This window comes from Micromonospora sp. NPDC049151 (assembly GCF_040648395.1).
Lineage (GTDB): Bacteria > Actinomycetota > Actinomycetes > Mycobacteriales > Micromonosporaceae > Micromonospora.
Genome location: NZ_JBEZDP010000024.1, coordinates 1 through 57,671, shown reverse-complemented (window position 1 = coordinate 57,671; position 57,671 = coordinate 1). Strand labels below are relative to the sequence as shown.

The following is a 57,671-nucleotide window of genomic DNA, read 5'->3' as shown; positions in this document are numbered from 1 at the left end:
GACATCGTCCGCAAGACGAAGGTGTACGCCGACGCGGCGCTCGCCTTCCTCACCGGCGCCACCGGCGCCCGGGCGGGAGCGGCGTCGTGACCGCGCGGGAGCTGCTGACCGCGTTGCCCGCCGGGCTGCCGATCGGCGCGGACTGGACCACCACCGCGCAGACCGCCCCGGTGCGGTTCCCGTACGACGGCAGCACTGTGATCCAGGCGCCCTGGGGTGACCCCACCGACGCGGAGAAGGCGGTCGAGGCGGCGCTCGGGGTCGCCGCGGAGATGGCCGCCCTGCCCGGCCACCGGCGGCGCGCGATCCTGACGACAGTCGCCGCCGAGGTGCGCGCCCGCGCCGACGACCTCGCCGAGCTGCTGGTCCTGGAGACCGGCAAGCCGCTTGTCGACTGCCGGGTCGAGGTGGCCCGCACGCTCGTCACGCTGGAGACGGCCGCCGAGGAGGTCGGGCACCTGACCGGCGAGACGGTGGCGCTGGACATGCAGCCGTCCGGCGAGGGCATGCTCGGCTTCTGGGTACGCCGCCCGGTCGGTGTCGTCGTCGGCATCACCGGGTTCAACTACCCGCTGCTGCTGGCCGCCCACAAGGTCGCCCCGTCGGTGGCGGCGGGCTGTCCGGTGATCGTCAAGCCGGCGCCGAACACGCCGCTGGCCACCCTGGTGCTCGTCGACCTGTTCCGCCGGGCCGGCTGCCCGGCCGCCGGGGTCCAGCTCGTCACAGGTGGCGTCGAGGTCGGCAAGCTCCTGACCACGCACCCCGGCGTCGCCGCCGTGTCGTTCACCGGCTCGGCGCACGTCGGCCACCAGATCGCCCGCGCCGCGGCCCCGCGCAAGGTGCTGCTGGAACTCGGGTCCAACGCGGCGCTCGTCGTCGGCCGCGACGCCGACCTCGACCGGGCCGCCGAGGCCGTCGTACGGGGCGGGTTCTACGCCTCCGGCCAGGCGTGCATCAGCGTGCAGCGGGTGATCGTCGAGGAGCCGGTCCGCGAGGCGCTGCTGGAACGCCTCCGGCCGCTGCTGGCCACTGTCACCACCGGCGACCCCCGGTCCGCCGACACCCGGGTGTCCGCGCTGGTGGACGAGGCGTCCACCGAGCGGGTCCACTCGTGGGTGGACCGCGCGGTCGCCGCCGGGGCGCGCTGCCTGTCCGGCGGTACGGCGCAGGGCCGGGTGCTGCAACCGACAGTGCTCGTCGACGTCCCCGAGGACGCCGAGTGCTGGGCGGAGGAGATCTTCGGCCCGGTGGTCTGCGTCCGGTCGGTGCCGGACATGGACGCGGCGGTCGAGCTGGTCAACAGGTCGCGTTACGGGCTCCAGGCCGCTGTCTTCACCCGCGACCTGGCGGTCGCCCTCGACGTCGTGCGCCGCCTCGACGTGGGCGGGGTGCTGGTGAACGAGGTGCCCGGCTTCCGCGCCGACAACATGCCGTACGGCGGCGTCAAGGACTCCGGCATCGGCCGGGAGGGACCGCGCTTCGCCATGGAGGAGCTGACCGTGACCAAGATGGTGATGATCAGGCCATGACTCGGAGTGGGAGCACACACGCATGGTGATCTACTTCGTCCGGCGGCTGGCCATCCTCGCGGTCTCGCTGTTCGCCGCGTCCGTCCTCGTCTTCACGATGCTGGCGCTGCTGCCGGGCGACCAGGCGCAGGCGATGCTCGGCGTGAACGCCACGCCGGAGGCGCTGGAGGCGCTGCGGGAGCAGTTCGGGACGAACCGGCCGTTCACCGAGCGGTACCTCGACTGGGCCGGCGGCCTGATCCGCGGTGACTTCGGCGTCTCGCCGCTCAGCGGCGTGTCGGTGGGCTCGGAGATCGCCGACAAGCTCGGCGTCACCGTGCCGCTCATCCTCGCCGGGATGACGCTGGCGCTGCTCATCGCAGTGCCGCTGGGCATCCTGGCGGCGGTGAAGAGCCGCACCGCCATCGGTACGGCGTTGTCGGCGTTCAGCCAGGTCGGCATCGCGGTCCCCTCGTTCTGGCTGGGCATCCTGCTCATCACCGTGTTCGCGGTGAAACTCCAGTGGCTGCCGGCCGGCGGGTTCACCGGCTGGGACGACGTCGGCGACGCCGTCCAGGCCCTGCTGATGCCGGCCCTGGCCCTCGGCGTGGCCCAGGGCGCGATCCTGATGCGCTACGTCCGCTCCGCGGTGGTCGAGGTCATGCAGGAGGACTTCATCCAGACCGCGCGGGCCAAGGGACTCAGCCGCTCGCAGGCGCTGACCCGGCACGCGCTGCGCAACGCCGCCATCCCGGTCATCACCGTCCTCGGCCTGCAACTCGCGACGCTGCTCATCGGCACCGTCGTGATCGAGAACGTCTTCGGCCTGCCCGGCCTCGGCCGGATGCTGTTGCAGGACGTCGGCAACCGCGACCTGCTGAAGGTGCAGGGCACGGTCATGGTGCTCACGGCGGCGGTGCTTCTGATCAACTTCCTGGTCGACGTGGTGTACCACGCGGTCGACCCCAGGCTGAGGAGCAAGGCATGACATCAGTCGCCGACGCCCCACCGGACGCCACCGCCGACGTCGTCGCGTCCGGCCCCGTCAAGCCGCGCCGCCGCTGGAACCTCACGCTGGTGATCGGCGCCGCCCTGGTGGGCCTGGTCGTCCTCACCGCGCTGGTGTCGTTCGTCTGGACGCCGTACGACCCGACCCGGGTCGACCCGGCCAACACCCTGCTGGCCCCGGGCGGCGACTACTGGCTCGGCACCGACCACTTCGGGCGGGACATCGTCAGCCAGCTGCTCGTCGGCGCGCGGACCACCCTGTTCGTCGGTGTCGTCGCCGTCGCGATCGCCGCGGCGATCGGCGTACCGCTGGGTCTGCTCGCCGCCGGCGGTGGGCGCTGGCTCAGCGAACCGGTGATGCGGGGGCTGGACATCGTCTTCGCCTTCCCGGCCATCCTGCTGGCGATCATCCTGGCGGCCGGCTTCGGCGCCTCCACGCTCACCGGCATGATCGCCATCGGCGTCGCCAACGTCCCGGTGTTCGGCCGCCTCACCCGGGCCGGCGCGATGCAGGTGCTGCAGAGCGACTTCGTGCTGGCGGCGCGCAGCTACGGCCGCCGGGGCGTGGTGCTCATGGTGCGGTACGTGCTGCCGAACATCGCGGCCCTGCTCATCGTGCAGGCGTCGGTGTCGTTCGCGCACGCGGTGCTCGCCGAGGCGGCGCTGTCCTACCTCGGGTACGGCACCCCGCCGCCGACCCCCACCTGGGGCCGGATGCTCCAGGAGGCGCAGAACTACTTCGTCGTACAGCCGATGCTCGCGGTCTGGCCCGGTCTGGCCATCGCCCTGTCGGTGCTCGGTTTCAACCTCATGGGCGACGGGCTGCGCGACGCCCTCGACCCGCGGCTGAGAGGACGGTGACCGGGATGAGCGGGCTCGTGGTGGAGGACCTCGTCGTCAGTGTCCACGACATCCAGGCCGTCAAGGGTGTCTCGTTCGAGATCGGGCGGGGCCGCCGGATGGGGCTCATCGGCGAGTCCGGCTGCGGCAAGTCGCTGACCGCGCTCGCGCTGATGGGCCTGCTGCCGCACGGCGTGACGGCGTCCGGGCGGGTGCTGCTGAACGGCCGTAACCTGCTCGACCTGTCCGACAAGCAGATGTGCGCGGTCCGTGGCAACGACATCGCCATGGTGTTCCAGGAGCCGATGACGGCGCTGAACCCGCTGATGCGGGTCGGCAACCAGGTCGCCGAGTCGCTGCGGCTGCACAAGGGGATGAGCCGCGGGGCGGCCGCCGCCCGCGCCGTCGAGCTGCTCGACCGGGTCCAGCTGCCCGAACCGGACCGCACCGCGCGCAAGTACCCGCACCAGCTCTCCGGCGGTCAGCGCCAGCGCGTCGTCCTGGCGATCGCGCTGGCCTGCGACCCCGCCGTGCTGATCGCTGACGAGCCCACCACCGCGCTGGACGTCACCGTGCAGGCGGAGATGCTGCGGCTGATGGACACGCTGGTGCGAGAGGAGGGCGCGTCGCTGCTGCTCATCACGCACGACCTGCCCGTCGTCGCCAGCATCTGCCAGGAACTGCTCGTCATGTACGGCGGCTCGATCGTCGAGCACGGCGACGTGGCCACCGTGTTCGACTCGCCCCGGCACCCGTACACGGCGGGCCTGCGGGCGTCGACGGTGCTGGAGAGCACCGACGGCAGCGGCCGGCTGTCGACCATCCCGGGCCGGGTTCCGTCGCTCGGGTCGTTCCCCACCGGGTGCGTGTACCGCAACCGCTGCCCGCGCGCCGACGACGTCTGCCGGACCGTGCCGCTGCTGACCGCGCCGCCCGGCAGCACCCAGCGGGCGGCCTGCCACCACCCGATCGAGAGCGACCAGCCCCTAGGAAGCGGGAAGGCCAGCGCATGACCACCACCCCGTTGCTGGAAGCCGTCGACGTGGTACGCGAGTACCGCGCCCCGCGGCGGTCGCTGCGTACGCCGGGACAGCCGATCCGCGCGCTCGACGGCGTGAGCGTGCAGGTCCACGAGGGCGAGGCGTTCGGCATCGTGGGGGAGAGCGGCTCCGGCAAGTCCACCCTGTCGCGCATCCTCATGGCCCTCGACCAGCCGACCTCCGGCGCCGCGTTCTACCAGGGGCAGCGGATCAGCGGCCTGCCGGAGCGGCGGCTCGGGTTCCTGCGCCGCGACGTGCAGATGGTGTTGCAGGACCCGATGTCGTCGCTGAACCCGCGCATGCGCGTCGCGGACATCGTCGCGGAGCCGATGCGCGCGTTGCGCCTGCCCGGTGACCACCGGGCCCGCGTGGCCGAGCTGATGCACTCGGTGGGCCTGCCCGAGGAGGCGGTGACCCGCTACCCGCACCAGTTCTCCGGCGGCCAGCGCCAGCGCATCGCGATCGCCCGCGCCCTCGCGGCCGGGCCGAAGGTCATCGTGGGCGACGAGCCGGTCAGCGCGCTCGACGTGTCGGTGCGCGCGCAGATCCTCAACCTGCTCACCGACCTGGCCGAGCAGTTCAAGCTGACCCTGATCCTGGTCTCCCACGACCTGTCCGTCGTCCGGTACCTGTGCGACCGGATCGCGGTGATGAACCAGGGCCGGATCGTCGAGACGGGTGACACCGAATCGATCTACTCCGACCCTCAGCACCCCTACACCCAGAGGCTGCTGTCCGCGGTGCCCACCCTGAGCGGCGACCTCCTGGACCGATTCAACAGGAGCAGCACATGAGGTTGGTTGACCGCGTCGCCGTCGTCACCGGAGGCGCCAGCGGCATCGGGCTGGCCACAGTCGGCCGGCTCGTCGAGGAGGGCGCGCGCGTCGTCATCGCCGACCTCGACGGCGACCGCGCCGCGAAGGCAGCCGCCGAGTTCGGCTCCGCCGTGACCGGCGTGGCCTGCGACGTCACCCGCGCCGAGGACTGCCGCGCCGCCGTGGAGACCGCCGTCGAGCGGTTCGGCCGGCTCGACCTCATGCACGCCAACGCCGGTACGCCGTTCACCGGCCCGGTCGACGAGGTCGACCAGGCGACGTTGGACCGCGTCATCGACGTCAACCTCAAGGGGGCGTTCTGGACCGCGCAGGCCGCCGTGCCCGCGCTGATCGCCGCCGGTGGCGGCGCGATCGTGTTCACCGCGTCCCTCCAGGCCGTCATCGCCCGTCCCCGGTACGCGCCGTACACCGCAGCCAAGCACGGCGTCATCGGCCTGATGAAGGCGCTGGCGCTGGAACTCGCGCCGCATGGCATCCGGGTCAACGCGATCGCCCCGGCGGCGACCGAGACGCCGATGCTCTCGGCGTTCCTGGGCGGGATGGGCGACGTGCCGGACAGCGCGCGGGAGAACTTCCGGGCGTCGATCCCGCTGGGCCGCATGGCGACGCCGCGCGACTCCGCCGACGCGGTGGTGTTCCTCGCCAGCGACGAGGCGCGGATGGTCACCGGCCACACGCTCGTCCTCGACGGCGGCACCACGGCCGGCTGACGCGTACGCGGCCGCTCGTACGACGACGGCGCGTGGACGGACCCGGGTCCCGTCCACGCGCCGTTCGTCTGCCGGCCTCAGCGCAGGGCCAGGCCCCACAGCGGATCCTCCAGGAACCGCCCGACGTGGGCGAGTACCCGGCTGCCCAGTTCCCCGTCCACCAGCCGGTGGTCGAACGACAGCGACAACTGCGCGGTCCAGCGGGGGACGACCTGCTCGTCGACCACCCACGGCATCCGGCGCAGCGCGCCGAGGCAGAGGATGGCCGCCTCACCGGGGTTGAGGATCGGGGTGCCGGCGTCCACCCCGAACACACCGATGTTGGTGATGGTGACGGTGCCGCCGGCCAGGTCGGCGGGACGGGTGCGGCCCTCCCGCGCGGTGGCCGCCAGCTCGTTCAGGGCGACCGCGAGGTCCCGTACCGGAAGGTTCTGCGCGGCCTTGATGTTCGGCACCAGCAGGCCGCGCGGCGTCGCGGCGGCGATACCCAGGTTGACGTCGGCGAACCGGACGATCTCCTGGTTCTCCTCGTCCCACCGGGCGTTGACGTCCGGGTGCCGGCGGATCGCGTCCAGCAGGGCCAGGGACGCCACGAGCAGCGGGCTGACCTTCACCCCCTGGAACGCCGGGTCCTGCTTCAGCCGGTCCACGAACTCCACGGTGCCGGTCATGTCGACGGTGAGGAACTCGGTGACGTGCGGCGCGGTGAACGCGCTGGCGACCATGGCGGCGGCGGTCGCCTTGCGGACCCCGCGCACGGGCAGGCGCTCGTCCCGGCGGTGGTCGGCCGCCAGTGCCGGGCCGGTGGTGTGGTCGAGCAGGTCCTGGCGGGTGATCCGGCCGTCGGGGCCGCTGCCGCGCACGTCCGCCAGCTCCACACCGAGGTCCCTGGCGAGCTTGCGCAGCGGCGGCTTGGTGAGCACCGGCGGCCGGGACGTGTGCGCCGGGCGGGAGGTGTCGGCCGGACGGACGGACGGGGTGCGACGTGGCCGGCGTGTCCGGGCCTGCGCGGACACCCCGTAGCCCACGAGCACCGCGGTGCGCTCCGCGGGCGGCTCGTCGGCGGACGTTTCGTCGGCGGGCGGCGCGGCGGCGGGCTCGTCGGCGGCCGGGCCGTCGCCCGCCACCCGGATCGCGATGATCGGCGAGCCGACCTCGACTGTCTGCCCCTCCTCGGCGAAAAGGCGGTCCACCACACCGGCGTACGGGCTGGGCAGCTCGACCACCGCCTTGGCGGTCTCGATGTCCACGATGACGTCGTTGAGGCGTACCGGGTGGCCCGGCGCGACCCGCCAGGTGACGATCTCGGCCTCGGTGAGCCCTTCGCCGACGTCGGGCAGGCGGAACTGCTGAACGGTCACTGCTCCTTCTCCCTTCACGCGGCCAGGACGCGGTCGACGGCGTCGAGGATCCGGTCCAGGTCGGGCAGGTACTCCTCCTCGACCTTCGCGGGCGGGTACGGCAGGTTGAAGCCGCCGACCCGCTCGACCGGCGCCTCCAGCGAGTAGAAGCACCGGCTGGTCACCTGCGCGACGACCTCGGCACCGAACCCGGCGAACGTGGGGGCCTCGTGGACCACCACCGCCCGGCCGGTACGGCGGACCGACTCCTCGATGGTCGCCACGTCCAGCGGGGAGATGGACCGCAGGTCGATCACCTCGATGTCGCGGCCCTCCGGTGCGGCCGCCTCGGCGGCGGCGACGCAGGTGGCGACGGTGCCCCCGTACGTCAGCAGCGTCACGTCGGTGCCCGGCCGCACGGTCCGGGCGCGGTCCAGCGGCAGCGGCGGCCCGGCGGTTGTCACCTCGCCCTTGACCCAGTAGCGGCGCTTCGGTTCGTAGAAGATGACCGGGTCGTCACCGGCGAGGGCCTGGCGGATCATCCAGTGCGCGTCGTCCGGGCTGGCGCAGTAGACGACCCGCAGCCCGGCGGTGTGCGCGAAGTACGCCTCGTTCGACTCGCTGTGGTGCTCCACCGCGCCGATGCCGCCGCCGACCGGGATCCGCACCACCACCGGCAGGGCGGTACGGCCGCCGGTGCGGGCGCGCATCTTGGCGAGCTGGGAGACGATCTGGTTGAACGCCGGGTAGACGAAGCCGTCGAACTGGATCTCGCAGACCGGGCGGTACCCGCGCAGCGCCAAACCGATGGCGGTGCCGATGATCCCGGACTCGGCGAGCGTGGTGTCCACCACCCGGGCTTCACCGAAGTCCTTCTGGAGGCCGTCGGTGACCCGGAAGACGCCGCCGAGCCGGCCGACGTCCTCGCCCATCAGGAGGACCTTGTCGTCGTCCTCCATGGCGCGGCGCAGGCCTGAGTTCAGTGCCTGAGAGAGGGTGAGCATGAAACGTGTTCTCCGATCGGGCGGGCGTCAGTCGAGGAAGGAGGCGCGGTAGGCGACGAACGCGTCGCGCTCCTCCCGCAGCAGCTGGGGCACGTCAGCCAGCACCGTGGCGAAGGCGTCCGCGAGGTCCGGCGCCGCCAGCGCCAGGCACTCCCGGCGGGTACGGTCGGCGATCTCGTCCGCCTCGGCCTGGACCTCGCCGAGGAACGCCTCGTCGCTCCAGCCCTCGGCGCGCATCAGCGCCTCGACCCGGGCCAGCGGATCCCGCGCCCGCCAGGTCTCCAGCTCGTCGTCGGTGCGGTACCGGGTCGGGTCGTCCGACGTGCTGTGCCCGCCCATCCGGTACGTGGTGGCCTCGACGATCGCGGGGCCGTTGCCGGACCGGGCGTGCTCGGTGACCGCGGACGTCACCGCGTACACCGCCAGCACGTCGTTGCCGTCGACCCACTCGCCGCGCAGGCCGAACCCGGCGCCGCGCCGGTGGATCGGCGTACGGGTCTGCGACGACGCGGGGGTGGAGATGGCCCACTGGTTGTTCTGGCAGAAGAACACCATCGGCGCGTCGTTGACGGCGGCGATGTTCATCGCCTCGCTCGCGTCGCCCTCGCTGGCGGCGCCGTCACCGAAGTACGTCACGACCACCGTGTCGCTGCCGTCGCGCTGCACGCCGAGCGCGTACCCGGTGGCGTGCAGCAGCTGAGCGGCCAGGACCAGCGTGTAGATGTGGAACGAGTACGGCTCCGGATCCCAGCCGCTGTGAGCGACACCGCGCCACTGGCGCAGCAGGTCGGCCGGGCCGATGCCGCGCCACAGCGCCGCGGCGTGCTCCCGGTAGCTCGGGAAGACGTAGTCGTCGGCGCGTACCGCCGCGACGGAGCCGACCTGGGCGGCCTCCTGGCCGCGGCACTGCAACCACAGGCCCAGCTCGCCCTGTCGCTGCAACGCGAACGCCTCGTCGTCGAGGCGGCGCGCGAGCCGCATCCCCCGGTACAGGTCACGGGTGAGCCGGCCGAGGGCGTCGTGGTCGGCGTCCACGTCCGGGTGCAGGCGCCCGTCCGGGGTGACGAGCTGGGTCCAGCCCTCGGACGTACGCGGAAGGCCGGTGGTGCCGGCGAAGGGGTTGGTGACCGGTGGGTCGGCGAGATCTACGGTAGTCATTCGTCACCTTCTGGGTGCGGGGTCTCCGCGTCACCGGGGTCGCCGGCCGTCTCGCGGATCTCGGATACGGGACCGCCCGCCGGGGTGGACCCGGCGGGCGGTGTGGGCGTTGCCTCAGACCGTGTGGCGGTCGGCGAGTGTCAGCGCCTCGTCGAGGATCGCCAGGCCCGCCTTGGCCTCCGTCTCCGACACGGTGCACGGCGGCACCACGTGGATCCGGTTGAAGTTCGCGAACGCGACCAGGCCGCCCCGCTTGCACGCGGCCAGCACCTCGTTCATCTCCGGCGACGACGACCCGTACGGCGCCAGCGGCTCCTTCGTCTCGCGGTCGCGCACCAGTTCCAGCGCCCAGAACACGCCGAGCCCGCGTACGTCACCGACGCTCGGGTGCCGGTCGGCGAGGTCGCGCAGCCCCGGGCCCAGCACGTCGGCGCCGATCGTGGCGGCGTTCTCGACGATCCGCTCGTCCCGCATCACGTTGATGGTCGCGACGGCGGCGGCGGTGGCCAGCGGGTGACCGGAGTAGGTCAGGCCGCCCGGGTAGGCGCGGTCGGCGAACGTCTCGGCGACGTGCTCGGCGATCACCACACCGCCGAGCGGGACGTAACCGGAGTTCACGCCCTTGGCGAAGGTGATCAGGTCGGGCGTCACGCCGTAGTGGTCCAGCGCGAACCAGGCGCCGGTACGCCCGAAGCCCGCCATCACCTCGTCGGCGATGTAGAGGATGCCGTGCCTGTCGCACAGTTCCCGTACGCCCGCGAGGAAGCCCGGCGGCGGCGGCATGATGCCGGCCGTGCCCGGCACCGTCTCCAGCACGATCGCGGCGATGGTGGACGGGCCCTCCATCTCCACGACGCGTTCGAGGTGGCGCAGCGCGAGCGTGCACTCCTCCTCCTCGGTGGTGGCGCCGAACTCCGACCGGTACCGGAACGGGCCGAAGAAGTGCACCACCCCGGCGGTGCCGTTGTCGCTGGGCCAGCGGCGCGGGTCGCCGGTGAGGTTCACCGCGGTCTGGGTGCCGCCGTGGTAGCTGCGGTACTGCGACAGCACCTTCGGCCGGCCGGTGTGCAGCCGGGCCATCCGGACGGCGTGTTCGATCGCGTCCGCGCCGCCGTTTGTGAAGAAGACCTTGTCCAGGCCGGCCGGGGTCAGCTCGGTGATCAGCCGGGCCGCCTCGCCGCGGACGTCGTTGGCGTAGGACGGCGCGATCGTGCACAGGCGGGCCGCCTGCTCCTGGATCGCCGCGACCACCACCGGGTGCTGGTGGCCGATGTTGGTGTTGACGAGCTGCGACGAGAAGTCCAGGTAGCGGTTCCCGTCACCGTCCCAGAAGTACGACCCCTCGGCGCGCTCGACCACCATCGGGTCGAGCTGCGACTGGGCGGACCAGGAGTGGAAGACGTGCGCGCGGTCCAGCTCGTAGGTGCGGCGTGCGCTGGTGCTCATCGGCGTTCTCTCTTCCGCTGCTCAGACGTTCTCGGGAAAGCCGAGGTTGATGCCGCCGTGGCTGGGGTCGAGCCACCGGGAGGTGACGACCTTGCCGCGGGTGAAGAAGTGCACGCCCTCGGCGCCGTGGGCGTGCGAGTCGCCGAAGAGGCTGTCCTTCCAGCCGCCGAAGGAGTAGTAGGCCATCGGCACCGGGATCGGCACGTTGACGCCGACCATGCCGACCTCGACCTCGTTCTGGTAGCGGCGGGCCGCGCCGCCGTCGTTCGTGAAGATGGCCGTGCCGTTGCCGTACCGGTTGGCGTTCACCAGCGCGAGCGCCTCGTCGTAGCTGCCGACGCGCACCACCGACAGCACCGGCCCGAAGATCTCGTCGGTGTAGACGCTCATCTCCGGCTGCACCCGGTCCAGCAGGCTCGGTCCGAGCCAGAACCCGGACTCGTCGCCGTCGACCCGCACCTCACGGCCGTCCACCACCAGCTCGGCGCCGGCCTCGACGCCCGCGTCGAGGTACGACGCGACGCGGTCGCGGTGCTCCCGGGTGACCAGCGGGCCCATGTCGCAGGAGCGCCGCCCGTCACCGACCTTCAGGGTGGCGATGCGCTCGCGGATCCGGGCCACCAGGTCGTCGGCGACGGGCTCGACGACCACCAGGGCGGAGATCGCCATGCACCGCTCGCCGGCCGAGCCGAAACCGGCGTTCACCGCCGCGTCGGCGGCCAGGTCGAGGTCGGCGTCCGGGAGCACCACCATGTGGTTCTTCGCGCCGCCGAGGGCCTGGACGCGCTTGCCGTTGCGGGTGCCGGTCTCGTAGACGTACCGGGCGATCGGCGTGGAGCCGACGAACGACACCGCCTTGACCTCGGGGTGCTCCAGCAGCCGGTCCACCGCCACCTTGTCGCCGTGCACGACGTTGAACACGCCGGCGGGCAGGCCGGCCCGCTCCCAGAGCCGGGCCACGAGCAGCGACGCCGACGGGTCCTTCTCGCTGGGCTTGAGCACGACGGTGTTCCCCGCCGCGATGGCGATGGGCACGAACCACATCGGGACCATCACCGGGAAGTTGAACGGCGAGATGACGGCGCAGACGCCGACCGGCTGGCGGATCGAGTAGACGTCCACGTTCGTGGAGACGCCCTCGGAGTAGCCGCCCTTGAGCAGGTGCGGGATCCCGCACGCGAACTCGACGACCTCCAGCCCGCGGGTGACCTCGCCGAGGGCGTCCGAGACGACCTTGCCGTGCTCGGCCGTGATCAGCTCGGCCAGCTCCTGCTTGTGCTGGTTGACCAGCTCCCGGAACGCGAACAGCACCTGGGTGCGCTTGGTCAGCGACGAGTTCCGCCAGGAGGTGAACGCGGCGGCGGCGGAGGCGACGGCCTGGTCCACCTCGTCGACCGAGGCCAGCGGCACCTCCGTGCGGACCGCGCCCAGCGCCGGATCGTAGACTGGGGCCGTACGCTCGGTGACGCCGGCGAACGGCTTGCCGTCGATCCAGTGGGTCACCCGCTCCAGCGGGACGGGAGCGGGCACGGTGCCGGGTGCTGTCTGGGTCATGCCCGGATCATCTGCGCTTCCCCAGGTCCGGGCAATGGGCACTGTGTCGTTCCCGTACCCGGGATGCGCACATACTGTGCGCCGAGGGGAAGGGGGAGACGCCGCCGATGCCGATGACGGTTCGTGACGTGCTCGAACTGCCGGCGTTGCAGCAGGCCGGGCCGCGTGTCCTGGCCGGCCGGGACCGGCTGGACGCGCCGGTGCGCTGGGTGCACGTCGCCGAGATCCCCGAGATCGCCGACCTGCTGCGCGGCGGTGAGCTGGTGCTGACCACCGGCATCGGCCTGCCCCCCGACGACGACGGGCTGCGCCGCTGGATCGACGGCCTGGCGGCCGTCGGGGTGGCGGGCGTGGTGGTCGAGCTGGGCCGCCGGTTCGGTGGCACCCTGCCGGCCGGGCTGGTCGAGCACGCCCGCAGCCGGAACCTGCCCCTCATCGCGTTGCGGCGCGAGATGCGGTTCGTGGCGGTGACCGAGGTCGTCCACTCCGTGATCGTCGAGGAGCAGACCGCCGAACTGCTCGCCAAGGACGAGATCCACCGCATCTTCACCGAACTGTCGGTGGAGGGCGCCGAGCCCCGGCAGGTGCTCCGCGAGGTCACCCGCCTGTCCCGGCGTCCCGCGGTGCTGGAGAACCTCGCCCACCACGTGCTCGCGTACGAGACCGGCCCGCTGACCGCGGAGGAGCTGCTGGACCGGTGGGAGACCCGCTCGCGTGCGGTCGAGGTCCCGTCCGGCACCGGCTACGAGCCGCGCTCCGGCTGGCTGGTGACGAGCGTCGAGGCGCGCGGCAACAGGTGGGGGCGGCTCGTGCTGCTGTGCGACCAGGAGCCGCCGGCCCGGACCCGGGTGCTGCTGGAGCGGGCCGCGTCCACCATCGCGTTGAACCAGCTCGTCGCCCGGGACTCCTCGTCGGTCGAGCGGCAGGCGCGCAGCAGCCTGCTGCTGAGCATCGTCAACCACTCGGCGCCCACCCGGGACGTGGCGCTGCGGGCGCGCGGGCTCGGTGTCGTCCTGGAACAGCGACCGCTGCTCGGGGTCGTGGTCCGTCGGCGGCGGGCGGCCCCGGCCGGCGGCGCCGACCCGAACGCGCGCCGACGGGAGCTGCTGGACGCGGTGGAGACGGCGGTACGCGAGTGCGGGCTCGCCGCGCTCGCCGGCGACGTGGACGAGGCGGCGGGCGGCACCGGCGTCACCCTCCTCGTCGCCCTCGACGAGACCGGCTCGGACGAGGCCGCGCTGCACGGCCTGTCCACAGCGCTCACCCGGGCCGGTCACCGGGCCGGCTCGGACGTGGTGGTCGCCGCCGGATCGGTGGTCCGCACGCTCGACCTGGCCCGGCGCTCACTGGTCGAGGCGGCGCAGGTGGCCGACGCGACGGTGCACACCGCCGAGCCCCGCGCGTTCTACCGGCTGCACGACGTCCGCCTCCGGGGCCTGCTGTACCTGCTGCGCGACGACGTGCGCCTGCAGACGTTCGTCGAGCGCGAGCTGGGCCCGCTGCTCTCCTACGACCAGCGGCACGGCACGAACCACGTCGCGCTGCTGGAGACGTACCTGGTGGAGGGGCGCAACAAGCGGCGCGCGGCGGACGCGATGTCGCTGTCGCGGTCGGCGCTCTACCAGCGGCTGGAGCTGATCGAGCGGGTGCTCGGCGTCGACCTGGACTCGAGCGAGCGGCGCCTGTCGCTGCACGTGGCGCTCACCGCCCGCGACGTCATGCGCGCCGCCGGTCCGGAGCCCGCCGGCTGACCCGTCACCTGTGGGTGCCGCGGCCCGACCGCAGTCGCCGTACGCTCTCGCGGCTCGGCGCGCTGTGCACGCTGACGCTGACGACCGGTACGGCGTTCGCGACGCTCTTGCGCACCGTCTCCATCGGCGCCGTGCCGGGGGAGCACTCCACGATCATCACCGCGGACCGGTCGGGGCACTGCACGTACTGGACGTGCGAGACGGCGACCCGGCGCGAGTGCAGCACGGACAGCACCTTGAGCAGCCCGGTCGTGGAGTGCCCCACGCCGAGGTGGATCACCATCGTGCTCGGCGAGCCGTGCTCACCGGCCGGATCGGCGTGCGGGCGGCCGGGGGCGGGCCGGGGATGGCCGACGGTTGCGGGGGTGGATGCGGACACGCTCACGGGGGCCTCACTAGGACGAGCCGACAGGATGGCTTGGCCGGCGACGCACGCGGAGGCGTACGCCGCCTAGGTAATCAGCCGGGTCGCGATTCGATTGCCCACGGCGGGAGTGTGGCACGGGAACCCGCTCGCGGGGAGGCTGCGCCGGGCAGCCGTCCGCCACGTGAGACAGCGCCCTGACCTGCGGATCGACGTCCATGCGTCGGGATGGCGGGCGGCCCGCCGGGTTACCGGCCGGTACGCGAGCCCTTAAGGATCGTTCAGGATCTCGCTCTACACTCGGAAGCGGGACGACGACTTGAGAAGGAGCTCCGCGCATGGACGCTGACGAGATCGCCGCCGGTCGGGCCCGCTGGCAGGCCCGCTACGACGCCGCCCGCAAGCGCGACGCGGACTTCACCACGCTGTCCGGAATGCCGGTCGAGCCGGTGTACGGCCCGCCGGAGGACGCCGCGTACCCCGGGTTCGAGCGGATCGGCTGGCCGGGCGAGTTCCCGTACACCAGGGGTCTGTACCCGACCGGCTACCGCGGGCGGACCTGGACCATCAGGCAGTTCGCCGGCTTCGGCAACGCCCGGCAGACGAACGAGCGCTACAAGATGATCCTCGGCGCGGGCGGCGGCGGTCTCTCCGTCGCCTTCGACATGCCGACGCTGATGGGCCGCGACTCGGACGACCCGCAGTCGCTCGGCGAGGTCGGCCACTGTGGTGTCGCAGTGGACTCGGCGGCCGACATGGAGGTGCTGTTCGACGGGATCGACCTGGCCGGCGTGACCACCTCGATGACCATCTCCGGCCCGGCCGTGCCGGTCTTCTGCATGTACCTGGTCGCCGCCGAACGGCAGGGCGCCGACCTGTCCACGCTGGACGGAACGCTCCAGACCGACATTTTCAAGGAGTACATCGCGCAGAAGGAGTGGCTGTTCGACCCCGAGCCGCACCTGCGCCTCATCGGCGACCTGATGGAGTACTGCGCGCGGGAGATCCCCCGGTACAAGCCGCTGTCCGTCTCCGGCTACCACATCCGCGAGGCCGGCTCGACCGCCGCGCAGGAGCTGGCGTACACGCTCGCCGACGGGTTCGGCTACGTCGAGCTGGGCCTGTCGCGCGGGCTGGACGTGAACACGTTCGCCCCCGGCCTGAGCTTCTTCTTCGACTCCCACGTGGACTTCTTCGAGGAGATCGCCAAGTTCCGCGCCGCCCGCCGGATCTGGGCCCGCTGGCTGCGTGACGTGTACGGCGCGACCAGCGAGAAGGCCCAGTGGCTGCGGTTCCACACGCAGACCGCCGGGGTGTCGCTGACCGCCCAGCAGCCGGTCAACAACGTGGTACGCACCGCCGTGGAGGCGCTGGCCGCGGTGCTCGGCGGCACCAACTCGCTGCACACGAACGCCCTCGACGAGACGCTCGCCCTGCCCACCGACGAGTCGGCCGAGATCGCCCTGCGGACCCAGCAGGTGCTGATGGAGGAGACCGGGGTGACGAACGTGGCCGACCCGCTCGGCGGCTCCTGGTACGTCGAGGCGCTCACCGACCGGATCGAGGCCGAGGCGGAGGAGATCTTCGCCCGGATCAGGCAGCTCGGCGGCGAGGGCCCGCACACCATCGGCCCGATGACCTCCGGCATCCTGCGCGGCATCGAGGACGGCTGGTTCACCGGCCACATCGCCGAGTCGGCGTTCGTCTACCAGCAGGCGCTGGAGAAGGGCGACAAGAAGATCGTCGGCGTCAACTGCCACACCGGCACGGTGGCCAAGGACCTGGAGATCCTGCGCATCTCGCACGAGGTGGAGCTGGAGCAGCGCCGGGTGCTGACCGAGCGCAAGTCGGCCCGCGACGACGCCGCCGTCACCGCCGCCGTCGCGCGGATGGTCGAGGTCTCCCGGACCGGCGAGAACATGATCCCCGCCATGCTCGACGCGGTTCGCGCCGAGGCCACCCTCGGCGAGATCTGCGACGCCCTCCGCGCCGAGTGGGGCGTCTACCGAGAGCCCGCCCGCTTCTGACCCCCGCCCCGCAAGGGAGGGCCCCTTGTTAACACCCGCTGTTAACAAGGGGCCCTTCCTCTACCGGAGGCGTTAACAGGGGGCCCTTCCTTGCGAACGGGCTGAGCTGGGGGAGAGTGGTGACTGTCGCCGTCGCGGCTGGTCGGAGATCCGTGGCGTACGTGCGAGACTAGACAACCATGAGCGACCCACGGATCACCTCGTCGATCTTCACCCGCGGCGCGGTCGACCTCAGCGCGCTGCGCACCCCCGCACCGGCCGACACCTCCTCCGCCACACCGTCCCAGGGCGCTGGGCCGACCGGGCTGCCGGGCAGCCCCGCCGGCTCCGCCGCCGTGATCGACGTGACCGAGGCGAACATCCAGTCCGAGGTGCTCGAACGCTCGCTCACCACACCGGTAGTGGTCTTCTTCGGTGCCGCCGGCTACCCGGAGAGCGACCAGTTCGCCCCGGTGCTGGAGCGGCTCGCCGCCGAGGGCGGCGGCGCATGGCTGCTGGCCCGGGTCGACGTGCAGCAGCAGCCGCGGCTCGCGCAGATGTTCCAGCTCCAGACGCTGCCCACCACGTACGCCATCGTCGGCGGCCGCCCGATCGACGCCTTCCCCGGCCCGGTGCCGGAGTCGCAGTTGCGACAGTGGCTCCAGGCCGTGCTCAAGGCCGGGGGCGTCACCGTGGCCGAGCCGGAGGACCCGCGCCTCGACGCCGCCGACGACGCGCTGATGAGCGGCGACCTCGACGCCGCCGAGGCGGCGTACCGGAAGATCCTGGCCGAGTCGCCCGCGGACGCGGCGGCGGAGGCGGGCCTGGCGCAGGTCGGGCTGGCCCGCCGGGTGGCCGGTGCGGACCCGCAGGGCGCGCTGGACGCCGCTGCCGCCGCCCCCGACGACGTGGACGCCCAACTGCTCGCCGCCGACATCGAGGTGCTCAGCGGCCTCGCCGACCAGGCGTACAAGCGGCTGGTCGGCCTGGTCCGGCGCACCGCCGGGGACGACCGGGACCGGGCACGCCAGCACCTGCTCGGCCTGTTCACCATCGCCGGCCCGGACGATCCCGCCGTGGCCTCCGCCCGACGCGCCCTGGCCAGCGCGCTGTTCTGAGTCAACCCGCGCGGGCCGGCGCACCGCCGGCCCGCCCGACCGCCGAGGACGGGAGCCCATGATGCGCCGGATCGCCGTCCTCGACGCGCCGACGAACCTCGGGCTGCGCCCGCCCACCGCCAGCTCCGTGCCCGGCTGCGCCAAGGCGCCGGGCGCGCTGCGCGACCACGGCCTGCTCGCCCGGCTGCGGGCCCGCGACGCCGGCTGCCTCACCCCGCCGCGGTACGACCCGGGCGACTGGCGACCCGGCGACGGCGTCTGCCACGCGCCGGAGATCTCCGCGTACTCGGTGGCGCTCGCCGACCGGATCGGCGCGATCATCGACCGGGGCGAGTTCCCGCTTGTGCTCGGCGGCGACTGCTCGGTGCTGCTCGGCTCGGCGTTGGCCATGCACCGCCTCGGTGAGGCGGTAGGCGGGCGGATCGGGCTGGTCTTCGTCGACGGCCACTCCGACTTCCGGCACCCGGGCAACGCCTCCTACGTCGGCGCGGCGGCGGGGGAGGACCTGGCCCTGGTCACCGGCCGGGGGCAGCCCGACCTGGCCGCCATCGAGGGCCGGCGGCCGTACTTCCGGGACATCGACGTGGTGGTGCTCGGCATCCGCGCGCAGGACGAGTACCGCCTCGACCTCCAAGCCGCCGGCATCACCACCCGGCCGGTGCCCGCGCTGCGCGCCGAGGGCGCCGCCCGTACCGCCCAGTGGGCGCACGAGCAGCTCGTCGACTGCGCCGGCTACTGGGTGCACATCGACGTGGACGTGCTCGACCCGGCGGTGATGCCCGCGGTGGACGCCCCCGACCCGGGCGGCATCGCCTTCGCCGAGCTGGAAATCCTGCTCGCCGGGCTGGTCGACACCCCGCACTGCCTCGGTGTCGAGCTGACCGTCTTCGATCCCGACTACGACCCGGACGGCGCGTACGCGGCCGAGATCGTGAACACGGTGGTGGCCGGGCTCGCCCCGGTCGTCGCCCCCGGTGCGGTGCCGCCCCGGCTGCTGCCGGCCGCGCCTGTCGCACCGGCGCCCCGCACCGCCGGCAACCACCGCGCGCAGCGGGCGGCGGTGACGGTGCCGGTGCCCGCCGTGGCAACGGATCCGATCGGCCCGCCGGCCGCGCCCGCCGGGCTCGACGAGTACGCGCCGGCCGACGCCGAGGAGCCGCCGTCGTGGCCTGACGCGGAGGATCGGCTACCGCCCGCCGGCCCGGGGCTGCTCCGCCGCGTGGCGGTGCCCGAGGTGGACGTCCCGCCGGCCGAGGAGACGTCGCCGGCATCCGCCGAGCACGACCGGGCGTGATCCCCGCTTCCCGGGAAGTGACGCCGCGACGTCATCCCGCCGTGAGGACCACCGGCCGTCGGCGAAGGGCACGTCGGCCGTGTCGATCACGGTTCGGTAGGAGCACTGGGCGCCGTCGGTGCGGGCGACGGGGATCGGGGCGCGGGCGGTGCGGCTTCCCCGGAGCCCGGCTCGGCGGAGGTCGCGGCCAGCACCTCCAGCACGGCGCGGGTGAGCAGCGTGGCCAGCGCCAGGAGCACGCAGATCGTCACGCCGGCACGCAGCACGGGACCGTGCGGCAGCACCTCGGCCAGCGCCAGCACGGCCAGTGCCGTCCCGGTCACGATGACCGTCACGATGAACAGGGAGTACGCGCGCACCCGGGGCCGGGTCCAGAACAGGACGCCGCCCGGATCGTCGCGCCGCAGCCGGCGGTTCTGCCCGCGCAGGCGCTCCAGGAAGCGCGACTCCCAGATCAGCGCGAGGAGCACAACGGGGAGCACCTGGGCGGCTGTCGCGTAAAGGTCAGAAGACACCGAAACCCTCCCCACTGCGCGGTTCGACATCGACGAGGATCGCACGACCTGGCGAACGGGGTCAGCCGGCCAGGCCGCGCAGGAACTTCTCGGCGATCGGCGCCGCCACCTTCGAGCCCGCCCCGCCCTGCTCGACGAAGACGGCGAAGGCCACGTCGCCCTGCCAACCGACGAACCAGGCGTGCGTGTGCGCCGGGTTGTTGTCGTACTCCGCGGTGCCGGTCTTGCCGTGCACCGGCTCGCCCGGCACGTCCGCCAGGGCGCTGCCGCTACCCGAAGTGACGACCCCGCGCATCATCGACTTCAGCGCCGCCACCGACTCCGGCTTGAGCGCCTCGCCGGACGGCGCGGGCTTGGCCGGCGCCGGGTCGAGCAGAAGTTTGGGCTGCTCGAACTTCCCCCGGGTCACGGCCGCGGTGGCGCTGGCCATCGCCAGCGGGCTCACCAGCGTGGTGCCCTGGCCGATCGCGGCGGCGGCCTGCTCGGGCGCCGGACCGTTGGCGGAGATCTTGCCGGTGAACGCCTCGGTGCCGAGATCCCACGCGGCCTCCAGGCCGAGCGTACGGCCGGCCTGGGCCAGCCCGTCCGGGCCGAGCTTCGGCGCCAGCGCGACGAAGGCGGTGTTGCACGACTTGGCGAAGTCCGTGGCGAAAGGCACCCGGCCCAGCTCGAAGCCGTCCGAGTTCTTGAAGTTGCGGCCCTCGACAGTCGCCGTCTTCGGGCAGTCCACGACCGTCTGCGGGGTCACCGCGCCCCGGTCGAGCAGGCCGAGCGCGCTGACCATCTTGAACGTCGAGCCGGGTGGCACCTGGGCGGTGAAGGCGAGATTGTCGCCCGCCGCGCCCGGGCCGTTCGCGGCGGCCAGCACCGCGCCGTCGCTGATCCGCACGGCGACCAGGGCGGACCGGCGGGTCTGCCCGCGCAACGCGGCGTCGGCCGCGTTCTGGGTGGCCGCGTCGATGGTGGTCCGCACCGGCTGCCCGGGCTTCGGGTCGCTGCGGAACAGCTCCGTGCCGGTCGGCTCCACCTTGCCGTCCGGCGTGGTCCGCTCGGTGATCACGGTGACGCCGGGGACGCCCCGCAGCCGTTCGTCGTACCGGCCCTGGAGACCGCCGTGGCCGACCAGGTCGCCGCGCGCGTACTTGTCGGGGTGGGCCTGGAGGTCGTCGGCGGTGGCCTGGTCGACCGAGCCGAGCAGCGCCCGGGCGAACTCGCGGGTCGGCGCCAGCATGAGCTGCTCGGCGGCGAACCGGGTGCCGGGCAGGTCGTAGACGCGCGGCTTGATCTGCCGGTACGCCTCGTCGCGCAACGTCACCACCTCGACGCGCGCGTCCGGCTTCGCCTCCTTGAGGCGCTTGGGCAGGTCGCCCAGGTCGACCGGCGGCGTGAGCGCGGGCCGGATCGCCTTGAACGCGGCGTCCAGCTTCCGGATCATGCCCGGGACGTCGTCGATCTCGCCGGGGACGAGCTGCACGCGGACCACCGGGCGCGGCGCGACGATCGGCCGGCCGGACGCGTCCAGCACACCCGCCCGCTGCGCCGGCTCCCGCCGCAGCGCGATCCGGTCACCGCTCTCCAGCTTCTCGTGCACCACCGACGGCTCCCAGATCACCTGCCACCGGTCGTCGTCGCCGCGCTTGAGGCGTACCGGGTTCTCGTAGTCCCAGCGGCCGCCGCCCGGCAGCGCCCAGCTCACCTTGACCCGGGCGGTGGCGATGTCCCCCTGGGTGGTGATCTCGCCGGTGCGCGCCAGCTCCGGCGGGCCGGACGAGAGCGCGCCGGCGAGCGCCTGGATCTGCTTCGTCACCTCGGCTGCGGGCAGCCGTCCGCCGGTCGGCTCGACGAAGCCGACCGCGTGCAGGTCGCCGGAGCGCCAGCCGCCGAGGAACTCCTCGACGGCCGCGTCCGGGCCGTCGTCCCCGGAGCATCCGGTGAGCGCGCCGGCCGTGACCAGGACGGCGGCCAGCGTCGCGAGGAGGCGGTGACGGGTGTGACGGCGGGGGCGGACGGGGTACGACAACGGCATGAAGCAGTCCCTCCGGTGCGTAACTGCCCTGCACGCTAGTACGGCCCGCCGCTCGCCACCGCCCCGCCACGGCCTCCGGCAGCGCGACAAGCAGCGTGTGGCAGTGTGATGAACATCGCCAGTCGGGGTACTCCGCGAACGGCCGACCACAGACCCGCAACGGGTGAAAGGACGAAGTCCCGATCCGGACGTCCGGCCGATGATCCACCGCGGGGGGTACCACGCGGTAGGGCCTAGGCTGGGCGGCAGAGTGACCCACAACGCGGTGGGTCGAGGGGAGTGGCACCGATGGACCGGCGTCCGGCGATCAAACCGGGACCCGACCTCCGGCAGGCTGACACCGGCCGGGACGACGACGACAGCTTCGATTCGGCGACCGACGGAGACGGTTTCAGCCGTCTCGACACAGGCGTGACCGGGATGACCGGTTCCAGCATCGACACCCTCTACGACCTGGGCCTGCCCGCGCAGGCACTGGCCGGAGAGTCGGAGGACGCCGAGCTGGACGAGCCCGTTCCCAACGCGGAACGGCTGGTCGCCCAGGCGGTCGCCCTGGCCGGCGACGACCACGACGCGGCCACACTCGTGGACCGCTTCTGGCGCTTCGCGCCGGACGAGGAGCTGATCGGCTTCACCGCCGAGGAGATGCTCGAGGCGGCCCGGGCCCACCGGGACCTGGCCCAGCAGCGGGTACCGGGCGAGCTGAAGCTGCGCATCCACGAGCCGGACGCCGAGCAGCACCACACGGTCGTCGAGATCGTCACCGACGACATGCCGTTCCTGGTCGACTCGGTGACCGCCCTGCTGAACTCCCGCCACCTGGACGTGCACCTGCTGGTGCACCCGCTGGTCGTGGTGCGGCGCGAGCCGCTGGGCCGGCTCACCGAGGTCTCGGCCGACGTGGAACCGGACGACGCGATCGCCGGTGACCTGGTCGAGAGCTGGATGCGGATCGAGATCGACCCGGTCCGCGACGCGGCCGAGCGGGAGACGCTGCGCCGCGAGTTGCAGCGGGTGCTCACCGATGTGCGCGAGGCGGTCGAGGACTGGCCGAAGATGCGGCAGCGGGCCCTGGCGCTCGCCGACGAGCTGGCCGCCGCCCGGACGTCGGACAACCGCCCGCCGGTGCCGGAGAAGGACATCACGGACTCGGTGGAGCTGCTGCGCTGGCTGGCGCACGACCACTTCACGTTCCTCGGCTACCGCGAGTACCGCCTCGTCCACACCGACGGCGCGCGCACCGGGCAGGCCCTGGAGGCGGTGCTCGGCACCGGACTGGGCATCCTGCGCTCCGACTCGCCGGAGGCCCGGTCGCTGAACTCGATGACGCCCGAGGCGCACGAGAAGGTGCTGGAGAAGCGCCTGCTCATCATCACCAAGGCCAACTCGCGTGCCACAGTGCACCGTTCGGCTTACCTCGACTACATCGGCTTCAAGATCTTCAACGAGGCCGGCGAGGTGGTCGGGGAACGGCGCTTCCTGGGGCTGTTCTCCACCGCGGCGTACCGGACCAGCGTGCAGGAGCTGCCGGTGGTCCGGCGCAAGGTCGCCGAGGTGCTGGACCGCTCCGGCCTGAGCCTGCGCAGCCACTCCGGCAAGGACCTGTTGCAGATCCTGGAGACGTACCCGCGCGACGAGCTGTTCCAGATCAAGACCGACGACCTCTACCACGCGGTGATCGGCGTGCTGCGGATGGCGGGCCGCCGGCAACTGCGGGTGTTCCTGCGCCGCGACGCGTACGGGCGGTTCATCTCCTGCCTGATCTACCTGCCGCGGGACCGGTTCACCACGCAGAACCGGCTGCGCATGCAGGACATCCTGCTGCGCGAGCTGAACGGCGTGGGCGTCGACTACACCACCCGGGTGACCGAGTCGATGCTGGCCCGGGTGCACTTCATCGTGCGTACCGACCCGAACAACCCGCCCGGTGAGATCGACGCCGACCTGCTCGCCGAGGAGCTGGCCGACGCCACCCGGCTCTGGGACGACGACTACCGGCTGGTGCTGGAACGCAAGCTCGGCGACGAGCAGGCCAAGCATCTGTTCACCAGGTACGCCGACGCGTTCCCGGAGGGCTACAAGGACGGGCACACGCCGTACGAGGCGATGAAGGACCTGGCGAAGCTGGAGCTGCTGGAGGAGCCCGGCCAGCTGGAGATGCACCTGTTCCGCAAGCAGGCGCCGCCGCGCCCGTACGCGGGCCGCGCCGCCGACGCCGACGAGGCGATGGACGTGCGGTTCAAGGTCTACCGGTACGGCGAGCCGATGATGCTCTCCGCGGTGCTGCCGGTGCTGCACTCGCTCGGCGTGAAGGTGGTCGACGAGCACCCGTACGAGGTGGAGCGCGTCGACGGCCGGATCTGGCTCTACGACTTCGGTCTGGAGCTGCCCGAGCGGCACCAGGACCTGGCCGAGGTGCGTCCGCACGTGGAGAACGCCTTCGCCGCCGCCTGGCGGGGCGAGGCCGAGGTGGACGGCTTCAACGAGCTGGTGCTGCGCGCCGGGCTCACCTGGCGGCAGGTCGTCGTGCTGCGCGCGTACGCGAAGTACCTGCGCCAGGCCGGCACCGTGTTCTCCCAGGAGTACATGGAGCAGACGTTCATCGCGTACCCGCGCATCGCCGACCTGCTGGTGAAGCTGTTCGAGACCCGGTTCGCCCCGGGCGCGACCACGCTCGACGAGCGCCGGCAGCGCAGCGGCGAGCTGGTCGACGCGATCGGCGAGGCGCTGGACGAGGTGGCCAGCCTCGACCAGGACCGCATCCTGCGGGCCTACCTGACGCTGATCCAGGCCACCCTGCGCACCAGCTTCTACCAGAAGCCGGTGCGCGGGCGGCCCAAGGCGTACGTGGCGTTCAAGCTGGACCCGCAGGCCATCCCGGATCTTCCGGCGCCGCGACCCAAGTTCGAGATCTTCGTGTACTCGCCCCGCTTCGAGGGCGTGCACCTGCGCTACGGGCCGGTGGCCCGCGGCGGCCTGCGCTGGTCCGACCGGCGCGAGGACTTCCGGACCGAGGTGCTCGGCCTGGTCAAGGCGCAGATGGTGAAGAACGCGGTGATCGTGCCGGTCGGCGCCAAGGGCGGCTTCGTGCTCAAGCAGAAGCCGGGCGACCGGGACGAGGCGGTGACCTGCTACAAGGAGTTCATCTCCGCGCTGCTCGACGTCACCGACAACATCGTCAGCGGCGACATCGTGCCGCCCGAGGACGTGGTCCGGCACGACGGCGACGACCCGTACCTGGTGGTGGCCGCCGACAAGGGCACCGCGACGTTCTCCGACATCGCCAACGAGATCTCCGAGGCGCACAACTTCTGGCTGGGTGACGCGTTCGCCTCCGGCGGCTCGGCCGGCTACGACCACAAGAAGATGGGCATCACCGCCCGGGGCGCCTGGGAGTCGGTGAAGCGGCACTTCCGGGAGCTGGGGCACGACACCCAGACGCAGGACTTCACAGTGGTCGGCGTCGGCGACATGTCCGGCGACGTGTTCGGCAACGGGATGCTGTTGTCGAAGCACATCCGGCTGGTGGCCGCGTTCGACCACAGGCACATCTTCCTGGACCCGGATCCGGACTCGGCCCGGTCCTGGGAGGAACGCAAGCGGCTGTTCGACATGCCGCGCTCGTCGTGGGAGGACTACGACCGCGAGCTGATCTCCGAAGGCGGGGGCGTCCACTCGCGTACGGCGAAGTCGGTGCCGATCTCGCCGCAGGTCCGCGCGGTGCTCGGCCTCGACGAGGACGTCACGCAACTCAGCCCGCAGGAGCTGATGAAGGCGATCCTCACCGCGCCGGTCGACCTGTTCTGGAACGGTGGCATCGGCACCTACGTCAAGGCGTCCAGCCAGACCAGCGCCGACGTGGGGGACAAGTCCAACGACGCCATCCGGGTGGACGGCAAGAGCCTGCGCTGCCGGGTGGTCGGCGAGGGCGGCAACCTGGGCTTCACCCAGCAGGGCCGGATCGAGTACGCGGCGACCGGCGGCCGCATCTACACCGACTTCATCGACAACGCGGCCGGTGTGGACTGTTCCGACCACGAGGTCAACATCAAGATCCTGCTCAACACGGCGGTGGCCGACGACGAGCTGGACCGGCCGGAACGCGACGAGCTGCTGGCCCAGATGACCGACGAGGTCGCCGAGCTGGTGCTGCGGGACAACTACGACCAGGCACGGGCGCTCAACAACGCCCAGGCCCAGGCCGCCTCGCTGCTCCCGGTGCACCGGCGGATGATCAACGACCTGGAGCGGTCCGGCGCGCTCGACCGGGCGCTGGAGGCGCTGCCGTCGGACGAGGAACTGGCGGTCCGCACCGAGAGCGGCCTGACCGCGCCGGAGTTCGCGGTGCTGCTCGCGTACGTCAAGATCGTGCTGGAGCGCGAAATCGTCGGCGAGGGCCTGGCGGACGAGGAGTGGACGACCGACATCCTGGTCAACTACTTCCCGACCCCGCTGCGGCAGCGCTTCGCCGAACGGATGGGCCGGCACCGGCTGCGCCGGGACATCGTCACCACGGTCCTGGTGAACGAGGCGATCAACCGGGGCGGCATCTCGTTCGTCTTCCGGGTGGTCGAGGAGACGGCCGCGTCCGCGGCGGACGTGCTCCGGGCGTACGTGGTGGTCCGCGAGGTGTTCGGGCTGCGTGACCTGTGGGACGCGGTCGAGGCGCTGGACAACAAGGTCTCGCCCGAGTTGCAGACCGCCGTCTACCTGGACACCCGGCGGTTGCTCGACCGCGCGGTGCGCTGGCTGGTCACCAACCGGCGGTCGCCGATCGACGTGCCGGCGGAGGTCGCCCGGCTGCGCGACGGCGTGGCCCGGCTCCTGCCGGACCTGGAGCACCGGTTCTGGGGCACCGAGCGGGAGGCCATCGCGGAGCACATCGAGTCGCTCGTCGAGCGCGGGCTGCCGCGTGACCTGGCCGAGCAGGCGACCCGCCTGATGTACAGCTTCGGCCTGCTGGACATCGTCGAGACGGCGCAGGCGACCGGGCGGGACGTGGACGAGGTGGCCGCGGTCTACTTCGTGCTCTCCGACCGGTTCCGGGTGGACGCGCTGCTGTCGAAGATCTCCCTGCTGCCGCGCGAGGACAGGTGGCAGACGCTGGCCCGGATGGCGCTGCGCTACGACCTGTACGCCGCGCTGGCCGCACTCACCGCCGAGGTGCTCGGGTCCACGCCCGAGGACGTGCCGCCGGTGGAGCGGGTGCAGGAGTGGGAGCAGGCGAACGCCACCTCGATCCACCGGGCGCACCGGGCGATGGGGGAGTTCGACGAATCCCGCGCCGACCTGTCCGCGCTGTCGGTGCTGCTGCGCCAGATCCGTACCCTGGTCCGGACCTCGGCGGCGGCCTGACCGTTGACGCGCGCGTGACCCGGTGGTCGGTTCGCCGACCACCGGGCCACCCGCCGTTCCCGGCCTCAGCCGGTCATCGTGGCGTAGACGACGATGTTGTTCAGGTAGCTGCCGGCCGTCTTGTCGAACACCCCGCCGCAGGTCACCACGCGCAGGGCGGGCGCGGCCGACGGACCGTAGACCTGCGCGGCGGGAAAGGCGGTCTTCGGGTACGACCCGACCGCGTGCACGGTGAACGTGGCGGTCGAGCCGTCCTGCCGGCCGACCACTATGGTGTCGCCGGCCACCAGCGCGCCGAGGTTGAAGAACACCGCCGGGCCGAGCTGGGCGGAGTCGACGTGACCCACGATCACCGCGTTGCCGGCCTCGCCGGGGCTGGCGCCGGGGGAGTACCAGCCGGCCTTCATGGCCTGGTCCAGCGGGGGCACCTGGACCGTGCCGTCCGGGTTCGTGCCGAGCGACATGATCGGGGCCCGTACCCCGATGCGGGGGATCGAGATGCTGACCGGCGCCGACCGGGGCAGCGGAGCCGGGCCGGTGGCGCGGGTCGCCGCCGGAGCGCCCGCCACGGCCGGCGGGGTGCTCGCGCCCGGGGTGCCGGCGGCGCCTGGGTTCGGGGTGCCGGGTCCGATGGTGGGCGGGCCTGGTGTCGCCTGGCCGGCGCCTCCCGTGGTCGGTTGCCCGCTGTCGGGTACCGGCCGGCCGGTGACGTCCGGTGCCGGTTCCCCAGCGATGTCCGGATCGGCGTAGGTGCCCGGATCGTCGGACGGGCCGGTGGTGACCGGGCCCGCCCGCGCGATCGGCTGTGGCGGGGTGGGCGGTGGGTCGGTCCGGACGGACGCGCCGACCAGACCGGCCCCGGCCATGGCGAGCAGGACGACGACGGCCGTGCCGGCGGCACGCCACGGACTTCCGTGACGGCCGCCGGCCCGGGTCGTCGTCCGGTCAGACCGAGCCACCGGCCCGCCGCCGGCGCAGCAGCACCAGGCCGCCCAGCGCCGCGGCGCCGATCATGCCCGCGCCACCGGTGGCGAGGTTGCGGTCCACGCCGGTGGTCGTCATGCCACCGTCGCCGCCGTCGACCCCACCGCGCGGCAGGACCACCAGCTCGCCCTCACCGCAGGAGCCGCGCAGCTCGTACCGGCCCGGCCGGGCGTCGTGCGAGACGGTGGCCTCGCCGTAGTAGACGAAGTCCTTCCCGTGCTCCCAGCCCGCGTCGTCCTTGCCGTAGTCGCCGCCCTTGCCGTCCTTCTCACCCGGCCAGCCGCCGTGCTCGTCCTTGCCGTAGCTGTCCTTGTCGTCCTGCCAGGCGCCTCCGCTCGCCTGCCAGTCGTCCTTGCCGTCCGACCAGGCGCCGTGCTCGTCCTTGCCGTCCTTGCCGTGCTCGTCCCTGCCGTCCGGACGGCCGCCACGCTGGTTCTTGGCGTCCTTGGCGTCCTTGCCGTGCTGGTCCTTGCCGTCGGGGCCGTGCTCGTCCCTGGTCCAGTCGGGCGCGCCCCCCTTCTCCTTGTCCCAGCCCGGCTCGGCGTCCTGGCCGTACTCGTCGTGCCCCTGCCAGGCGCCGGTGTCGGCAGCCATACCGGCACCGGCGCCGCCCGGCTGCGGCTGTCCTCCGGGCTGGCCGCCCGGCTGCGGCTGGTCCGCCGGAGGCTGCGGCATGCCGTTCCCCGGCCCGCCCGGCCCGTTGCCGCCCGGCCCGCCCGGCCCGTTGCCGCCCGGTCCGCCAGGGCCGTTGCCGCCGGGACCATGGCCGTCTTCGCCCGGCTCGTCCTTGCCGTCGGGACCCTTGCCGTGGTCGTCCTTGCCGTCCGGGCCCTTGCCGTGGTCGTCCTTGCCGTCCGGGCCCTTGCCGTGGTCGTCCTTGCCGTCCGGGCCCTTGCCGTGGTCGCCCTTGCCGTCCGGGCCCTGGTCGGCGTCCCAGCCCCAGTCCTGGCCGCCGCCCCAGTCGCCGCCGTCGGCCCAGTCGCCGTGCTCGCCGTCCCGGGCCGGGTGCAGGTCGACCTTGCCGGTCACCTCCGACCAGACGGTGGCGTGCTTCTGCGGCTCGGAGCAGATCGCGAGCAGTTCGACGGTGTCCCCGGCCTTCACCACGTGCGGCTTGGCGATGACCTTGCCTTCGTCATGTCCGCCCGCGTAGGCCATTCCCGGGGTGAACGCGAGAAGGCCCGCTCCGCCGAGAGCGGCGCCCGCGATCACCTTCCCGAGCATCTTCTTAGCCATGACCAGCGTCTCCATCCCTGTTCGTCCTGAGCCCGACGTCAGTCGAGCTAAGGCTGACGTTAGACCGTTTCACGACTTATCCGGGGAAAGATTCGCTTTTAGGGATTTGCCAGTGATGCGTCCCGTGCGCGTGCTGCCCGACCTGTACGCGCGAGTGGAACGCCATGGGTGTCTCCGGGCTGTTTTGGCACCCATGGCGTTCCACCCGGCGCAGGGCTGCGGTGGTGGCGGCGGAACGAGGGCCGGGCGTCGGGCCGAGGGTGGCCCCGGGCGGCGGTAGGGTGGGCGGTGGCGTATCGAGGCATTGCCATGGAAGCGCTCCCATGCAAGAATCGCTGCACGCGGTTCGGGGAGCCACACCGCGAGCTCAGACGTCGAGGGCAGCCGGCACCACCGGCCGACGTCCGTCTCCATCGGCCGGTCCTGCGGACCGGTCGGCACCACCACCCCCAACGCCCGTCCGGGTCGGGCGTCCCCCGAAGTAACCCGTGGCGCGCACGGTCGTTCCCGCAGGGCGACCGCAGCCGCCATTTGCGCCGGGCCGTACGCGGATCCGGTCTCGCCCAAGGAGATCAGTGGCATGAATCTGTGGAGAAGGCTGTCCGGCCGGAACCGGACGCTTGCGCTCACCAGCGCCGGCGTCCTGGTAGCCGGTGGACTGGTGACCCTCCCGGTCACCGCGGCGCAGGCCGCCACCCAGTGCAGCGTGACCTACACGACCAGCGACTGGCCCGGTGGATTCACCGGTAACGTGACCATCAAGAACATCGGTGACGCGCTCAGCTCGTGGAACCTCGGCTTCACCTTCCCGAACAGCTCGCAGCGGGTGGTGAACGGCTGGTCCGCGAGGTGGTCCCAGAGCGGGCAGAACGTCACCGCGCAGAACGAGTCGTACAACGGGTCGCTCGCCAGCGGCGCCAGCACCACCATCGGCTTCAACGGCTCCTGGAGCGGCAGCAACCCCAAGCCGACCCAGTTCACGCTCAACGGCACTGTGTGCAACGGCGGCACGCCGTCCACCAGCACCCCGCCGACGAGCACGCCGCCGACCAGCACGCCGCCCACGAGCACGCCGCCGACGTCGACCCCGCCGACCTCGACGCCGCCGACGACCACCCCGCCGCCGCCCGGGCAGCGGGTCGACAACCCGTACGCCGGTGTGAAGGGGTACGTGAACCCCGAGTGGAAGGCCAAGGCCGAGTCGGTCTCCGGCGGCAGCCGGGTGTCGAACAACCCGACCGCGGTCTGGCTCGACCGGATCGCCGCCATCAACGGCACGCCGGACAGCAGCTCCAACGGCGCGATGGGCGTCCGTCAGCACCTGGACGCCGCGCTCGCCCAGGGCGCCGGCTACATCCAGTTCGTCATCTACAACCTGCCCGGCCGTGACTGCTCGGCGCTCGCCTCCAACGGCGAGCTGGGCCCGGACGAGCTGCCCCGCTACAAGGCCGAGTACATCGACCCGATCGCCGCGATCCAGAGCGACGCGAAGTACCGGAACCTGCGCATCGTCAACATCATCGAGATCGACTCGCTGCCCAACCTGGTGACCAACACCTCGGGCAACGCGGGCGGCACCGTCATGTGTGACACGGTCAAGGCCAACGGCGCGTACGTGAACGGTGTCGGCTACGCCCTGGCGAAGCTGGGCGCGATCGGCAACGTCTACAACTACATCGACGCCGCCCACCACGGCTGGATCGGCTGGGACAGCAACTTCGGCCCGGTCGCCGACCAGCTCAAGGCCGCCGCCGTGGCGTCCGGCAGCACCGTCGCCAACGTGCAGGGCTTCATCGTCAACACGGCGAACTACTCCGCGCTGAAGGAGCCGTACGTCAAGGTCACCGACTCGGTGAACGGCCAGACCGTACGGCAGTCCAAGTGGATCGACTGGAACCAGTACGTCGACGAGCTGTCGTTCGCCCAGGCGTTCCGGCAGAAGCTGGTCTCGGTCGGCTTCGACAGCAACATCGGCATGCTGATCGACACCTCCCGCAACGGTTGGGGCGGCGCCGCCCGGCCGACCGGCCCCGGCCCGTCGACCAGCATCGACGCGTACGTCGACGGCGGCCGGGTCGACCGCCGCTTCCACACCGGCAACTGGTGCAACCAGGCCGGCGCGGGTCTCGGCGAGCGGCCGAAGGCCAACCCGGAGCCCGGCATCGACGCCTACGTCTGGGTGAAGCCCCCGGGTGAGTCGGACGGCTCCAGCAAGGAGATCCCGAACAACGAGGGCAAGGGCTTCGACCGGATGTGCGACCCGACCTACACCGGTAACGCCCGCAACGGCAACAACATGTCCGGCGCCCTGCCGGACGCGCCGATCTCCGGCGCGTGGTTCGCGGCCCAGTTCCAGCAGCTCATGCAGAACGCGTACCCGCCGCTCTCCTGAGCCGCGGTGAGGGCCACCCGCGGCGGCGGGAGTGAGGCACCGCCGCGCGGGTTCCCCGGGCCCCTGGTCGACGCCCACGTCGGCCAGGGGCCCTCGGCCGTCCCGGGTCAGGGCACGGTGCGCTCGATCGCCGCCCGGCCCAGTTCGGCCAGGTCGCGGCGGGCCCGCTCCAGGTTCTCCGGCGTCACGTCCTGACCCCGGGCCCGCACCAGGTCCTCCGGATCCCAGGGCTGTTCGGCGCCGGTGCGGATGCCGTCCGGGGCGGCGCCGGTGCCGGTGCCGGTCGCGCCGGTCCCGGCCGCGTACGGGTCACCGATGAGGTTCGGCGAGCCGGTGTCGGGTACCGCGCCGTCGGGCTCGGTGAACACGGGGTTGTCCGGGTCGGTGCCGCCGCTGCGCAACTGGGGCACCGTGCTGTCGTCGTCCACCGCCGCGGCCACCTCGGGGGTCTCCTCCAGCGGCCGCTCGCCACCGCGGTCACGATCGGTCATGCTGCTGCCCTCCTGTCCCTTCCGCCTGATCCCCGTGGCGTACCCGGTGCGGGCCGCGCCATGCGGGCGGCGGGGGTCAGGACTCGTCGCGGTGCGGCTCCGGCGTCTCGGTGGGGCTCAGCCGCTGCCACAGCAGCATCAGCAGGCCGAACACGAGCATCGCCGCGCCGGCCCAGAGGTTGATCCGTAGACCCTGCGCCTTCTCGATCTCGGCGGAGGTGTCGAACAGCCCCATCAGCCCGACGATCAGCCCGTACACCACGAACAGGCCGCCGATCACGCGGCGGATGTCGAACAGCCGGGCCGCGGCCGAGCGCGCCTCCCGCGCGTCCTCGGTCTCGTCGACCAGCGGGTCGTGCGCCTCGCCGCCCTGGTAGTGGCGGTCCGCGTCGTCTGCCATGGCGTGCGTCCCCTCCTTAGAAGACCGGGATGTAGAACAGGGCGGCGAGGATCACGGCGACGACGCCGAGCAGCACCGGGGAGCGGTACCAGGCGGCGTCGCCGGCCAGCGAGTCGTCGGCGAGCGTGGTGTCGCTGAGGCCGTACACGAGCCCGGTCAGCTCCTGGTCGGCCTTCGGCCGGGTCAGCGGCGTGACGATCGCGGCCACCACCGCGACGGTGGCGAAGGCCAGGCCCGCGCCCCAGAAGCTCTCCTCCAGGTCGGAGTTGAAGCTGATCACGCCGCCCTTGTAGAGCAGGTACGTGGCGGTGGCGACGACGGTGCCGGACAGCAGCGACCAGAAGCCGGCCAGCGGCGTCATCCGCCGCCAGAACATGCCGATGATGAACGTGCCGAACAGCGGGGCGTTGAAGACCGAGAACAGCGCCTGGATGTAGTTCATGATGTTGCTGAACCCGGCCGCGATGAAGGCGGTGCCGATGCCGATCACGACCGCGCCGACGGTGGCGAGGCGGCCCACCTTCACGTAGTGCTCGTCCGGCTCGTCCCGCCGGAAGTACGCCTGCCAGATGTCGTACGTGAAGACGGTGTTGAACCCGCTGACGTTCGCGGCCATGCCGGCCATGAACGAGGCGACCAGGCCGGTGACCGCGATGCCGAGCACGCCGTTGGGCAGCAGGTCGCGCATGAGCAGCGGGATCGCGTTGTTGTAGACCAGGTCGCCCTCGTCGGCACCCAGCCCCTTGACAGTGACCAGGGCGATCAGGCCGGGGATCACGGTGACGGCCGGGATGAGCAGCTTCGGGTACGCGGCGATGATCGGCGTACGCCGGGCGGCGCTCATGTTCCGGGCGGACAGGGCGCGCTGCACCTCGGCGAAGTTGGTGGTCCAGTAGCCGAAGGAGAGCACGAAGCCGAGGCCGAACACGATGCCCAGCCAGTGCCCGCCGAGCGGGTTGGCGGTGCTGCCGGTGCCCTCCCAGGCGTGCAGCCCGGCCTCGCCGAGCCGGGAGTCGCGGACCGCGTCCATCAGGCCGCTGACGCCGCCGACCTTGACCAGGCCGATCACCGTGATCGGCACCAGGCCGGCGACGATCACGAAGAACTGGAGCACCTCGTTGTAGATCGCGCCGGAGAGCCCGCCGATGGTGATGTACGCCAGCACGATCACCGCGCCGACGATGATCGCGAACCAGAGCGGCCAGCCGAGCAGCGCCTGCATGATCAGGGCCAGCGCGTAGAGGTTCACGCCCGCGATGAGCACCTGCGCGACCGCGAAGCTGATCGCGTTGAGCAGGTGGGTGGGGCGGTTGAAGCGCAGCCGCAGGTACTCGGGGACGCTGCGGACCTTCGAGCCGTAGTAGAACGGCATCATCACGATGCCGAGGAAGACCATCGCCGGCACGGCGCCGATCCAGTAGTAGTGCACTGTCATGATGCCGTACTGGGCGCCGTTGGCGGCCATGCCGATGATCTCCAGCGCGCCCAGGTTCGCCGAGACGAACGCCAGCCCGGTGACCCAGGCGGGCAGCGAGCGGCCGGAGAGGAAGAAGTCCACGCTGGTGCGGATCGCGCGCCGGGCGGCGAAACCGACGCCGAGCACCGTGACGAAATAGAGCGCCAGGATCAGGTAGTCCAGCGCGTTCATGTTCAACCGCAGGCCGCCGCCGCCCATGCCCGTGCTCCCCTCGTGCGCACCGCTGCCCGCACGTACCCCGATTGCGAGGTTTCATACCTGCTGTTCGGTCCGGACATGCGCGAAGCCCCGGCCGGGTCACCGGCCGGGGCTTCGTGGTGATGGGTCAGCGGCCCAGCACGCGGTCCAGGAAGTCGCGGTAGCCACGCACGGCCATCCGGAGCTGCTCGGTGTCCGTGGAGCCGGACTCCTGCCAGGTGCCGAGCCGGGTGCGCTGCTCACGCAGGGCCGTGGAGAGCGCCTCGATCGCCTCCTCGACGAGTGACTCCGCCTCGCCGACCGCCGCGCGCGGGTCGTCCACGAAGCGCAGTTGCACGTCGCGCCAGCGGTCCCGGAAGCCCTGGGCGGCCTCCGGGGCGAACAGCGTCGCCGCGTCGGCCGGTACCGCGCCGGGCGTGGGCCGCTCCGCGCCGCCCAGGGCCGTGCCGGCGGCGCTGGCCGCCGCCGCGCCCGTCGCCGCGGTGGTGGTGTCCATCCGGTCGTGCTGCCGGTCGGCGTCGCCGGATCCGGCGGGCACGGGCTCGGCGTCCGGGTCGACCAGGCCCGGCTCGGCGCTGCCGTACCCGACCGCGCCGTCGGCGACCGCGTCGTCCCGGACGACGCCGTCCACCGTGCGGTCGTCCCGGACCGCGTGGGACCCGGTGCGGTCGTCCCGGCCGTCGCCGTCCACGTCGTGGTCGGTGGCGCCGGAGTGCTCGGCGTCCCAGCGGTCGCGGTCGTGCAGGCGGTCCCCGGCGGTCGGGTCGGCCCGCTCGTCGTCCAGCGGGTCGGTCTGACCGGGTGCGCCGTCGCCCGGCGCTGCCGTGTCCTCGTCGCGCGCGTCGCGCTCGTCCTGCGGACGACCGCCGGCCAGGGCCGAGGCGGCGACCGCGTCGCCCACAGTCGCCGCGCCGAACGCCGTCGGCAGCGGCGCCGGGTCGTGGTACGGGGCGCGCCCGTCATCGGTCCGGTCGGCCGCGTCGCGCAGCTCCCCGGCGTCGTAGGCGCGGGTCTCGTCGACCTCGGCGTCGTGCCGCTCGTCGACGTCCGTGTCGCTCCGCTCGGTGGCGACCGCCGGGTCGTCGAAGGTGCCCCGGTCGTCCAGCGCGTCCTCGGGCACGTCGGCCCGGTCGGTGTCGCGGCGGTCGGCGTCGGCGTGGGCGTGCTCGCCCGGCTGCGGGACCGGCACCGGTGCGGACCGGACGGCCTCGGGGTGGTCCTGCGTGACCTGCTGTTCCTCCTGGCGCATGGGGCGGCCTCCTCAGCGGCTCGGGACGTCGTGGTCGTGGTCGTGGTCGGGGTGGCGCTGCTCCGGCTGCTGCGTGGCGGTCGGCACCGGTTCCTCGCCGAGCAGGTCGGCGAAGAGGGCCCGGTAGTGCACCAGCGCCTGCCGGAGGTCCTCGGTGCCGGCCTCACCGCGCTCGTTGCGCTGCCGGATCTCGTGGGCGTCGCGGTAGTGGGTGAGGGTGCGGGCGTGCTCGACGGAGAGGTGGGCGATCTGGTCCGAGAAGTCCCCGGTGGGGTATCCGCGCTCGGCGATCAGACGGCTGACCAGCTCGTCAGCCTCGCCGACGGTCTCCGCGGGGGAGTCGACGAAGCGCACCTGGAGTTCCTCCCAGGCGGCGGCGTAACGGGCCCGGGACTCCGGGCTCAGCGGGGTCAGCTCCAGCTCGGCGTGCCGGCGCTCCCGTTCCCGCAGCTCGCGCTCGGCGGCGCTGCGGCTGTCCTGCTCGGCGACGGCCCGGTCGTACTCGGGGCCGAAGCGCTCCCGGAGCGCCCGGCGGCGGCTGGCGACCACGGCGACCGCGACGAGCGCGGCGATGACGGCGACGACGATGACTATGACGACTACCTGGGTGGACGACATGGCTCCTCCTTCGCACGCTGGTATTCCCTCGTGCGGGTGATCGCCAATCCCGTTGTGCGGCACTTTCCGCCCCGGGCCGGAAAAAGGTGCGGTGTCGCGACCGCCCGTCCGGTGCCGGGCCGGTGTCCGACTGCGCCCGTCGTGCCCGTCTCGGACCGTAGTGAGAGCCGAGACGGCCGGTAGTGCATCCGCCCCGGATTACGTATCCTGCCCAAGGCGTCCGGGCCGGGGCCCGGCGTCGTGGCCGGCGAACGTGACGGCCGCTGCCGGCGCCACCGAGCGACACCTTCCCGGGCGAGGTCTGATTGAACACCCGTGACTGGCCGATCCGCGCCAAGCTGACCGCGCTGGTCATCGGCCCGGTGACCGGGCTGCTGGCCTTGTGGATCTTCGCCACCACGCTCACCTTCGGGCCCGCGCTCGACCTGCTCTCCGCGCGTACCCTCCTCTACGACCTGGGCCGTCCGGGCGAGACCGTGGTGGCGGAGCTGCAACGGGAACGGCGGCTGTCGGTGGTCCAGCTCGCCGGTGACAGCGCCCTCCCCGAGCTGGTCGAACAGCGGGTACGCACCGACGACGCGATCGTCGAGCTGCGCCGCAAGGTCGACGGCGAGGACCTGCGCGACGTCGCCGACGCCCAGCTCGACAACCGGCTCGACCACCTGGTCTCGGCGCTCGACGCGCTGCCCGCGGGGCGCTCGTTCATCGACGACCGGACGGTGGACCGGGCCGGCGCCGTCGGCCTCTACAGCGGGATGATCGGCTCGGCGTTCCAGGCGTTCGGCGCGATGGCGGCGCTGCCCGACGCGCAGCTCAACCGGGAGGCCACGGCGCTCACCTCGCTGGGCCGTTCCCGGGAGCTGCTCGGACAGGCCGACGCGCTGCTGGCCGGCGCCGTCACCGCCGGACGGTACGGCGACGGCGAGCACGAGCAACTGGTGCGTACGATCGAGAACCAGCGCTTCCTGGCCGAGATCGCGGTGGCCGAGCTGCCGTCCGGGGAGCGGGCCGCGTACCAGCGGATGATCGAGGGCGCCGGGTTCGGCAGGCTGCGCGCGCTCCAGGACAGCCTGATCCGCTCGCCGGCGCTGCCCGCCCGGTTCGACATGCGGGCGTGGGACACCAGTCACGCCGAGGTGTGGCAGAGCCTGCGCGACTTCGAGCTAAGTGGCGCGGACGGGCTCGCCGAACGCTCGGTGCCGATGGCCACCCGGATCCTCGTCCAGCTCGCCCTCGCCGGGGTGCTGGGCCTGATCGCGATCGTGGTGTGCGTGCTGGTGGCGTGGCGGGTCGGCCGGTCGCTGGCACAGCGGCTGACCGGCGTACGCGCCGCCGCGACCGAGGTGGCCGAACGCCGGCTGCCCGACGTCGTGGCGCGGCTGCGCCGGGGCGAGGAGGTCGACGTGGCCCGGGAGGCGCCCGAGCTGGACCACGGCGGCGACGAGATCGGCCAGGTGGCACGCGCGTTCAACGAGGTGCGCCGGACCGCTGTCCGCGCCGCCGTCGACGAGGTGACGCTGCGCCGCGGCTTCAACGAGGTGATCCTCAACCTCGCCCGGCGCAGCCAGGGACTGGTGCACCGGCAGCTGGCGCTGCTGGACCGGCTGGAACGGCGTACCGAGGACCCGGACGAGCTGGCCGGGCTGTTCCAGGTCGACCACCTGGCGACGCGGCTGCGGCGGCACGCCGAGGACCTGGTCATCCTGGCCGGGGCCGCGCCCGGACGAGGCTGGCGGCGGCCGGTCGCCGCTGTCGACGTGATGCGCGGCGCGATCTCCGAGGTCGAGGCGTACGACCGGGTCGACGTGGGTGAGGTGGCGACGGCCGGGGTGCTGGGCCGGGCCGTCGGCGACGTGATCCACCTGCTCGCCGAGCTGATCGAGAACGCCACCGCGTTCTCCCCGCCCGGCACCCGGGTGGACGTCACCGGCCGGAGCGTCCCGGGCGGCTACACCATCGAGATCACCGACCGGGGACTGGGCATGTCCGCCCCGGCCCTGGCCGAGGCCAACCGCAAGCTGGCCGAGCCGCCGGAGTTCGACCCGTCCGGCAGCGCCCGGCTGGGGCTGTTCGTGGTGGCACGCCTGGCCGCCAGGCACGGCGTACGGGTGGAGCTGCGGCCGTCCCGCCCGGCCGGGATCGTCGCCGCGGTGTTCGTACCGTCGGCACTGATCACCGACGAGCCGCCGGTGGGCGCGGACGCCTCCGCCGGGCCGGAACGGCGGCGCCTGGCCAAGGTGACCCGGCTGACCACTGTGCCCCGGCCGGGCCGTCCGGGCCGTTCCGGCCGGGACCGGTCGGAGAGCACAGTGGTGTCGTTGCAGTCGGCGCGCGCCTCGACGGTGGAGCCACCCGCCGACGACGACGGCCTGCCCCGCCGGATCCGGCGGCGCGGCGCGACGGCGCGGCCCCGCGCCGCGGTCGCCGACACCCCGGCCCACCGCACCCCGGAGGAGGCCCGCCGGGCCATGTCCGCGTTGCAGGCCGGCACCGCGCGCGGACGCCGGGACGGCTCGCGCGGCGCCGGGACCAGCCCGGCCACCCCCAGCACCGAGACGCGCGACACCGGTACGCCGTCCACCACCGTGGGGCCGCCTGTGGAGCCCGCCCCGCCGGCGCCGGACCAACGAACCGCGACTGAGAGGGACGCCTAGTGGTGCACACGACGCGGCAGAACGCCGATCTCGACTGGCTGCTCGACGACCTGGTGGAGCGTGTCCCCGCCGCCCGCCAGGCGGTGGTGCTCTCGGCGGACGGGCTCCTGCTCGGCGCCTCCACCGACCAGGACCGCACCGACGCGGAACACCTGTGCGCGCTGGCGTCCGGCTTCTCCGGCCTGGCCAAGGGCGCCACCCGGCACCTGGGCGGCGGCGCGGTCCGTCAGACAGTGGTGGAGATGGAGTCGGCCTACCTGTTCGTGACCGCCGCCGGGCAGGGTGCCTGCCTGGCGGTGGCCAGCGACGCCGACGCCGACATCGGCCTGGTGGCGTACGAGATGGCGATGCTCGTCATCCGGGTCGGGGAGAACCTGGCCGCGCCGAGCCGGGCGGCGGGGGAGCGGGCCGATGCGCGCTGAGTCGCCCGGGCCGCAGCACGAGTGGCTGGACTCCGACGCCGGCCCGGTGGTGCGCCCGTACACGCTCACCGGGGGGCGTGTGCGCCCGCCGGTCGACGGCTTCGACCTGTTGGCGTTCGTGCTCGCCACCCCCGGCGCGGACCCGGCCGGGCGGCCCGGTCTCCAGCCGGAGCACCGCCGCCTGACCGAGCTGGCCCGGCGGCCGAAGGCCGTGGCCGACCTCGCCGCCGACCTGGACCTCGCCGTGGGTGTGGTCCGGGTGCTGCTCGGCGACCTTCTCGCCCAGGGGCTCGTCGCGGTGCACCGGCCACCGGCCACCGCGTACCTGCCCGACGACAACATCCTCAAGGCGGTGGTCAGTGGACTCCGTGCGCTTTGACCGGGAGCCGGAGGCGCCGCGAGTGCCGCTGGCTTTGAAGATCCTCATCGCCGGTGGCTTCGGCGCCGGTAAGACGACGCTGGTGAGCGCGTTGAGTGAGGTCCGGCCGTTGCAGACCGAGGAGGTCCTGACCGGGGCGGGGCTCGGCACCGACGACGTGTCCGGGGTCGAGCAGAAGTCGACCACGACCGTGGCGATGGACTTCGGCCGGATCACCATCAACGACGACCTCCAGGTCTATCTGTTCGGCACCCCGGGGCAGGACCGGTTCTGGTTCCTCTGGGACGAGCTGGCGTTCGGCGCGCTCGGCGCGGTGGTGCTCGCCGACACCCGTCGGCTGGCCGACTGCTTCCCCTCGATCGACTACTTCGAGCAGCGGGGCATCCCGTTCGTGGTGGGCGTCAACTGCTTCGAGGGTTCCCGCCGGTTCGGGCTGGAGGCGGTCCGCGACGCCCTGGACCTGGACCCGGACGTCCCGCTGGTGCTCTGCGACGCCCGGGACCGGCAGTCCGGCAAGCTGGTGCTGATCTCGCTTGTCGAGCACGTGGCGCGGCAGCGCGGCGAGCCGGTGCCGGTGGGCTGAGCGGCCCGCCGCGAATCCCGCCGGCGGTCACGGGACTGATCGGCCGCCGGAACGGGAAGCCTCTGGTTGGATCTGCGGAGACAGGACCGACGGAAGGTGGGAGCGGTGACCGGGCAGGACGAGATCGTCCACATCGGCGGCTACACGGCGCAGACGGGCGGGCGGGCCGAGGGCGTCGTGGCGGCCCGGCGGGACCGGGCGACCGGGGAACTGACCCCGCTGGGTGTCGTGGCGGTCACCCCGTCGCCGTCGTTCCTGGTGCGGCATCCGGCGCTCCCGGTGCTGTACGGGTGCAACGAGCTGCCGGACGGGCTGGTGAGCGCGTTCCGGGTGGCCCCGGACGGCGACCTCACGCCGCTGGGCGTACGCGAGACGGGTGGCGCGGAGCCGTGCCACCTGGCGGTCGCCCCGGACGGGCGGCACCTGTTCGTGGCGAACTACGGCGGCGGCAGCGTCGCGGTGTTCGGCCTGGACGCCGACGGCGTGCCCGGGGAGCGCACCGATCTGGTCCGGCACTCCGGCCACGGCGCCGACCCGCAGCGGCAGGAGCAGGCGCACTGCCACATGGTCTCGCCGGATCCGGCCGGCGACGGCCTGCTCGCCGTCGACCTGGGCACCGACTCCGTCTACCGGTACGACCTCGACGCCGCCACCGGCCGGCTGGCCGAGCGGGAGCCCCGGGTGCGGACGGCGCCCGGCACCGGGCCCCGGCACCTGGCCCGGCACCCGGACGGGCGGCGCTGCTGGCTGGTCGGTGAGCTGGACGCCACTGTCACCGCGTACGAGCTGACGCCGGACGGGCCGCGGCAGCGCACCCGGGTCGACGCCAGCGGCCGGACCGGGCACGTGCAGCCCTCCGAGGTGGCCGTCGGGCCGGGCGGGCGTTTCCTCTACGTGGGCAACCGAGGTGTGGGCACCGTCGCGGTCTTCGCGCTCGACGGCGCCGCGCCGGAGCTGGTGGCCGAGGTGGACACCGGCGGCGAGTGGCCCCGGCACTTCGCGTTCGCCGGGGAGCACCTGTACGTGGCCGACGAGCGGGCCGACATGATCAGGATCTTCCGGGTCGATCCGGACGGCGGGGTGCCCGAGCCGGTGGGGGAGCCGGTGCCGGTGGCCAGCCCGACATGCGTCCTGCCGTGACCGGACGGTCACGCACAGGTGGTCCGAAGTGGATTGACTTCACCTTAAATGACTGACCAGTAACTTAACGTATGAGTTAGCTGATCAACTGTTTCTGCTGCGTAACTTTCGTCCGAACGGTTGTGGTGGTAACCCCACGAGGTACGCAAGATGGTCACCGTGTCTGGCCGCCATCGCATGCGTTCTCACCTCCGCGGAGCAGGTGCCGCCGCCGTGGCGGCCGCCCTGGTCGCCGTCGTAGCCGGCTCCTGGTTCGGCTACCAGCAGCTGGCCGGCCCGAACTGTTCGGGCCGGATCGAGCTGTCGGTGGCGACCGCCCCGGAGATCGCCCCCGCGGTGCGTGCCGCCGCCGACCAGTGGGTCTCCGACGGCGCGGCGGTGGGCGGCACCTGCATCGCGGTGAACGTCTCCTCCGCCGAGTCGGTCGAGGTGGCCGCCGCCGTGGCGAGCAAGCACGGCGCCACGCTCGCCGGTGTCGGGCAGGCCAGCGGCACCGCCGTCACCCCTGACGTCTGGGTGCCGGACTCCTCGACCTGGCTGGTGCGGCTCAAGAGTGGCGGGGCCAGCGCGTTCGCGCCGATGAACGGCGCCTCGATCGCGCGCAGCCCGGTCGTGGTGGCGCTGCCCGAGCCGGTGGCCTCGCGCATAGGGTGGCCGGACAAGCAGCTCCGCTGGTCCGACCTGCTGACCCAGGTCACCGCCAGCAAGCCGCTGCGCGCCGGGATCGTCGAGCCGACCCAGGACGCGGCCGGCCTGTCCGGTCTGCTGTCGCTGACCGCGGCGGCCAGCTCCACCGGCGAGTCCGGCTCGCCGAAGGCGCAGGAGGCGATGGTCGGCGCGCTGCGGGCGCTGGCCACCAACCGTTCCTCGCTGCGGCAGGACCTCCTCGCACGGTTCCCGCGCTCGTCGGACCCGACGGCGATCGCCAACGCCCTCGGCGCGGCGGCGCTGTCCGAGGAGGACGTGATCGCCTACAACAGCACCAAGCCGCCGATCCGGCTGGCCGCGCTGTACCTGGAGCCGCCGCCGATCTCGCTGGACTACCCGTTCGCGGTGCTGCCCGGCATCGAGCCGACCAAGGCGTCCGCCGCCAAGGTGCTGTTCGAGGTGCTGCGTACCCCGGGGTTCAAGGACCGGCTGGCCTCCCAGGCGCTGCGCGCGCCGGACGGCAACTGGGGGCGGGGTTTCCAGGCGCCGACCGGCGCGCCGAGCCCGGCCAACGGCGGCGCGCGCCAGGTGCCGCCGTCGGGTCAGGGCGGCGCGGCCGACCTCGACCCCGGCGCCATCTCGACCGCCACCACGACCTGGTCGGTGGCCACCCAGTCGGGCCGGATGCTCTGCGTCATCGACGTCTCCGGTTCGATGAAGAAGCCGGTCGCGACCGCGAACGGCGCCAGCCGGGAGCAGGTCACGGTGGCCGCCGCGAGCCAGGGACTCGGCTTGTTCGACGACTCCTGGTCGATCGGCCTCTGGACGTTCTCCACCAACCTGGAGGGCTCGCAGGACTGGAGCGAGCTGGTCGGGATAAAGCCGTTGTCCAGCAACCGGGGGGCGTTGCAGCGTGGCCTGGCCTCGATCAAGCCCTCCAACGGCAACACCGGCCTGTACGACACCATGCTCGCGGCGTACAAGAAGGTGCAGCAGGACTGGGAGCCGGGCAAGGTCAACTCGATCGTGCTGTTCACCGACGGCAAGAACGAGGACGACAACGGCATCTCGCAGAAGGCGCTGCTGGACCAGTTGACCAAGCTGCAGGACGACGAGCAGCCGGTGCAGGTCATCATCATCGGCATCGGCACCGAGGTGAACCGGGCCGAGCTGGAGTCGATCACCAAGGTCACCGGCGGCGGCGCCTTCGTCACCACCGACCCCAGCAAGATCGGCGAGATCTTCCTCCGCGCGATCGCGCTCCGCCCGCCCGCCCCCCGCTGACCTGAAGCTCAGCGCTAGTCTTCCGCCGTACCGGATTTCCGGTACGGCGGAAGACTTCCCGGTCAAGACCCGGGATGAGAACTGACGGTAATGCGTCCGAATCAATCGGTAACCATAATTGTCCAGGCATGATGACCGGGTGCCTCGACCGCGCGGGCTCCACATCGGAGCCGGGCGGGGACGAGGCGGTCCTGAGCGAAGTGGGGAGGGCCGGTGACCTCGGCGACGCTGTTGACCCCTGCCACGTCGTCGCGACCCGGTGGTGAACGCCCGGGCAAGACGACGCGGGCTGCGGAGCGGGCCTACATCCGGGTCCTGGTGGTGCTGGACACCGCCGTGCTCGCCGTGGCCATCCTGGTGGGCTACCTGGCCCGGTTCGGCGACGAGGAGCCGACCGGGTCCGAGATCCCGTACGTGGTGGTCGCCCCGGTGCTCCTGCTGGTGTGGCTCGTCTCGCTCAAGGCGATGCGGTGCTACGACGACCAGGTGCTCGGCTACGGCGCCGACGAGTACCGCCGGGTCAGCGCGGCCAGCATGCGACTCGCCGGCGGCATCGCCATCGCCGGCTACATCGCCGACGTCGGCGTCTCCCGGGGCTTCCTGGCCATCTCCTTCGCGGTCGGCACGGTCGGCCTGGAGGTGGCCCGGTTCGCGGCCCGCAAGCGGCTGCACCGGGCCCGCGACCGGGGCGCCGGCTGGTCCCGCAAGGTGCTCGTGGTGGGCGACACCGCGCACGTGCTGGAGCTGGTGCACACGCTGCGCCGGGAACCGTACGCCGGCTACCAGGTGGTCGGCGCGTGCATCCCGGACGCGCTGCTCGCCCCGGTGCCGCAGCGGCTGGGCGACGTGCCGGTGGTCGGCAGCTTCCGGGGCATCCCGGAGGCGGCCACCGCGATCGGCGCCGACACCGTCGCGGTCACCGCCTCCGGCGAGCTGACCGCGACCCGGCTGCGCCGCCTGGGCTGGCAACTGGAGGGCACCGGCGTCGACCTGGTGGTGGCGCCGGCGCTCACCGACGTGGCCGGTCCCCGCATCCACACCCGTCCGGTCGCCGGCCTGCCGCTGATCCACGTCGAGGCGCCGGAGTTCCGCGGCACCCGCAAGCTCGTCAAGGGCTTCGTCGACCGGTCGATCTCGCTGATCGCCCTGCTCATCCTGGCGCCGCTGCTGGTGGTGATAGCGCTCGCCATCAAGATCGACAGCCGTGGCCCGGTGCTGTTCCGCCAGACCCGCGTCGGCCAGGGCGGCGAGGAGTTCGGCGTCTTCAAGTTCCGCACCATGGTGGTGAACGCCGACGCCCTGCTCGCCGAGCTGGCCGCGCGCAACGAGACCGACGGCCTGATGTTCAAGATGCGCGACGACCCGCGCGTCACCCGGGTCGGCCGGCTGCTACGCAAGTGGTCGCTGGACGAGCTGCCCCAGCTCGCAAACGTGCTGCTCGGCCAGATGAGCCTTGTCGGTCCGCGCCCGCCGCTGCCCTCCGAGGTGGCCCGCTACGACGGTGACGTGGCACGCCGGCTGCTGGTCAAGCCCGGCATGACCGGCCTCTGGCAGGTCAGCGGCCGGTCGGACCTGAGCTGGGAGGACGGCATCCGGCTCGACCTGTACTACGTGGAGAACTGGTCGCTGGCCGCCGACCTGACCATCCTCTGGAAGACGTTCGGCGCGGTGCTCAACAGCCGCGGCGCGTACTGAGAGGGCCGGTCAGGGCTGCGGCCCCAGCCAGTCCAGGCAGACCACCACCGCGTCGTCCACCAGGTCACCGGCGACGAAGGCCCGCAGGTCGCCGATCAGCGACCGGACCGCGTCCAGCGGCTCCATCGGCCCGGTCCGGCGCAGGAACCGGTCCAGCGCCGCCTCGCCGTAGCGCACCTGCTCGGTGGTGGCGTCGATGACGCCGTCACTGACCACGAAGAGCCGGTCGCCGCGCTCCAGCCGGAAGCGCTGCGGCCGGTAGTCGGTGCCCTCGAACATGCCGAGCGGGAACTGGTTGTCCAGCTCCTGCTCGGTCACCTCGCCGCCCCGCAGGCGCAGCAGCCGGGGCGAACCGGCGTCGACCACAGTCATCTCGCCGGTGGCCAGGTCCAGCTCCACCAGGAGCACGGAGACGTGCTGTTCACCCCGGTGCTGGGCGTAGATGGCCTGGTCGGCCAGCGCGGCCTGGTCGGCCAGGTCCAGCCCGGCCCGGCGCGCGTTGCGCAACGCGTACGTGGCCAGCGAGGCGAGCAGTGCGGCGGCCACCCCCTCGCCGTAGCCGTTCAGCACCGCCAGCCAGAGCCGGTGACCGTCGTCGGACCAGTCGAAGCTGTCCCCGCGCACCGCGTACGCCGGCTCCAACTGCCCGGCCAGGCTGAACGACGGCCGGATCCGGCTGCGCCCGGGCAGCAGCTCCCACTGCATCTCGGCGGCCAGTGTCAGACGCCGGCTGCGCCGGGCCGTGCGGTAGATGTCGGTCGTCGCCATGACCGCGCTCAGCTCGTGGCCGAGCACCGTGGCGATGGTGCCCAGCTCCCGGCGGGCGTGCGGGTCGGCGGGCACCGGCGACACCTGGAGCACGCCCCGGCGTTCGCCGCGCATGCCCACCGGGAACCAGCCGACGCCGTCGGCGAACACCGGCTCCTGGTGGTCGAAGGCCCGCCAGGCCGGGTGACCCGGCCCGGTGAGCGACGGTCCGTCGTCCAGCGGCAGCAGCTCGGCGAGCCGGTAGTCGACTTGGTAGAGCGCGGTGCGGGTGACGCCGTACGTACGCGCCAGCTCGGCGGCGAGGCGGTCCACGATGAGATCCGTCGGTGCCTCGGTCAGGGCCCGGCGCGCGTGGCCCTCCGCTCCGCTCATCTTTGCTCCTTTGCACAGGTCGCCGGGCAGGTCCGGGGAGTAGTCTCGGGCCCACCATGACCGAAGAGCGCGGTCCCCGGGGACCTGAAACGAGTATGTCCGCCGCCCTGGACGAGGCGGCAGGCACCTTGCTCGCCGTCTGGGAGGCGGCCCGGGAACGCACCACCAGCCGGCTGTCGAGTGCCCAACTACGCGCGATCATGGTCGTCGAGCAGTATGACGGCATCAACCTCCGCCGGCTCGCCACGCTCACCGACATGTTGCTCTCCTCCGCCAGCCGGCTGTGCGACCGGCTGGTCGCGGCCGGGATGCTGGAACGCGAGCCGGGCCGCTACGACCGGCGGGAGATCTCCCTGCACCTCACGCCCGCCGCCATCCGGCTCCTCGCCGAGCTGCGCGCCGACCGGCGGCACCGGCTGGAGCGGATCCTGGCCGGGATGAGCCCGGAGGGCCGGCTCGCGCTGGTGCGCGGCATGCGCGAGTTCGACGAGGTGGGCCGGCGCGGGGAGGCCACGGTGGCGGACGGCTGGCCGATGCTGCAACCCTCCGGGGAACGGATCGGCGACCCGGGCCGGCCGTCCGGCGAGCCACCCGTCGCCCGTACCGCCTGACTCAGCCGGCGCGGGCGGAACCGCCCGGCGTGCCCTCGCGGGCGGCCCGCAACCGCGCCGCCACCCGGGGATGCTCGGTCAGCGCCCGTTCCAGCGTGTCGAGCACCTCGTCCAGCAGCGCCCGGCCGCCCCGGGACGTGAGCGCCTCCTCCTGCCACCCGACGAAGTCGCGCAGCAGCCGGTCGTCGTCCACCCGTACCGCCGCGATCAGCGCGTCCACCAGGTGCGCGATGCCGGCGGCGACGTCCTCGGCGGTCTCCTGTGGTGGGTTCACAGTGGACAGGGCGAGCCGGACCAGCTCACGCCGCCGGTGCAGCACCGCCACGTACGAGTCGTCGGGCGGGGGCGGCGGCGCACCGGTGTCCGCGGCCGAGCGTGGCCGGTCCAGCAGCGTGACCGCGTCCCGCGCGCTGGCGCCCCAGGCCGCCGCGCCGATCGTGGTGGCCCAGCGGCCCTCCGGACCGAAGCCGGGGCCACCGGCGAGCACCGGCACCCCGGCCGCGCGGCTGGCCTCCACCATCCGTGCCGCCCGGACCAGCCGGTTCGGCTGCACGCAGCTCAGCAGCACCGCGTCCGGGCCGGTCTGGTGCAGGTAGGTGACCAGGTGCCGGGCCGGCACGCTGGCACCGAGGAACGTCACCCGCCAGCCAGCCGCCCGGACCACCTCGGCGACGATGCGGGCGGCCAGCGCGTGCCACTCGCCCTCGACGCAGGCCATCACGACGTGCCCGCGTCGCGGTGCGCCGATCGTCGCGCTCACCGCGTCCACCACCTGCTCGCTGACGTGGGTGGCGGCGTGTTCCTGGGCGACGCTCCACGACCCGGCCAGCCAGCGCCGGCCGATTTCCCGCTGCGCCACCGCGACCAGGTCGACCAGGACGTCCGCGACCGAGAAGCCGTCGGCCAGCAGGCCGCGCGCCAGTGCCACCGCACCGGCCCGGTCGGCGGCGTCCAGATGATCGAGGTACGCGGTGAGCGCCTCCGGCCCGATCCGGCGCTCGGCGCTCACCCGGCCGCCACGGCCAGCATGGCGATGTCGTCGTGCGGTTGCCCGTCCAGCCACTCGTCGACGAGCTGGAGCACTCGCTCGACGAGCGCGGCGGGCGGAAGCCCGGCACCGGTGGCGAGGGCCTGCCGCAACCGGGCGTCGCCGAACATGGCCGGCTCGGTCGGGCCGCCACGGGCCTCGGTCACCCCGTCGGTGTACGCCAGCAGCAGGTCGCCCGGCGCCAGCCGTACCTCGGTGCCGGCGAACCGGGCATCGGTGAGCGCGCCCACCGGCATGCCGCCCACCCGGACCGTCTCGACCTCGCCGCCGACACGGACGACGAGCGGTGAGGGGTGCCCGCCACCTGCGAGCCGGACCAGCAGCCCGCCGTCGGGTTCGCGGCGCAGCGCGCCGAGCAGGAGCGTGGTGAACTGGGCCCGGCGGGCCGCGTCGGGGGCGTCCAGCAGCGCCCGGTTGAGCAGCTCCAGCAGCTCCCGGGGGCGCTGCTCGACCAGGCGCAGGGTCTGCAACGACTGCCGCACCCGTCCGGTCAGCACCGCCGCGCCGACGCCCTTGCCGCAGACGTCGCCGAGCGCGAACAGGCCGCCCTCGCCGGTGGGGAACAGGTCGTAGAAGTCGCCGCCGATGCGCAGGCTGTCACCGGCGGCGCGATAACCACCGGCGAGCGTCATCCCGGGCAGGCGGGGCAGCTCCGGCGGGAGCAGGCTGTTCTGCAGCACCCGGGCCAGGTGGGCCTGCTCGCCGTACAGCTCGGCGGCGGCCAGCGCGGCGCCAGCCCGGCCGGCGAACTCCCGGGCCAGGGCGATCTCACGCTTGTCGAAACCGGCCCGCTCCGGGCGGCGGGCCAGCACCAGCGCGCCGGCCGGACCACCGGCGCTGGGCATCGGGCTGATCAGCACGGTGCCGGGGCGGCCGAACCCGGCGGGCAGCACCTCGGCCAGGTCGGCCAGTTCGGCGTCCAGCCAGGGACTCGGTTCGGTGAGGTCGCCTTCGAGCGCCTCGACCAGGCCGGGCACGGACTCCACGGTGGGCCAGCCGGCCAGGCCGGTGACCGGGCCGGGGTCGCCGGTGGCGTACCGGATCCAGTGGGGTTGGTCCTCGGCGGGCGGCGGCGGGCGGTGCACCACCACGGCGGCGTCGGCCAGGTAGGGCACCGGCAGCGTCACCGCGGTACGCAGCGTCTGCTCCCGGTGCAGGGACAGCCCGAGCCGGCTGCCCGCCTCGGCGAGGAACGCGGTGCGGGACCGTTCGGCGAGCAGCGCGTCGGTGCGCGCGTGTTCCTCGGTGACGTCGCGGACGTACCAGGCGTTGCGGTCGTCGGCCAGGGGGCGCCGCAGGCCGCGCAGCCGCCGGCCGTGGTGTTCGGTCTCGAACGCGTCCGACCCGGCGACCGCCGCGTCGGCCAGGGCCGGCACCCGGCACGCGGCCAGGTCGACGCCGGGCGTCACCTCGGGGAGCAGGTCGGTGGCCATCGCGTTGACGAGCGTGACCACGCCGGCGTGGTCGATAGTCACGACCGCCTCGGCGAGCCCGTCCAGCAGCTCCCGGGCCAGACGGCCGTCAGCCGGGAGCGCGGCCTCGGCAAGCCGCCGGGGCCGTCTCCGCGGGGTGTGTCCGCCGCCGCTGACCGGCCCCGCGACACCGCCCCGGCGCGCGGCGGTCACCTCCGGTGGCCGGGCGCTTCGGTCGGTCGACCCCTGCGCATGCTGTCGGTGCACCCCTCGCTCGTGGACACGTTGCCTGGCGGCAAGCGTACCGAGCGCGGGCACGGAATGCCCGTCCAGGATCATCCGAGGTCAGGCGGCCCGTGCCAGCCATCCCACCGGCCGGTCGACGATCCGGCGCACCACCGAGCCGGCCCCGCCGACCGCCGCCGACTGCGCCCCGAGCACGGCCGGGCGTACCGTCACCGGCGCCCAGGCGGCGGTGAGCACCCGCCGGGAGACCTCCGCCTCCACCGGCGGCCGCAGCCAGGGCGCGAGCCGGGCATATCCGCCCCCGAGCACCACGGTGTCCAGATCCAGCAGGTTCACCACGCCCGCCACCGCGATTCCGAGGGCGGCGCCGGCGTCGGTCAGGGCGGTCAGCGTGGCCGCGTCGCCGGCCCCGGCCAGGTCGGCGAGCCGGGCGGCGGCGGTGTCGGCAGGCAGTTCCGCGCCGGGCAGCCCGGCGGCGGCCAGGATCGCCTCCTGGCCCGCGTACCGCTCCAGGCAACCCTGGCCACCGCAGCGGCACGGGCGCCCCTGCGGCTGCACCGGGAAGTGACCGATCTCTCCGCTCCAGCCGCGTGCGCCCCGGTAGAGCGAGCCGTCGAGCACGATGCCGGCGCCGATGCCGATCTCGCCGGTGACGTGCAGGAAGCTGCGCGGGCCGGCCGGGCCGGCATACAGCTCGCCGAGCGCCGCCAGGTTGGCCTCGTTGTCGACCACCAGCGGCGGCACGCCGTCGACCGGCTCGGCCAGCGGGTGCCCGGCGAGCAGCGCCGGCACGTCCACGTCCCGCCAGCCCAGGTTCGGCGCGAGCCGGACCAGGCCGCCGTCGCCCACCAGGCCCGGCACGGCGAGCGCCGCGCCGGCCAGGGTCAACCCGTCGCGTACGGCGGCGGCGCGCGCCTCGGCGGCCAGCGCGGCGAGCCGGGCGAGCGCGTCAGCGGGGGAGACCGGGCGCAGGTCGGCGCGGCGGACCAGGTGGTGCCGGACGGCGCCGGTCAGGTCGACGACGCAGGCCGCCAGGTAGTCGACGTTCACCTCCAGGCCGAGCCCGGCCGGGCCGTCGGAGGCGAGCACCAGGCCCCGGGCCGGGCGGCCCGCCCCGGTACGCGGCTCCGGCTCCGCCTCGGCGACCAGCCGGCCCGCGATGAGGTCGTCCACGACTGCGGAGACGGTCGCCCGGGTCAGGCCGGTGTCGGCGGCGATCCCGGCGCGCGAGGGCGGTCGATCGGCGGCGGCGATCCGCCGGAGCACCACCGCGAGGTTCAACTCGCGCAGGCTGCCCTGCCGGACCGCCCCGGCGGTGCTGGTGCTTGTCACCTCTTGACACTGCCACATCGCCGCCATTTAATTCAACCGCTGAACAAATCGCGGAAGACGCCACCACCTGGAGGTCTGCCATGGCACCCCGCCCCACCCCCGCGGACAAGTTCTCCTTCGGCCTCTGGACGGTGGGCTGGCCCGCCCGTGACCCGTTCGGCGACGCCACCCGGCCCGAGCTGGACGCCGTCGAGGCGGTGCACCGGCTCGCCGAGCTGGGCGCGTACGGCATCACCTTCCACGACGACGACCTGGTCCCGTTCGGCGCGGACGCGGCCACCCGCGACGCCCGGCTGAGCCGCTTCCGCAAGGCGCTCGACGAGACCGGCCTGGTCGTGCCGATGGTCACCACCAACCTGTTCAACCACCCGGTGTTCAAGGACGGCGGCTTCACCAGCAACGACCGCGACGTACGCCGGTACGCGCTGCGCAAGGTGCTGCGCAACATCGACCTGGCCGCCGAGATGGGCGCGAAGACCTTCGTCATGTGGGGCGGCCGGGAGGGCGCCGAGTACGACGTCGCGAAGGACGTCCAGGCCGCGCTGGACCGCTACCGCGAGGCCGTCGACCTGCTCTGCGAGTACGTCGTCGACAACGGCTACGACCTGCGCTTCGCCCTGGAGCCCAAGCCGAACGAGCCGCGTGGCGACATCCTGCTGCCCACCGTCGGCCACGCGCTCGGCTTCATCTCCACCCTGGCCCGCCCGGAGATGGTCGGGCTCAACCCGGAGGTCGGCCACGAGCAGATGGCCGGGCTGAACTTCGCCCACGGCATCGCCCAGGCGCTCTGGCAGGGCAAGCTGTTCCACATCGACCTCAACGGCCAGCGCGGCATCAAGTACGACCAGGACCTCGTCTTCGGCCACGGCGACCTGCTCAACGCGTTCGCCCTGGTCGACCTGCTGGAGCACGGCGGCCCGAACGGCGGCCCGGCCTACGACGGCCCGCGTCACTTCGACTACAAGCCGTCCCGCACCGAGGACATGACCGGCGTGTGGGCCTCCGCCGAGGCGAACATGCGCACGTACCTGCTGCTCAAGGAGCGGGCCGCGGCCTTCCGCGCCGACCCGGAGGTGATCGAGGCGCTCGCCACCGCCCGGGTGGCCGAGCTGGCCACCCCGACGCTCAACCCCGGCGAGGGCTACCGCGAGCTGCTGGCCGACCGGACCGCGTTCGAGGAGTTCGACCCGGAGGCCACCGGGGCGAAGGGCTTCGGCTTCGTCCGGCTCAACCAGCTCGCCGTCGAGCACGTGCTCGGCGCGCGCTGAGGCGGGCCGCCATGCCGCTCGTCGCGGGGGTCGACTCGTCGACCCAGTCCTGCAAGGTGGTCGTCCGGGACGCGGAGACCGGCGCGCTGGTCCGGCAGGGCCGCGCGCCGCACCCGCCCGGCACCGAGGTCGACCCGTACGCCTGGTGGGAGGCCCTGCGGGCGGCGGTGGCCGAGGCCGGCGGCCTGGCCGACGTGGCAGCCGTCTCGGTCGGCGGCCAGCAGCACGGCATGGTCTGCCTGGACACCTCCGGTGAGGTGGTCCGACCTGCGCTGCTGTGGAACGACACCCGGTCCGCCGACGCGGCCCGGGACCTGGTCGAGGAGGCCGGCGGCGGGGAGACCGGCCGCCGGTTCTGGGCCGAGGCGACCGGCGCGGTGCCGGTGGCCAGCTTCACCGCGACGAAGCTGCGCTGGCTGGCCCGGCACGAGCCGGACAACGCCGACCGGGTCGCCGCCGTCTGCCTGCCGCACGACTGGCTCACCTGGCGGCTCGCCGGCGCTCAGGGCCTGGACGCGCTGCGCACCGACCGGGGCGACGCCAGCGGCACCGGCTACTGGTCGCCGCGCACCGGCGAGTACCGGCTGGACCTGCTGGAACGGGCGTTCGGCCGCCGCCCGGAGGTGCCGGTCGTGCTCGGCCCGGCCGAGGTGGCCGGGCACCTGGACCCGGCGGTGCTCGGCGACGGCGCGGCCGGTCCGTCCGGAGGCGGCGGCCCGGGGCTCCTCGGCCCCGGCACCGGGGACAACGCCGCCGCGGCGCTCGGCGCCGGCGCCGGACCGGGCGACGTGGTCGTCTCGATCGGCACCTCCGGCACCGTCTTCGCGGTGGCCGACACCCCGGCCGCCGACTCCAGCGGCGCGGTGGCCGGGTTCGCCGACGCCACCGGCCGGTTCCTGCCGCTGGTGTGCACGCTCAACGCGGCCCGGGTGCTGGACGCCACCGCGACCCTGCTCGGCGTCGACCTCGACACGCTCGGCGAGCTGGCCCTGTCCGCCCCGCCCGGCGCGGACGGGCTGGTGCTGGTGCCGTACCTGGAGGGGGAGCGGACGCCGGACCGGCCGCACGCCACCGGCGAGCTGAAGGGCCTGACGCTGCGCACGTCGACCCCGGCGCACCTGGCCCGGGCCGCGGTCGAAGGCATGCTCTGCGGGCTGGCCGACGGCCTGGACGCGCTGATCGCGCAGGGTGCCCGCGCCGACCGGATCATCCTGGTCGGCGGCGGCGCCCGGTCCGCCGCGGTACGCCGGATCGCGCCGCAGGTCTTCGGCCGCCCGGTGGTGGTGCCGCCGCCGGGCGAGTACGTGGCGGACGGCGCGGCCCGGCAGGCCGCCTGGGTGGCGCTGGGTGGCGACACCCCGCCCGCCTGGTCGATCGGCGACACCGAGGAGTACACGGGTGAGGCGGTCCCCGCCATCCGCGAGCGCTACGCCCACGCCCGGGGGTAAGGAAGGGCCCCTTCTTAACGCCTGCGGTAGAGGAGGGGCCCCTTCTTAACACGCGCGCCGGCCGGGGGCGGTGTCCCGGATCCGGCCCGCACCTGATTGGCTGCCCTGCATGAAGGGCACCAGGATCTCCCGGCGCGGGAACACGGCACACCGGTTCTACAGCGTCGTGGTCTTCGTGGTGCTCGCCTCGCTGGACAACGTGGCGATCGGCCTGGTGCCCCCGCTGTACGGGCCGATCTCCACCGCCCTCGACGTGCCCCAGCGGATGCTCGGCCTGGTCACCGCCGTCAGCTTTCTGGTCAGCGCGGTGGCGGCGGTGGGCTGGGCGTACGTCGGCGACCGCACCAACCGCAAGCCGCTGCTCATGGTCGGCACGCTGCTCTGGGCCGCCGGCACCGGGGGCAGCGCGCTCGCCGGGGGGTACGTGACGTTCCTGGCCGCGCAGTTCGTCGGCGCTGTCGGCCTCGGCGCGGTGGGGTCTGTCGGTTTCTCGGTGGTCACCGACCTGATCTCGCCGCGCCGTCGCGGCCTGGTGATGAGTTTCTGGGGGCTGTCCCAGGGCGTCGGCACGCTGGCCGGGACGCTGCTCGGCGGCCTGATCGGCGCGACCGACTGGCGGCGGCCGTTTCTGCTGCTGACCGGCGTGGGCCTGGCCGCCACGGTGGCGTACCTGTTCACCTACGACATCCGGCGCGGGCAGAGCGAACCGGAGCTGGCCGGGGCGATCGACGCCGGGAACGAGTACGACTACCGGATCAGCCGCGCCGACCTGCCCCGGATCCTGGCCCGCCGGACCAACCGCTGGCTGATCCTGCAGGGGCTGACCGCGCAGGCCGCGTTCGGCTCGCTGGTCTGGCTGCCGGTGCTGTTCAGCCAGCGGGCCGAGGCGCAGGGCTACTCGCCCGCGACGGCAGTGGTGGTGGGCAGCGTCTTCGCCACCCTGTTCCAGCTCGGCGGCGTGCTGTCCATCGTGGGTGGCCTGGTGGGCGACGCGCTGCAACGGCGTACGCCCAGTGGCCGGGCCATGGTCGCGGCCGTGGGCATCCTCGCGGCGCTGCCGTTCTACCTGGTCCTGTTCTTCGTGCCGATCCGGATCGACGTGCCGGACGGCGCCGGTGCCGGCGCGGTGGTGACGGCCGTGCTCGCCAGCGTGCTGACCGAGCCGTCGGTGGGGCTGAGCCTGCTCACCGCGGTGGTGGCGCTGGCGCTGACGTCGGCGAACTCGCCGAACTGGTTCGCGTTGATCGCCGACGTCAACCCGCCCGAGCACCGGGGCACCGTCTACAGCCTGGGCAACCTGGTGAACGGCGTCGGCCGGGCGGCCGGCAACGGGCTGGTCGGGGTGGCGTTCGCCGGGCTGCGGGCGGCCTTCCCGCCGCCGCTGAACTACGCCGTCGGGCTGGCCGCGTTCCAGCTCTTCTTCATCCCGACCGGGATCATGTACTGGCTGGCCGCGCGTACGTCGCCCCGGGACATCGCGCAGGTGCACGACCTGCTGCACGCCCGCGCCGAGCGTTTGGAAGAGGGAAGGGCCCCTCGTTAACAAGGGGCCCTTCCTCTACCGCAGGCGTTAATAAGGGGCCCTTCCTTACACCCGGAACCAGACCGTCACGTCGGTCGGCACCACGTCGCCGTCCAGCGGCGCGCTCGACACCAGCACCTCGGCGCCGGCCGGCAACGGCGCCGCGTCCGCGCCGAAGTTGGTGAGCACAGTGACGTCGCCGTTCGTGAACGTGAGCACCTCGTCGCCGGAGGACAGGAACCGCAGCGGTCCCCGGGCCAGCGCGTGCTCGCGGCGCAGCCGCAGCGCGGTCCGGTACAGCTCGTACGTCGAGCCGGGCACGCCGCGCTGCCGGTCCAGCGCGTACTCGGCCCACACGGGCGGCTGGGGCAGCCAGCTCGCGTCGGTCGGCCCGAAGCCGTACGACGGGGCGTCGGCCTCCCACGGGATCGGCACCCGGCAGCCGTCCCGGCCGCGCTCGGTGTGCCCGCTGCGCTTCCAGGTCGGGTCCTGCCGGGCCTCGTCGGGCAGCGTGGTGTGCTCCGGCAGCCCCAGCTCCTCACCCTGATAGAGGTAGGCGGAACCGGGCAGCGCGAGCATCAGCAGGCTGGCCGCGCGGGCCCGGCGCAGGCCCAGCGCGGCGTCCGGCTGCGGGTCGTCCACGCCGACGCCGTTGGCCCGGCCGCCGCCGCTGCCGAGGCCGAGCCGGGAGGCGTGCCGGACCACGTCGTGGTTGGACAGCACCCAGGTGGTGGGCGCGCCGACCGAGTCGGTGGCCTCCAGCGAACGGGTGATCACCGCGTACTGGGCCGGTGCGGTCCAGGCGGCCATCAGGTACTCGAAGTTGAACGCCTGGTGCATCTCGTCCGGGCGCACGTACCGGGCCAGCCGCTCGGCCGGCTCCACCCACGCCTCGGCGACGAGGATCCGCTCACCGGGGTACGAGTCGAGCACCCGCCGCCACTCCCGGTAGATCTCGTGCACGCCGTCCTGGTCCCACATGGGCGGGCGCGGCTTGTCCACCTCGCTGCCGGAGAGGATCTCCTGCGGCTCCTGCCAGTCGGCCAGGTCGGCCTGCTTGATCAGGCCGTGCGCCACGTCCACCCGGAAGCCGTCCACGCCCCGGTCCAGCCAGAAGCGCAGCACGTCGAGGAACTCGGCGCGCACCTCCGGGTTGTCCCAGTTGAGGTCGGGCTGGCCCGCGTCGAACAGGTGCAGGTACCACTGTCCGTCGGGCAGCCGCGTCCAGGCGGGGCCGCCGAACACGCTCACCCAGTCGTTCGGCGGCTCGGCGCCGTCCGGGCCCTTGCCGTCGCGGATCACGTAGCGCTGCCGTTCCGGGCTGCCCGGCGCGGCGGCGACGGCCTCGGTGAACCAGCGGTGCGCGGAGGAGGTGTGGTTGGGCACCAGGTCGACGATCACCCGCAGCCCGCGGGACTTCGCCTCGGCGATCAGCTTGTCGGCGTCGGCGAGCGTGCCGAACAGCGGGTCGACGTCGCGGTAGTCGGACACGTCGTACCCGGCGTCGGCCTGCGGGGACGGGTAGAACGGGGACAGCCAGACCGCGTCGACTCCCAGCTCGGCGAGGTGGTCGAGCCGGGACGTGATGCCCGGCAGGTCGCCGATCCCGTCGCCGTCGGAGTCGGCGAACGAGCGCGGGTAGACCTGGTAGATGACCGCCTCGGTCCACCAGCCGGTGCCCGGGGCCTGCTGCGTCGCGTCGGTGTTCAGCGCCTTACTCCTGTCTGGGTGGTGCGGGACGAGCGAGTTATTCAGTGTGCCCGGGGCGGCGCCGTCGATTCGCGCACCACCAGGCGAGTGGGCAGGATCACCGGGGGCGGCGTCCCGTCGCCCGTGTCGGCGCCGCGCGGCGTGGGCACCAGGCCGGGGTACGGCTCGGTGACCCGCACCCCCAGCGGGTCGAGCAGGATGCGGGCGGCGAGCACTCCCTGGTCGGCGGCGGGCTGTGCAATGGTGCTCAGGCCGAGCACGCCGGCCACGTCGTGGTCGTCGATGCCCATCACGCTCACGTCCTGCGGCACCCGAAGCCCGGCGTCGCGCAGCGCGGTGATCGCACCCATCGCCATCTCGTCGCAGGCGGCGAAGATGGCAGTCGGCGGCTCGCCCCGGGCCAGCAGCTCCGCCGTGGCCCGGGCGCCCCCGTCGATGGTGAACCGGGACTCGACGTCGAGGCTCGGGTCGGGTCGCAGCCCGGCGGCCCGCAGCGCCTCCTGGTAGCCGCGCCGCCGGTCCAGGTGGGTGGTGAAGGCCAGTTCGTCGTCCGGGTCGCCGGAGATGTGCGCGATCCGGGTGTGGCCGAGGTCGAGCAGGTGGCGGGTGGCGGTCCGGGCGGCGGCCACGTCGTCGATCCGGACGCAGGGCCACCCGGGCACCTGGCCGCCGGAGCTGATCGTCACGCCCGGCAGGCCCAGCTTCGTCAGCGTGTGCACGTCGGCCGCCCGCAGCGGCGTGGCGACCAGGATGATCGCGTCCACGCGTTTGTGCAGGCTGGCCGTGCGCAGCACCCGCTGGCGGGTCCGTTCCCGGCCGCCGAGGTTGTAGAGCAGCAGGTCGTAGCCGCTGTCCTGGAGGAACTCCTCGACCGCCTCGACCACGGTGCCGAAGAACCATCTGGTGATCCGGGGCACCACCACCGCCACCGTGCCGGTCCGGCCACCGGCCAGCCGGCTCGCGCTGGGCGACACCGCGTACTGGAGCTGTTCGGCGGCGGCGAGCACCCGGCGGCGGGTCGCGGCCGAGACCGTCGGCAGGCCGCGCAGCGCCCGGGAGACGGTGGCCGTGGACACCCCGGCCAGTCGGGCGACGTCGTCAATCCTGGTCATCGTGGACTCCCCGCACTGACCCGGTCCCGCCGCCGCCGGAGCGCTGCGCGCGCTGCTGAAGCGCTAGCCGGGCCGGACTTCGTTGGCGACGGCCACTAA

At 73.2% G+C, this 57,671-nt stretch carries 45 protein-coding genes (1 of these 45 running past the window's edge); 24 read left to right on the top strand and 21 right to left on the bottom strand.

Translation table 11 applies throughout. The annotated features are described in order from the left end of the window. The 7 genes in view from AB0B20_RS24065 to AB0B20_RS24035 are tightly spaced (at most 22 nt apart) and all read left to right on the top strand, a layout consistent with a single transcriptional unit that may run on beyond the window. Positions 1 to 90, top strand: partial view of a M20 family metallopeptidase gene (locus tag AB0B20_RS24065; protein ID WP_357473604.1) — the end only. 1,155 nt of this gene lie to the left of the window's left edge; only the last 90 of its 1,245 coding nucleotides appear in the window; its start codon lies off the left edge, out of view; the stop codon is at positions 88 to 90. Then, positions 87 to 1,529: an aldehyde dehydrogenase family protein gene (locus AB0B20_RS24060; RefSeq protein WP_357389349.1), complete on the top strand. Its 1,443-nt coding sequence runs from the start codon at positions 87 to 89 to the stop codon at positions 1,527 to 1,529. The genes AB0B20_RS24065 and AB0B20_RS24060 overlap by 4 nt, the downstream gene beginning before the upstream one ends. Before the next feature lie 22 nt (positions 1,530 to 1,551). Then, on the top strand, positions 1,552 to 2,496 hold the full coding sequence (locus AB0B20_RS24055; RefSeq protein WP_357389351.1) for an ABC transporter permease: 945 nt from the start codon (positions 1,552 to 1,554) through the stop codon (positions 2,494 to 2,496). Continuing rightward, entirely contained in the window at positions 2,493 to 3,377 is an 885-nt protein-coding gene (locus AB0B20_RS24050) for an ABC transporter permease (protein ID WP_357473601.1), read from the top strand. The genes AB0B20_RS24055 and AB0B20_RS24050 overlap by 4 nt, the downstream gene beginning before the upstream one ends. Positions 3,378 to 3,382: 5 nt before the next feature. Then, positions 3,383 to 4,369 carry an ABC transporter ATP-binding protein gene (locus tag AB0B20_RS24045; protein ID WP_357389355.1) on the top strand — a complete coding sequence of 329 codons (987 nt, stop codon included), beginning with the start codon at positions 3,383 to 3,385 and terminating at the stop codon, positions 4,367 to 4,369. Further along, positions 4,366 to 5,190, top strand: a complete 825-nt coding sequence (locus AB0B20_RS24040; RefSeq protein ID WP_357389357.1) for an ATP-binding cassette domain-containing protein — start codon at positions 4,366 to 4,368, stop codon at positions 5,188 to 5,190. The genes AB0B20_RS24045 and AB0B20_RS24040 overlap by 4 nt, the downstream gene beginning before the upstream one ends. Continuing rightward, positions 5,187 to 5,942 carry an SDR family oxidoreductase gene (locus tag AB0B20_RS24035; protein WP_357389359.1) on the top strand — a complete coding sequence of 252 codons (756 nt, stop codon included), beginning with the start codon at positions 5,187 to 5,189 and terminating at the stop codon, positions 5,940 to 5,942. Before AB0B20_RS24040 ends, AB0B20_RS24035 begins: the two co-directional genes overlap by 4 nt. 77 nt (positions 5,943 to 6,019) lie before the next feature. Here the strand turns inward: AB0B20_RS24035 and AB0B20_RS24030 are convergent, their stop codons facing one another. The 5 genes from AB0B20_RS24030 to AB0B20_RS24010 all read right to left on the bottom strand — a co-directional run bounded on the left by AB0B20_RS24030 (position 6,020) and on the right by AB0B20_RS24010 (position 12,402). After that, on the bottom strand, positions 6,020 to 7,303 hold the full coding sequence (locus tag AB0B20_RS24030) for a dihydrolipoamide acetyltransferase family protein (RefSeq protein ID WP_357390824.1): 1,284 nt from the start codon (positions 7,301 to 7,303) through the stop codon (positions 6,020 to 6,022). Positions 7,304 to 7,317: 14 nt separating this feature from the next. Beyond that, complete coding sequence (locus tag AB0B20_RS24025; RefSeq protein WP_357473596.1) at positions 7,318 to 8,286, bottom strand: alpha-ketoacid dehydrogenase subunit beta; 969 nt, start codon at positions 8,284 to 8,286, stop codon at positions 7,318 to 7,320. Positions 8,287 to 8,313: 27 nt separating this feature from the next. After that, positions 8,314 to 9,444 carry a thiamine pyrophosphate-dependent enzyme gene (locus tag AB0B20_RS24020; protein ID WP_357473593.1) on the bottom strand — a complete coding sequence of 377 codons (1,131 nt, stop codon included), beginning with the start codon at positions 9,442 to 9,444 and terminating at the stop codon, positions 8,314 to 8,316. A gap of 114 nt (positions 9,445 to 9,558) precedes the next feature. Continuing rightward, on the bottom strand, positions 9,559 to 10,890 hold the full coding sequence (locus AB0B20_RS24015; protein WP_357473590.1) for an aspartate aminotransferase family protein: 1,332 nt from the start codon (positions 10,888 to 10,890) through the stop codon (positions 9,559 to 9,561). A 21-nt stretch (positions 10,891 to 10,911) separates the two neighbouring features. Further along, positions 10,912 to 12,402 (bottom strand): CoA-acylating methylmalonate-semialdehyde dehydrogenase, encoded by a 1,491-nt coding sequence (locus tag AB0B20_RS24010; RefSeq protein WP_357390826.1) that lies wholly within the window; start codon positions 12,400 to 12,402, stop codon positions 10,912 to 10,914. Between the two features lie 149 nt (positions 12,403 to 12,551). Between AB0B20_RS24010 and AB0B20_RS24005 the strand changes: the two genes are divergently transcribed. Further along, positions 12,552 to 14,195, top strand: coding sequence for a PucR family transcriptional regulator ligand-binding domain-containing protein (locus AB0B20_RS24005; protein ID WP_357390816.1), 1,644 nt, complete (start codon positions 12,552 to 12,554; stop codon positions 14,193 to 14,195). 4 nt (positions 14,196 to 14,199) lie between these two features. Here AB0B20_RS24005 and AB0B20_RS24000 read toward each other — a convergent pair whose 3' ends face one another. After that, positions 14,200 to 14,580 (bottom strand): hypothetical protein, encoded by a 381-nt coding sequence (locus AB0B20_RS24000; protein ID WP_357390814.1) that lies wholly within the window; start codon positions 14,578 to 14,580, stop codon positions 14,200 to 14,202. 317 nt (positions 14,581 to 14,897) lie between these two features. Here AB0B20_RS24000 and AB0B20_RS23995 point away from each other — a divergent pair, with 317 nt between their 5' ends. The 3 genes from AB0B20_RS23995 (at position 14,898) to AB0B20_RS23985 (ending at position 18,977) form a co-directional block, all read left to right on the top strand. Further along, entirely contained in the window at positions 14,898 to 16,586 is a 1,689-nt protein-coding gene (locus AB0B20_RS23995; protein WP_357390812.1) for a methylmalonyl-CoA mutase family protein, read from the top strand. A gap of 179 nt (positions 16,587 to 16,765) precedes the next feature. Then, entirely contained in the window at positions 16,766 to 17,683 is a 918-nt protein-coding gene (locus tag AB0B20_RS23990) for a tetratricopeptide repeat protein (RefSeq protein ID WP_357473587.1), read from the top strand. A gap of 58 nt (positions 17,684 to 17,741) precedes the next feature. Then, positions 17,742 to 18,977 carry an arginase family protein gene (locus tag AB0B20_RS23985; protein WP_357390808.1) on the top strand — a complete coding sequence of 412 codons (1,236 nt, stop codon included), beginning with the start codon at positions 17,742 to 17,744 and terminating at the stop codon, positions 18,975 to 18,977. A gap of 86 nt (positions 18,978 to 19,063) precedes the next feature. Here AB0B20_RS23985 and AB0B20_RS23980 read toward each other — a convergent pair whose 3' ends face one another. Continuing rightward, the gene (locus tag AB0B20_RS23980) at positions 19,064 to 19,492 is read right to left on the bottom strand and encodes a hypothetical protein (RefSeq protein WP_357473584.1); all 429 of its coding nucleotides are present in this window, start codon (positions 19,490 to 19,492) and stop codon (positions 19,064 to 19,066) included. Between the two features lie 61 nt (positions 19,493 to 19,553). Further along, on the bottom strand, positions 19,554 to 21,518 hold the full coding sequence (locus AB0B20_RS23975; protein ID WP_357473582.1) for a penicillin-binding transpeptidase domain-containing protein: 1,965 nt from the start codon (positions 21,516 to 21,518) through the stop codon (positions 19,554 to 19,556). Positions 21,519 to 21,806: 288 nt separating this feature from the next. Between AB0B20_RS23975 and AB0B20_RS23970 the strand changes: the two genes are divergently transcribed. Next, complete coding sequence (locus tag AB0B20_RS23970) at positions 21,807 to 26,873, top strand: NAD-glutamate dehydrogenase (RefSeq protein WP_357473579.1); 5,067 nt, start codon at positions 21,807 to 21,809, stop codon at positions 26,871 to 26,873. A 65-nt stretch (positions 26,874 to 26,938) separates the two neighbouring features. Here AB0B20_RS23970 and AB0B20_RS23965 read toward each other — a convergent pair whose 3' ends face one another. Further along, positions 26,939 to 27,739: a class F sortase gene (locus tag AB0B20_RS23965; RefSeq protein WP_357473576.1), complete on the bottom strand. Its 801-nt coding sequence runs from the start codon at positions 27,737 to 27,739 to the stop codon at positions 26,939 to 26,941. A 79-nt stretch (positions 27,740 to 27,818) separates the two neighbouring features. Beyond that, positions 27,819 to 29,108 carry a hypothetical protein gene (locus AB0B20_RS23960; RefSeq protein WP_357473573.1) on the bottom strand — a complete coding sequence of 430 codons (1,290 nt, stop codon included), beginning with the start codon at positions 29,106 to 29,108 and terminating at the stop codon, positions 27,819 to 27,821. 565 nt (positions 29,109 to 29,673) lie between these two features. On the opposite strand from AB0B20_RS23960, the gene AB0B20_RS23955 reads away from it, so the two are divergent. Continuing rightward, positions 29,674 to 31,485, top strand: a complete 1,812-nt coding sequence (locus AB0B20_RS23955; RefSeq protein ID WP_357386146.1) for a glycoside hydrolase family 6 protein — start codon at positions 29,674 to 29,676, stop codon at positions 31,483 to 31,485. A 107-nt stretch (positions 31,486 to 31,592) separates the two neighbouring features. Here AB0B20_RS23955 and AB0B20_RS23950 read toward each other — a convergent pair whose 3' ends face one another. The 5 genes from AB0B20_RS23950 to AB0B20_RS23930 form a co-directional block, all read right to left on the bottom strand. Continuing rightward, positions 31,593 to 31,976: a hypothetical protein gene (locus tag AB0B20_RS23950; protein WP_357386148.1), complete on the bottom strand. Its 384-nt coding sequence runs from the start codon at positions 31,974 to 31,976 to the stop codon at positions 31,593 to 31,595. Positions 31,977 to 32,052: 76 nt separating this feature from the next. After that, the gene (locus tag AB0B20_RS23945) at positions 32,053 to 32,376 is read right to left on the bottom strand and encodes a hypothetical protein (protein ID WP_357386150.1); all 324 of its coding nucleotides are present in this window, start codon (positions 32,374 to 32,376) and stop codon (positions 32,053 to 32,055) included. Positions 32,377 to 32,392: 16 nt separating this feature from the next. Further along, positions 32,393 to 34,051, bottom strand: coding sequence for a sodium:solute symporter family protein (locus AB0B20_RS23940; RefSeq protein ID WP_357473570.1), 1,659 nt, complete (start codon positions 34,049 to 34,051; stop codon positions 32,393 to 32,395). A 127-nt stretch (positions 34,052 to 34,178) separates the two neighbouring features. Continuing rightward, positions 34,179 to 35,300, bottom strand: coding sequence for a hypothetical protein (locus AB0B20_RS23935; RefSeq protein ID WP_357473567.1), 1,122 nt, complete (start codon positions 35,298 to 35,300; stop codon positions 34,179 to 34,181). Positions 35,301 to 35,312: 12 nt separating this feature from the next. Continuing rightward, positions 35,313 to 35,918: a hypothetical protein gene (locus tag AB0B20_RS23930; RefSeq protein WP_357473563.1), complete on the bottom strand. Its 606-nt coding sequence runs from the start codon at positions 35,916 to 35,918 to the stop codon at positions 35,313 to 35,315. 305 nt (positions 35,919 to 36,223) lie between these two features. Here AB0B20_RS23930 and AB0B20_RS23925 point away from each other — a divergent pair, with 305 nt between their 5' ends. The 7 genes from AB0B20_RS23925 to AB0B20_RS23895 all read left to right on the top strand — a co-directional run bounded on the left by AB0B20_RS23925 (position 36,224) and on the right by AB0B20_RS23895 (position 44,723). After that, positions 36,224 to 38,572, top strand: coding sequence for a nitrate- and nitrite sensing domain-containing protein (locus tag AB0B20_RS23925; protein ID WP_357473560.1), 2,349 nt, complete (start codon positions 36,224 to 36,226; stop codon positions 38,570 to 38,572). Beyond that, on the top strand, positions 38,572 to 38,994 hold the full coding sequence (locus AB0B20_RS23920; protein WP_354871081.1) for a roadblock/LC7 domain-containing protein: 423 nt from the start codon (positions 38,572 to 38,574) through the stop codon (positions 38,992 to 38,994). Before AB0B20_RS23925 ends, AB0B20_RS23920 begins: the two co-directional genes overlap by 1 nt. Next, a complete protein-coding gene (locus AB0B20_RS23915) occupies positions 38,984 to 39,373 on the top strand; it encodes a DUF742 domain-containing protein (RefSeq protein WP_357386162.1) in 390 nt (129 codons plus the stop codon). Before AB0B20_RS23920 ends, AB0B20_RS23915 begins: the two co-directional genes overlap by 11 nt. Next, positions 39,354 to 39,956: an ATP/GTP-binding protein gene (locus tag AB0B20_RS23910; RefSeq protein WP_357386164.1), complete on the top strand. Its 603-nt coding sequence runs from the start codon at positions 39,354 to 39,356 to the stop codon at positions 39,954 to 39,956. The genes AB0B20_RS23915 and AB0B20_RS23910 overlap by 20 nt, the downstream gene beginning before the upstream one ends. A 105-nt stretch (positions 39,957 to 40,061) precedes the next feature. After that, entirely contained in the window at positions 40,062 to 41,096 is a 1,035-nt protein-coding gene (locus AB0B20_RS23905; protein ID WP_357473557.1) for a lactonase family protein, read from the top strand. A 177-nt stretch (positions 41,097 to 41,273) separates the two neighbouring features. Continuing rightward, positions 41,274 to 43,028, top strand: a complete 1,755-nt coding sequence (locus AB0B20_RS23900; RefSeq protein ID WP_357386168.1) for a VWA domain-containing protein — start codon at positions 41,274 to 41,276, stop codon at positions 43,026 to 43,028. Positions 43,029 to 43,241: 213 nt separating this feature from the next. Next, positions 43,242 to 44,723: a sugar transferase gene (locus tag AB0B20_RS23895; protein WP_357473555.1), complete on the top strand. Its 1,482-nt coding sequence runs from the start codon at positions 43,242 to 43,244 to the stop codon at positions 44,721 to 44,723. 9 nt (positions 44,724 to 44,732) lie between these two features. Here AB0B20_RS23895 and AB0B20_RS23890 read toward each other — a convergent pair whose 3' ends face one another. After that, positions 44,733 to 45,863: a PP2C family protein-serine/threonine phosphatase gene (locus AB0B20_RS23890; protein WP_357473552.1), complete on the bottom strand. Its 1,131-nt coding sequence runs from the start codon at positions 45,861 to 45,863 to the stop codon at positions 44,733 to 44,735. Between the two features lie 95 nt (positions 45,864 to 45,958). Here AB0B20_RS23890 and AB0B20_RS23885 point away from each other — a divergent pair, with 95 nt between their 5' ends. Next, positions 45,959 to 46,474 (top strand): MarR family transcriptional regulator, encoded by a 516-nt coding sequence (locus tag AB0B20_RS23885; RefSeq protein WP_357473549.1) that lies wholly within the window; start codon positions 45,959 to 45,961, stop codon positions 46,472 to 46,474. 1 nt (position 46,475) lies between these two features. On the opposite strand, the gene AB0B20_RS23880 is transcribed toward AB0B20_RS23885, so the two are convergent. The 3 genes from AB0B20_RS23880 to AB0B20_RS23870 form a co-directional block, all read right to left on the bottom strand. Beyond that, complete coding sequence (locus AB0B20_RS23880) at positions 46,476 to 47,483, bottom strand: cobalamin-dependent protein (protein WP_357473546.1); 1,008 nt, start codon at positions 47,481 to 47,483, stop codon at positions 46,476 to 46,478. Then, the gene (locus AB0B20_RS23875; protein WP_357473543.1) at positions 47,480 to 49,201 is read right to left on the bottom strand and encodes a PP2C family protein-serine/threonine phosphatase; all 1,722 of its coding nucleotides are present in this window, start codon (positions 49,199 to 49,201) and stop codon (positions 47,480 to 47,482) included. The genes AB0B20_RS23880 and AB0B20_RS23875 overlap by 4 nt, the downstream gene beginning before the upstream one ends. Positions 49,202 to 49,279: 78 nt before the next feature. Continuing rightward, on the bottom strand, positions 49,280 to 50,539 hold the full coding sequence (locus AB0B20_RS23870) for an ROK family protein (RefSeq protein ID WP_357473540.1): 1,260 nt from the start codon (positions 50,537 to 50,539) through the stop codon (positions 49,280 to 49,282). Between the two features lie 53 nt (positions 50,540 to 50,592). Here AB0B20_RS23870 and xylA point away from each other — a divergent pair, with 53 nt between their 5' ends. The 3 genes from xylA to AB0B20_RS23855 all read left to right on the top strand — a co-directional run bounded on the left by xylA (position 50,593) and on the right by AB0B20_RS23855 (position 54,771). Then, positions 50,593 to 51,780: a xylose isomerase gene (gene xylA / locus AB0B20_RS23865; RefSeq protein ID WP_357473537.1), complete on the top strand. Its 1,188-nt coding sequence runs from the start codon at positions 50,593 to 50,595 to the stop codon at positions 51,778 to 51,780. 11 nt (positions 51,781 to 51,791) lie between these two features. Beyond that, positions 51,792 to 53,228: a xylulokinase gene (gene xylB, locus AB0B20_RS23860; protein WP_357473534.1), complete on the top strand. Its 1,437-nt coding sequence runs from the start codon at positions 51,792 to 51,794 to the stop codon at positions 53,226 to 53,228. 109 nt (positions 53,229 to 53,337) lie between these two features. Further along, complete coding sequence (locus AB0B20_RS23855) at positions 53,338 to 54,771, top strand: MFS transporter (protein ID WP_357386185.1); 1,434 nt, start codon at positions 53,338 to 53,340, stop codon at positions 54,769 to 54,771. A gap of 45 nt (positions 54,772 to 54,816) precedes the next feature. Here the strand turns inward: AB0B20_RS23855 and AB0B20_RS23850 are convergent, their stop codons facing one another. Together AB0B20_RS23850 and AB0B20_RS23845 are read right to left on the bottom strand one after the other, a co-directional pair. After that, positions 54,817 to 56,460: a glycoside hydrolase family 13 protein gene (locus tag AB0B20_RS23850; protein WP_357386368.1), complete on the bottom strand. Its 1,644-nt coding sequence runs from the start codon at positions 56,458 to 56,460 to the stop codon at positions 54,817 to 54,819. 41 nt (positions 56,461 to 56,501) lie between these two features. Continuing rightward, positions 56,502 to 57,572, bottom strand: a complete 1,071-nt coding sequence (locus AB0B20_RS23845) for a LacI family DNA-binding transcriptional regulator (RefSeq protein ID WP_357386187.1) — start codon at positions 57,570 to 57,572, stop codon at positions 56,502 to 56,504. Positions 57,573 to 57,671: the final 99 nt, after the last annotated feature.

Excerpts from the sequence above, each read along its gene's own strand:
- AB0B20_RS24035 (WP_357389359.1), top strand. The coding sequence starts at position 5,187 with ATGAGGTTGGTTGACCGCGTCGCCGTCGTCACCGGAGGCGCCAGCGGC.
- AB0B20_RS24015 (WP_357473590.1), bottom strand. The coding sequence starts at position 10,890 with ATGAGCACCAGCGCACGCCGCACCTACGAGCTGGACCGCGCGCACGTC.
- AB0B20_RS23890 (WP_357473552.1), bottom strand. The coding sequence starts at position 45,863 with ATGAGCGGAGCGGAGGGCCACGCGCGCCGGGCCCTGACCGAGGCACCG.
- AB0B20_RS23955 (WP_357386146.1), top strand. The coding sequence starts at position 29,674 with ATGAATCTGTGGAGAAGGCTGTCCGGCCGGAACCGGACGCTTGCGCTC.
- AB0B20_RS23885 (WP_357473549.1), top strand. The coding sequence starts at position 45,959 with ATGTCCGCCGCCCTGGACGAGGCGGCAGGCACCTTGCTCGCCGTCTGG.
- AB0B20_RS24050 (WP_357473601.1), top strand. The coding sequence starts at position 2,493 with ATGACATCAGTCGCCGACGCCCCACCGGACGCCACCGCCGACGTCGTC.
- AB0B20_RS23965 (WP_357473576.1), bottom strand. The coding sequence starts at position 27,739 with ATGGCCGGGGCCGGTCTGGTCGGCGCGTCCGTCCGGACCGACCCACCG.
- AB0B20_RS23970 (WP_357473579.1), top strand. The coding sequence starts at position 21,807 with ATGGACCGGCGTCCGGCGATCAAACCGGGACCCGACCTCCGGCAGGCT.
- AB0B20_RS23960 (WP_357473573.1), bottom strand. The coding sequence starts at position 29,108 with ATGGAGACGCTGGTCATGGCTAAGAAGATGCTCGGGAAGGTGATCGCG.
- AB0B20_RS23985 (WP_357390808.1), top strand. The coding sequence starts at position 17,742 with ATGATGCGCCGGATCGCCGTCCTCGACGCGCCGACGAACCTCGGGCTG.
- AB0B20_RS23915 (WP_357386162.1), top strand. The coding sequence starts at position 38,984 with ATGCGCGCTGAGTCGCCCGGGCCGCAGCACGAGTGGCTGGACTCCGAC.
- AB0B20_RS23990 (WP_357473587.1), top strand. The coding sequence starts at position 16,766 with ATGAGCGACCCACGGATCACCTCGTCGATCTTCACCCGCGGCGCGGTC.
- AB0B20_RS23975 (WP_357473582.1), bottom strand. The coding sequence starts at position 21,518 with ATGCCGTTGTCGTACCCCGTCCGCCCCCGCCGTCACACCCGTCACCGC.
- AB0B20_RS24055 (WP_357389351.1), top strand. The coding sequence starts at position 1,552 with ATGGTGATCTACTTCGTCCGGCGGCTGGCCATCCTCGCGGTCTCGCTG.
- AB0B20_RS23870 (WP_357473540.1), bottom strand. The coding sequence starts at position 50,539 with ATGGCGGCGATGTGGCAGTGTCAAGAGGTGACAAGCACCAGCACCGCC.
- AB0B20_RS24045 (WP_357389355.1), top strand. The coding sequence starts at position 3,383 with ATGAGCGGGCTCGTGGTGGAGGACCTCGTCGTCAGTGTCCACGACATC.
- AB0B20_RS24005 (WP_357390816.1), top strand. The coding sequence starts at position 12,552 with ATGCCGATGACGGTTCGTGACGTGCTCGAACTGCCGGCGTTGCAGCAG.
- AB0B20_RS23935 (WP_357473567.1), bottom strand. The coding sequence starts at position 35,300 with ATGCGCCAGGAGGAACAGCAGGTCACGCAGGACCACCCCGAGGCCGTC.
- AB0B20_RS24040 (WP_357389357.1), top strand. The coding sequence starts at position 4,366 with ATGACCACCACCCCGTTGCTGGAAGCCGTCGACGTGGTACGCGAGTAC.
- AB0B20_RS23940 (WP_357473570.1), bottom strand. The coding sequence starts at position 34,051 with ATGGGCGGCGGCGGCCTGCGGTTGAACATGAACGCGCTGGACTACCTG.
- xylB (WP_357473534.1), top strand. The coding sequence starts at position 51,792 with ATGCCGCTCGTCGCGGGGGTCGACTCGTCGACCCAGTCCTGCAAGGTG.
- AB0B20_RS23930 (WP_357473563.1), bottom strand. The coding sequence starts at position 35,918 with ATGTCGTCCACCCAGGTAGTCGTCATAGTCATCGTCGTCGCCGTCATC.
- AB0B20_RS23945 (WP_357386150.1), bottom strand. The coding sequence starts at position 32,376 with ATGGCAGACGACGCGGACCGCCACTACCAGGGCGGCGAGGCGCACGAC.
- AB0B20_RS24025 (WP_357473596.1), bottom strand. The coding sequence starts at position 8,286 with ATGCTCACCCTCTCTCAGGCACTGAACTCAGGCCTGCGCCGCGCCATG.
- AB0B20_RS23900 (WP_357386168.1), top strand. The coding sequence starts at position 41,274 with ATGCGTTCTCACCTCCGCGGAGCAGGTGCCGCCGCCGTGGCGGCCGCC.
- AB0B20_RS23855 (WP_357386185.1), top strand. The coding sequence starts at position 53,338 with ATGAAGGGCACCAGGATCTCCCGGCGCGGGAACACGGCACACCGGTTC.
- xylA (WP_357473537.1), top strand. The coding sequence starts at position 50,593 with ATGGCACCCCGCCCCACCCCCGCGGACAAGTTCTCCTTCGGCCTCTGG.
- AB0B20_RS23995 (WP_357390812.1), top strand. The coding sequence starts at position 14,898 with ATGGACGCTGACGAGATCGCCGCCGGTCGGGCCCGCTGGCAGGCCCGC.
- AB0B20_RS24020 (WP_357473593.1), bottom strand. The coding sequence starts at position 9,444 with ATGACTACCGTAGATCTCGCCGACCCACCGGTCACCAACCCCTTCGCC.
- AB0B20_RS23845 (WP_357386187.1), bottom strand. The coding sequence starts at position 57,572 with ATGACCAGGATTGACGACGTCGCCCGACTGGCCGGGGTGTCCACGGCC.
- AB0B20_RS23950 (WP_357386148.1), bottom strand. The coding sequence starts at position 31,976 with ATGACCGATCGTGACCGCGGTGGCGAGCGGCCGCTGGAGGAGACCCCC.